This window comes from Collimonas sp. GW821-FHT02H07 (assembly GCF_059421505.1).
The window spans coordinates 57,672-114,539 of record NZ_JBWKVC010000016.1; the positions used below are offsets into that span (position 1 = coordinate 57,672).

53 protein-coding genes, 1 tRNA gene and 2 pseudogenes (2 of these 56 running past the window's edge) are annotated in these 56,868 nt (G+C 60.0%); 38 read left to right on the top strand and 18 right to left on the bottom strand.

Features of this window, described 5'->3' with window-relative positions; all coding sequences use genetic code 11:
• The 3 genes in view from AC07V8_RS21465 to AC07V8_RS21475 are tightly spaced (at most 21 nt apart) and all read left to right on the top strand, a layout consistent with a single transcriptional unit that may run on beyond the window.
• A protein-coding gene (locus tag AC07V8_RS21465) for a DUF3683 domain-containing protein (protein ID WP_494680137.1) crosses the window boundary here: on the top strand, positions 1–3,506 show its 3' portion. Its footprint begins 511 nt before the window's first position; the window shows 3,506 of its 4,017 coding nt (coding positions 512–4,017); the start codon falls outside the window, past its left edge; the stop codon is at positions 3,504–3,506.
• A 2-nt stretch (positions 3,507–3,508) separates the two neighbouring features.
• A complete protein-coding gene (locus tag AC07V8_RS21470) occupies positions 3,509–3,937 on the top strand; it encodes an HIT family protein (protein ID WP_494680136.1) in 429 nt (142 codons plus the stop codon).
• Between the two features lie 21 nt (positions 3,938–3,958).
• Positions 3,959–4,390: a gamma-butyrobetaine hydroxylase family protein gene (locus AC07V8_RS21475; protein WP_494680135.1), complete on the top strand. Its 432-nt coding sequence runs from the start codon at positions 3,959–3,961 to the stop codon at positions 4,388–4,390.
• Positions 4,391–4,435: 45 nt separating this feature from the next.
• On the opposite strand, the gene AC07V8_RS21480 is transcribed toward AC07V8_RS21475, so the two are convergent.
• Complete coding sequence (locus AC07V8_RS21480) at positions 4,436–5,566, bottom strand: 2-aminoethylphosphonate--pyruvate transaminase (protein WP_494680134.1); 1,131 nt, start codon at positions 5,564–5,566, stop codon at positions 4,436–4,438.
• Between the two features lie 244 nt (positions 5,567–5,810).
• Between AC07V8_RS21480 and AC07V8_RS21485 the strand changes: the two genes are divergently transcribed.
• The 22 genes from AC07V8_RS21485 to clsB all read left to right on the top strand — a co-directional run bounded on the left by AC07V8_RS21485 (position 5,811) and on the right by clsB (position 28,039).
• Complete coding sequence (locus AC07V8_RS21485) at positions 5,811–6,527, top strand: phosphonate utilization associated transcriptional regulator (protein ID WP_494680133.1); 717 nt, start codon at positions 5,811–5,813, stop codon at positions 6,525–6,527.
• A gap of 33 nt (positions 6,528–6,560) precedes the next feature.
• Positions 6,561–7,826: a phosphonoacetate hydrolase gene (phnA, locus tag AC07V8_RS21490; RefSeq protein ID WP_494680132.1), complete on the top strand. Its 1,266-nt coding sequence runs from the start codon at positions 6,561–6,563 to the stop codon at positions 7,824–7,826.
• A 50-nt stretch (positions 7,827–7,876) separates the two neighbouring features.
• Complete coding sequence (gene phnY, locus AC07V8_RS21495; RefSeq protein WP_494680168.1) at positions 7,877–9,334, top strand: phosphonoacetaldehyde dehydrogenase; 1,458 nt, start codon at positions 7,877–7,879, stop codon at positions 9,332–9,334.
• Between the two features lie 13 nt (positions 9,335–9,347).
• Positions 9,348–9,899, top strand: a complete 552-nt coding sequence (locus AC07V8_RS21500; protein WP_494680131.1) for a phosphonate degradation HD-domain oxygenase — start codon at positions 9,348–9,350, stop codon at positions 9,897–9,899.
• Between the two features lie 38 nt (positions 9,900–9,937).
• Positions 9,938–11,326 carry an FAD-dependent oxidoreductase gene (locus AC07V8_RS21505; RefSeq protein ID WP_494680130.1) on the top strand — a complete coding sequence of 463 codons (1,389 nt, stop codon included), beginning with the start codon at positions 9,938–9,940 and terminating at the stop codon, positions 11,324–11,326.
• 159 nt (positions 11,327–11,485) lie between these two features.
• Positions 11,486–11,956 carry a hypothetical protein gene (locus AC07V8_RS21510; protein ID WP_494680129.1) on the top strand — a complete coding sequence of 157 codons (471 nt, stop codon included), beginning with the start codon at positions 11,486–11,488 and terminating at the stop codon, positions 11,954–11,956.
• Complete coding sequence (locus AC07V8_RS21515; protein WP_494721497.1) at positions 11,956–13,434, top strand: PhoPQ-activated pathogenicity-related family protein; 1,479 nt, start codon at positions 11,956–11,958, stop codon at positions 13,432–13,434. The genes AC07V8_RS21510 and AC07V8_RS21515 overlap by 1 nt, the downstream gene beginning before the upstream one ends.
• A 99-nt stretch (positions 13,435–13,533) precedes the next feature.
• Positions 13,534–14,268, top strand: coding sequence for a bifunctional demethylmenaquinone methyltransferase/2-methoxy-6-polyprenyl-1,4-benzoquinol methylase UbiE (gene ubiE / locus AC07V8_RS21520; protein ID WP_098495333.1), 735 nt, complete (start codon positions 13,534–13,536; stop codon positions 14,266–14,268).
• Positions 14,269–14,276: 8 nt separating this feature from the next.
• The gene (locus tag AC07V8_RS21525; RefSeq protein WP_494680127.1) at positions 14,277–15,224 is read left to right on the top strand and encodes a Tim44 domain-containing protein; all 948 of its coding nucleotides are present in this window, start codon (positions 14,277–14,279) and stop codon (positions 15,222–15,224) included.
• Between the two features lie 109 nt (positions 15,225–15,333).
• Positions 15,334–15,942, top strand: a complete 609-nt coding sequence (locus AC07V8_RS21530) for a ubiquinone biosynthesis accessory factor UbiJ (RefSeq protein ID WP_494680126.1) — start codon at positions 15,334–15,336, stop codon at positions 15,940–15,942.
• The gene (ubiB, locus tag AC07V8_RS21535; protein ID WP_494680125.1) at positions 15,939–17,516 is read left to right on the top strand and encodes a ubiquinone biosynthesis regulatory protein kinase UbiB; all 1,578 of its coding nucleotides are present in this window, start codon (positions 15,939–15,941) and stop codon (positions 17,514–17,516) included. Before AC07V8_RS21530 ends, ubiB begins: the two co-directional genes overlap by 4 nt.
• A gap of 2 nt (positions 17,517–17,518) precedes the next feature.
• The gene (locus AC07V8_RS21540; protein ID WP_494680124.1) at positions 17,519–18,133 is read left to right on the top strand and encodes a methyltransferase; all 615 of its coding nucleotides are present in this window, start codon (positions 17,519–17,521) and stop codon (positions 18,131–18,133) included.
• A gap of 192 nt (positions 18,134–18,325) precedes the next feature.
• A complete protein-coding gene (locus tag AC07V8_RS21545; RefSeq protein WP_494680123.1) occupies positions 18,326–19,411 on the top strand; it encodes an ABC transporter ATP-binding protein in 1,086 nt (361 codons plus the stop codon).
• Positions 19,404–20,315: an ABC transporter permease gene (locus tag AC07V8_RS21550; protein ID WP_494680122.1), complete on the top strand. Its 912-nt coding sequence runs from the start codon at positions 19,404–19,406 to the stop codon at positions 20,313–20,315. Before AC07V8_RS21545 ends, AC07V8_RS21550 begins: the two co-directional genes overlap by 8 nt.
• On the top strand, positions 20,308–21,096 hold the full coding sequence (locus AC07V8_RS21555; protein WP_494680121.1) for an ABC transporter permease: 789 nt from the start codon (positions 20,308–20,310) through the stop codon (positions 21,094–21,096). The genes AC07V8_RS21550 and AC07V8_RS21555 overlap by 8 nt, the downstream gene beginning before the upstream one ends.
• 18 nt (positions 21,097–21,114) lie before the next feature.
• Positions 21,115–22,176: an ABC transporter substrate-binding protein gene (locus tag AC07V8_RS21560; protein ID WP_494680120.1), complete on the top strand. Its 1,062-nt coding sequence runs from the start codon at positions 21,115–21,117 to the stop codon at positions 22,174–22,176.
• A gap of 133 nt (positions 22,177–22,309) precedes the next feature.
• On the top strand, positions 22,310–22,642 hold the full coding sequence (locus AC07V8_RS21565; RefSeq protein ID WP_494680119.1) for an FmdB family zinc ribbon protein: 333 nt from the start codon (positions 22,310–22,312) through the stop codon (positions 22,640–22,642).
• A gap of 69 nt (positions 22,643–22,711) precedes the next feature.
• Complete coding sequence (locus AC07V8_RS21570) at positions 22,712–23,362, top strand: DUF502 domain-containing protein (protein WP_494680118.1); 651 nt, start codon at positions 22,712–22,714, stop codon at positions 23,360–23,362.
• A 98-nt stretch (positions 23,363–23,460) separates the two neighbouring features.
• Positions 23,461–25,263: an aspartate--tRNA ligase gene (gene aspS, locus AC07V8_RS21575; RefSeq protein ID WP_494680117.1), complete on the top strand. Its 1,803-nt coding sequence runs from the start codon at positions 23,461–23,463 to the stop codon at positions 25,261–25,263.
• A 231-nt stretch (positions 25,264–25,494) separates the two neighbouring features.
• Positions 25,495–25,962: a dihydroneopterin triphosphate diphosphatase gene (nudB, locus tag AC07V8_RS21580; RefSeq protein WP_494680116.1), complete on the top strand. Its 468-nt coding sequence runs from the start codon at positions 25,495–25,497 to the stop codon at positions 25,960–25,962.
• Between the two features lie 12 nt (positions 25,963–25,974).
• Positions 25,975–26,781 (top strand): endonuclease/exonuclease/phosphatase family protein, encoded by an 807-nt coding sequence (locus AC07V8_RS21585; protein WP_494680115.1) that lies wholly within the window; start codon positions 25,975–25,977, stop codon positions 26,779–26,781.
• 94 nt (positions 26,782–26,875) lie between these two features.
• On the top strand, positions 26,876–28,039 hold the full coding sequence (gene clsB / locus AC07V8_RS21590) for a cardiolipin synthase ClsB (RefSeq protein ID WP_494680114.1): 1,164 nt from the start codon (positions 26,876–26,878) through the stop codon (positions 28,037–28,039).
• Positions 28,040–28,130: 91 nt separating this feature from the next.
• Here clsB and AC07V8_RS21595 read toward each other — a convergent pair whose 3' ends face one another.
• The 3 genes from AC07V8_RS21595 to mscL all read right to left on the bottom strand — a co-directional run bounded on the left by AC07V8_RS21595 (position 28,131) and on the right by mscL (position 30,087).
• Positions 28,131–28,853: an anti-sigma factor gene (locus AC07V8_RS21595; RefSeq protein WP_494680113.1), complete on the bottom strand. Its 723-nt coding sequence runs from the start codon at positions 28,851–28,853 to the stop codon at positions 28,131–28,133.
• Positions 28,853–29,383 carry an RNA polymerase sigma factor gene (locus tag AC07V8_RS21600; protein WP_494680167.1) on the bottom strand — a complete coding sequence of 177 codons (531 nt, stop codon included), beginning with the start codon at positions 29,381–29,383 and terminating at the stop codon, positions 28,853–28,855. Before AC07V8_RS21600 ends, AC07V8_RS21595 begins: the two co-directional genes overlap by 1 nt.
• A gap of 293 nt (positions 29,384–29,676) precedes the next feature.
• Positions 29,677–30,087, bottom strand: coding sequence for a large conductance mechanosensitive channel protein MscL (mscL, locus tag AC07V8_RS21605; protein ID WP_494680112.1), 411 nt, complete (start codon positions 30,085–30,087; stop codon positions 29,677–29,679).
• Between the two features lie 303 nt (positions 30,088–30,390).
• On the opposite strand from mscL, the gene petA reads away from it, so the two are divergent.
• The 6 genes from petA (at position 30,391) to AC07V8_RS21635 (ending at position 34,617) form a co-directional block, all read left to right on the top strand.
• Complete coding sequence (petA, locus tag AC07V8_RS21610; protein ID WP_211444450.1) at positions 30,391–31,011, top strand: ubiquinol-cytochrome c reductase iron-sulfur subunit; 621 nt, start codon at positions 30,391–30,393, stop codon at positions 31,009–31,011.
• Between the two features lie 3 nt (positions 31,012–31,014).
• Positions 31,015–32,418 carry a cytochrome b gene (locus tag AC07V8_RS21615; protein ID WP_494680111.1) on the top strand — a complete coding sequence of 468 codons (1,404 nt, stop codon included), beginning with the start codon at positions 31,015–31,017 and terminating at the stop codon, positions 32,416–32,418.
• 16 nt (positions 32,419–32,434) lie between these two features.
• Complete coding sequence (locus AC07V8_RS21620) at positions 32,435–33,217, top strand: cytochrome c1 (RefSeq protein ID WP_494680110.1); 783 nt, start codon at positions 32,435–32,437, stop codon at positions 33,215–33,217.
• An 81-nt stretch (positions 33,218–33,298) separates the two neighbouring features.
• Positions 33,299–33,910, top strand: a complete 612-nt coding sequence (locus AC07V8_RS21625; RefSeq protein ID WP_038485359.1) for a glutathione S-transferase N-terminal domain-containing protein — start codon at positions 33,299–33,301, stop codon at positions 33,908–33,910.
• Positions 33,911–34,006: 96 nt separating this feature from the next.
• A complete protein-coding gene (locus tag AC07V8_RS21630; RefSeq protein WP_494680109.1) occupies positions 34,007–34,516 on the top strand; it encodes a ClpXP protease specificity-enhancing factor in 510 nt (169 codons plus the stop codon).
• Positions 34,517–34,541: 25 nt separating this feature from the next.
• Positions 34,542–34,617, top strand: a tRNA-Thr gene (locus AC07V8_RS21635).
• Positions 34,618–34,653: 36 nt separating this feature from the next.
• Here AC07V8_RS21635 and AC07V8_RS21640 read toward each other — a convergent pair.
• The 8 genes and pseudogenes from AC07V8_RS21640 to AC07V8_RS21675 form a co-directional block, all read right to left on the bottom strand.
• Positions 34,654–34,908 (bottom strand): annotated as a pseudogene (locus AC07V8_RS21640) (phage baseplate assembly protein V); the annotation flags it as partial.
• Between the two features lie 46 nt (positions 34,909–34,954).
• Entirely contained in the window at positions 34,955–35,290 is a 336-nt protein-coding gene (locus tag AC07V8_RS21645) for a type II toxin-antitoxin system HicB family antitoxin (protein ID WP_494680108.1), read from the bottom strand.
• Complete coding sequence (locus AC07V8_RS21650; RefSeq protein ID WP_494680107.1) at positions 35,287–35,541, bottom strand: type II toxin-antitoxin system HicA family toxin; 255 nt, start codon at positions 35,539–35,541, stop codon at positions 35,287–35,289. The genes AC07V8_RS21645 and AC07V8_RS21650 overlap by 4 nt, the downstream gene beginning before the upstream one ends.
• Positions 35,542–35,566: 25 nt before the next feature.
• Positions 35,567–35,896, bottom strand: a complete 330-nt coding sequence (locus tag AC07V8_RS21655) for a phage virion morphogenesis protein (RefSeq protein ID WP_494721498.1) — start codon at positions 35,894–35,896, stop codon at positions 35,567–35,569.
• Between the two features lie 168 nt (positions 35,897–36,064).
• Positions 36,065–36,232, bottom strand: coding sequence for a hypothetical protein (locus tag AC07V8_RS21660; RefSeq protein WP_494680106.1), 168 nt, complete (start codon positions 36,230–36,232; stop codon positions 36,065–36,067).
• A pseudogene (locus AC07V8_RS21665) lies at positions 36,229–36,690 on the bottom strand (transposase); the annotation flags it as partial. The gene AC07V8_RS21660 and the pseudogene AC07V8_RS21665, both read right to left, overlap by 4 nt.
• A gap of 6 nt (positions 36,691–36,696) precedes the next feature.
• The gene (locus tag AC07V8_RS21670) at positions 36,697–37,005 is read right to left on the bottom strand and encodes a panthothenate synthetase (RefSeq protein WP_494680105.1); all 309 of its coding nucleotides are present in this window, start codon (positions 37,003–37,005) and stop codon (positions 36,697–36,699) included.
• A 116-nt stretch (positions 37,006–37,121) separates the two neighbouring features.
• On the bottom strand, positions 37,122–38,078 hold the full coding sequence (locus tag AC07V8_RS21675; RefSeq protein WP_494680104.1) for a LysR family transcriptional regulator: 957 nt from the start codon (positions 38,076–38,078) through the stop codon (positions 37,122–37,124).
• 154 nt (positions 38,079–38,232) lie between these two features.
• Here AC07V8_RS21675 and AC07V8_RS21680 point away from each other — a divergent pair, with 154 nt between their 5' ends.
• From AC07V8_RS21680 to AC07V8_RS21690, 3 genes are all read left to right on the top strand, one after another.
• Positions 38,233–39,168, top strand: coding sequence for an alpha/beta fold hydrolase (locus tag AC07V8_RS21680; protein ID WP_494680103.1), 936 nt, complete (start codon positions 38,233–38,235; stop codon positions 39,166–39,168).
• Between the two features lie 60 nt (positions 39,169–39,228).
• Positions 39,229–40,296, top strand: a complete 1,068-nt coding sequence (locus tag AC07V8_RS21685) for an alpha/beta fold hydrolase (RefSeq protein WP_494680102.1) — start codon at positions 39,229–39,231, stop codon at positions 40,294–40,296.
• A gap of 437 nt (positions 40,297–40,733) precedes the next feature.
• A complete protein-coding gene (locus AC07V8_RS21690; RefSeq protein WP_494680101.1) occupies positions 40,734–42,308 on the top strand; it encodes a tannase/feruloyl esterase family alpha/beta hydrolase in 1,575 nt (524 codons plus the stop codon).
• On the opposite strand, the gene AC07V8_RS21695 is transcribed toward AC07V8_RS21690, so the two are convergent.
• Entirely contained in the window at positions 42,298–42,897 is a 600-nt protein-coding gene (locus AC07V8_RS21695) for an NUDIX hydrolase (RefSeq protein ID WP_494680100.1), read from the bottom strand. The genes AC07V8_RS21690 and AC07V8_RS21695 overlap by 11 nt on opposite strands.
• Before the next feature lie 230 nt (positions 42,898–43,127).
• Positions 43,128–44,348, bottom strand: coding sequence for an ABC transporter substrate-binding protein (locus AC07V8_RS21700; RefSeq protein ID WP_494680099.1), 1,221 nt, complete (start codon positions 44,346–44,348; stop codon positions 43,128–43,130).
• 594 nt (positions 44,349–44,942) lie between these two features.
• Between AC07V8_RS21700 and AC07V8_RS21705 the strand changes: the two genes are divergently transcribed.
• The 4 genes from AC07V8_RS21705 to AC07V8_RS21720 all read left to right on the top strand — a co-directional run bounded on the left by AC07V8_RS21705 (position 44,943) and on the right by AC07V8_RS21720 (position 48,896).
• The gene (locus tag AC07V8_RS21705; protein WP_494680098.1) at positions 44,943–46,208 is read left to right on the top strand and encodes a dicarboxylate/amino acid:cation symporter; all 1,266 of its coding nucleotides are present in this window, start codon (positions 44,943–44,945) and stop codon (positions 46,206–46,208) included.
• Between the two features lie 116 nt (positions 46,209–46,324).
• A complete protein-coding gene (locus tag AC07V8_RS21710; protein WP_494680097.1) occupies positions 46,325–46,756 on the top strand; it encodes a GNAT family N-acetyltransferase in 432 nt (143 codons plus the stop codon).
• Positions 46,757–46,803: 47 nt separating this feature from the next.
• Positions 46,804–47,445, top strand: coding sequence for an FMN-binding negative transcriptional regulator (locus tag AC07V8_RS21715; RefSeq protein ID WP_494680096.1), 642 nt, complete (start codon positions 46,804–46,806; stop codon positions 47,443–47,445).
• A gap of 80 nt (positions 47,446–47,525) precedes the next feature.
• Positions 47,526–48,896 carry a carbohydrate porin gene (locus AC07V8_RS21720; protein WP_494680095.1) on the top strand — a complete coding sequence of 457 codons (1,371 nt, stop codon included), beginning with the start codon at positions 47,526–47,528 and terminating at the stop codon, positions 48,894–48,896.
• Positions 48,897–48,955: 59 nt separating this feature from the next.
• Here the strand turns inward: AC07V8_RS21720 and AC07V8_RS21725 are convergent, their stop codons facing one another.
• From AC07V8_RS21725 to AC07V8_RS21740, 4 genes are all read right to left on the bottom strand, one after another.
• Complete coding sequence (locus tag AC07V8_RS21725) at positions 48,956–51,907, bottom strand: GH92 family glycosyl hydrolase (RefSeq protein WP_494680094.1); 2,952 nt, start codon at positions 51,905–51,907, stop codon at positions 48,956–48,958.
• A 144-nt stretch (positions 51,908–52,051) separates the two neighbouring features.
• Positions 52,052–54,538: a GH92 family glycosyl hydrolase gene (locus AC07V8_RS21730; protein WP_494680093.1), complete on the bottom strand. Its 2,487-nt coding sequence runs from the start codon at positions 54,536–54,538 to the stop codon at positions 52,052–52,054.
• Between the two features lie 512 nt (positions 54,539–55,050).
• A complete protein-coding gene (locus AC07V8_RS21735) occupies positions 55,051–56,274 on the bottom strand; it encodes an AGE family epimerase/isomerase (protein WP_494680092.1) in 1,224 nt (407 codons plus the stop codon).
• On the bottom strand, positions 56,271–56,868 hold the 3' portion of the coding sequence (locus AC07V8_RS21740; RefSeq protein WP_494680091.1) for a LacI family DNA-binding transcriptional regulator. Its footprint extends 395 nt past the window's final position; the window shows 598 of its 993 coding nt (coding positions 396–993); its start codon lies beyond the right edge, outside the window; the stop codon is at positions 56,271–56,273. The genes AC07V8_RS21735 and AC07V8_RS21740 overlap by 4 nt, the downstream gene beginning before the upstream one ends.

The window sequence follows — 56,868 nt, forward strand, 5'->3', positions numbered from 1 at the left end:
ATACCGCCAAGGACAACATCAAGTTCGACGGCCTGTCGCGCGTTTCGCACGTGACCGACGCCACCGACTGGCGCGTCGAGTATCCGTTCGTGGTGCTGACGCCGGACGGCGAAGACGAGATGGCCGGTCTGGTCAAGGGCTGCATCGAACTCGGCCTGACCATCATCCCGCGCGGCGGCGGCACCGGCTATACCGGCGGCGCGATTCCGCTGACGCCTTTGTCGGCAGTCATCAACACTGAAAAACTGGAGCAGCTGGGCGCGGTCGAAATGGCGGTCCTGCCAGGGCTGGATAAAGAGTACGCCACGATTTATTCGGGCGCAGGCGTGGTCACCAAGCGCGTTTCCGACGCCGCCGAAAAGGCCGGCTTCGTGTTCGCGGTCGATCCGACCTCGGCCGAAGCGTCCTGCGTCGGCGGCAACATCGCCATGAACGCCGGCGGCAAGAAAGCCGTGTTGTGGGGCACTGCGCTCGACAACCTGGCAAGCTGGCGCATGGTCGACCCGAACGGCGACTGGCTTGACGTCACCCGTCTCGACCACAACCTCGGCAAGATCCACGACACGCCGCTGGCGCGCTTCCAGCTGGAATGGCGCCATCCGGCCGAAAAAGGCCGGCCAAGCGAAAAGCCGTTCAAGACCGAGATCCTGGAAATCGCCGGGCGCGTGTTCCGCAAGGAAGGCCTGGGCAAGGACGTCACCGATAAATTCCTGGCGGGTTTGCCTGGCATTCAAAAAGAAGGCTGCGACGGTTTGATCACCTCCGGGCGCTGGATCCTGCACAAGATGCCTAAGCACACGCGCACGGTCTGCCTGGAATTCTTCGGCCAGGCGCGCGATGCGATTCCATCGATCGTCGAGATCAAGGATTTCCTCGATGCCGAGACCCTGAAGGGCGGGGCGATCCTGGCCGGCCTGGAGCATCTGGACGAGCGCTATCTGCGCGCAGTCGGCTACACCACCAAATCGAAGCGGGGCGTACTGCCCAAGATGGCCCTCTTCGGCGATATCGTCGGCGATGATGAAAACGCGGTAGCGCAAGCGGCCTCGGAAGTGGTGCGCATGGCCAACAACCGCGTCGGCGAAGGTTTTGTCGCGGTGAGCCCGGAAGCACGCAAGAAATTCTGGCTGGACCGCGCCCGCACGGCCGCCATCGCCAAGCACACCAACGCCTTCAAGATCAATGAAGACGTGGTGATTCCGCTCAACCGCATGGGCGAATACACTGACGGCATCGAGCGCATCAATATCGAACTGTCGGCCAAGAACAAGCTGCAGCTGCTGGACGAGCTGCGCGAATTCCTGCTCAAGGGCAATCTGCCGCTGGGCAAGGGCGACGACGCCGACGGCGACGATATTCCCGCCGCCGAAATCCTGGAAGACCGCGTGCACCAGGCCGAGCAGCTGCTCGACAACGTGCAGGCGCGCTGGACCTATCTGCTGGAACACCTGGATACGCCGCTGCAGGAGGCCAAGCCGCAATTGTTCGCGCTCGGCCTGGAAAAACTCGACCTCGTGTTCGAGCAGCGCCTGCTGCAGCAGCCGGACGCCAGCGTGTTCGACGTAGTGCAGGACCGCACCATCCGCGTTTCCTGGAAACAGGAAGTGCGGGCTCTGCTGCGGCAGATCTTCAACGGCGCTTCCTTCAAGCTGATCCTCGACGAGTGCAGCGCGGTGCACAAGCGCGTCTTGCGCGGCCGCGTGTTCGTCGCCTTGCACATGCATGCGGGCGACGGCAACGTCCATACCAATTTGCCGGTCAATTCCGACCACTACGAAATGCTGCAGGATGCGCACGCCGCGGTGGCGCGCATCATGACCCTGGCGCGTTCGCTGGACGGCGTGATTTCGGGCGAGCACGGCATCGGCATCACCAAGCTGGAATTCCTGACCGAAGACGAGATCAAGGATTTCCGCAGCTACAAGCTGCGCGTCGATCCGGAAGGCCGCTTCAACAAGGGCAAGCTGTTGAACCTGCCCGGCTTCGAAGCCGATCTCAGCAATGCCTATACGCCGTCGTTCGGCCTGATGGGGCACGAATCGCTGATCATGCAGCAAAGCGATATCGGCGACATCGCCAACAGCGTCAAGGACTGCCTGCGCTGCGGCAAGTGCAAGCCGGTGTGCGCCACCCATGTGCCGCGCGCCAACCTGCTGTACTCGCCGCGCAACAAGATCCTGGCCACTTCGCTGTTGGTGGAAGCCTTCCTGTACGAAGAGCAGACCCGGCGCGGCATCTCGATCAAGCATTGGGAAGAATTCGAAGACGTAGCCGACCATTGCACCGTCTGCCACAAATGCGTGACGCCATGCCCGGTCGATATCGATTTCGGCAACGTCTCGATGAACATGCGCAACCTGCTGCGCAAGATGAACAAGAAATCGTTCAATCCCGGCACTACGGCCGCGATGTTCTTCCTCAACGCGACCGATCCGGCCACCATCAACATGACGCGCAAGGTCATGACCGACTGGGGTTTCAAGGCGCAGCGCTTCGGCAACGACATGCTGAAGAAATTCGCCAAGAAGCAGACCAAGAAGCCGCCTGCGACCGTCGGCAAGGCGCCGATCAAAGAGCAGGTGATCCACTTTATCAACAAGAAGATGCCGGGCAACCTGCCGAAGAAGACCGCGCGCGCCTTGCTGGATATCGAAGACGACAAGATCGTGCCGATCATCCGCGATCCGAAGAGCACCACCGCCGATACCGAAGCCGTGTTTTATTTCCCGGGCTGCGGTTCGGAGCGGCTGTTCTCTCAGGTGGGCCTGGCGACGCAAGCCATGCTGTGGCAGGTCGGCGTGCAAACCGTGCTGCCGCCGGGCTACCTGTGCTGCGGTTATCCGCAGCGTGGCTCGGGCGACTACGATAAGGCCGAAAAGATCATCACCGACAACCGCGTGCTGTTCCATCGCATGGCCAATACCCTGAACTATCTCGACATCAAGACCGTGATCGTTTCCTGCGGCACTTGCTACGATCAGCTGCAGGGCTACCAGTTCGACAAGATCTTCCCGGGCTGCCGCATCATCGATATCCACGAATACCTGCTGGAGAAGAATCTCAAGCTGGAAGGCGTCAGCGGCACGCGCTATATGTACCACGACCCTTGCCATAGCCCGATGAAGCTGCAGGATCCGATGAAGACGGTCAATGCACTAATTACGACAGACAACGGCGCCAAGATCGAAAAGAACGAGCGCTGCTGCGGCGAGTCGGGCACCTTCGGCGTCAGCCGTCCGGATGTCTCGACGCAGGTGCGCTTCCGCAAGGAAGAGGAAATGAACAAGGGCGCGGACAAGCTGCGCGCCGACGGTTTTGGCGGCGACGTCAAGATCCTCACTTCCTGCCCGTCCTGCCTGCAGGGTTTGTCGCGCTACAACGACGATTCCGGCACTACCGCCGATTACATCGTGGTGGAGATGGCGCGTCACCTGCTGGGCGAGAACTGGTTGCCTGACTATGTTGCGCGCGCCAACAACGGCGGCATCGAACGGATCCTGGTGTGATCATGAACATGCATTCAGCTGATTGCGAACTGTGCAACGGCGACGGTGGGGAGGTGCTCCATTACGCCAAGCAATTCCGCGTGGTGCTGGTCGATGACGCCTCTTATCCAGGTTTCTGCCGTGTCATCTGGAATGATCACGTCAAGGAAATGACCGACCTGCCGGTGGCCGATCGCAGCACCTTGATGGCCGCGGTCTGCAAGGTGGAATCGATAGTGCGCGCCGTCATGCAGCCGGAGAAAATCAACCTGGCCAGCCTCGGCAACATGACGCCGCACCTGCACTGGCATGTGATTCCGCGCTATGCGGACGATGCGCATTTTCCCAGCCCGGTATGGGCCGAGGCGCAACGGCGGCCGTCGCCATCCACCCTGGAGCAACGGCAGGCATTGCTGGTCGCATTGCGTTCCGCCATCTCCGGGCAGTTTTAATCCTCTCTACAGGCAATCTCCATGACCGGCTCCAAGCAATCAGCCCCGGCGCCCGCGCCGGTGTCCTTCGTAGTACACAAGCAGTCGTGCAAGCTGGAAGTCGCCTTCGACGACGGCGCCGTGTTTTTGCTGCCGTTCGAACTGATGCGCGTGTATTCGCCGTCGGCCGAAGTCAGCGGCCATGGCCCCGGGCAAGAAGTGCTGCAGACCGGCAAGCGCAATGTTGAAATGGCGGCGCTCGATCCGGTCGGCAATTACGCTGTCAAGCCGACCTTTTCCGATGGCCACGTCAGCGGCATCTTTACCTGGGCCTATCTGTACAAGCTGGGCCGTGATCAGGAAGCGATGTGGGAGGATTACCTGCAGCGTCTGGATGCCGCCGGCCATGGCCGCGAGGCCGGGCGCGACCTGCCGATGACCAGCAAGACCGCAGGCGGCCACGGCTGCGCATAAAAAAACGGATTTTGCTTTGGCAAAATCCGCCGGTCTGCCACTCCTTCAGGAGTTGGCCGCACTTCTGGTCTTGATTCCCATCTCCCGCAGCGCATCGGCGATCGCATGCACCGCCTGCTGCATTTCTTCCGCGCCGATCGCGCCTATGCAACCGACGCGGAAAGTCTCGGCCCGTGTCAGCTTGCCCGGGTAGAGAACGAATCCCTTGTCGCGCACCCGATTGTAGAAATCCTTGAATTCATAATTGGCGCTGTTCGGCGCGTGCATCGTCACGATGATCGGCGCCTGGATTTTTGCCGGCAGAAACTGCACCAGTCCCAGCTCGCGCATGCCGGCCATCAGGGTCTCGTAGTTTTTTGTGTAGCGCGCCAGCCGCGCCGGCTGGCCGCCTTCCGCAAAGAATTGATTGAGCGCCTGATGGAAGCCCACCACGATATGTGTCGGCGGGGTGAAGCGCCATTGCGTGGTCTTTTCCATGTAGGCCCATTGATCGTGCAGGTCCAGCGACAAGGAGCGCGAATTGCCGGTGGATTTTTCCAGCACGCATTTGCGCACGATGACAAAACCCATGCCCGGAGGGCCTTCGATGCATTTGCCGCTGGCGGCGATCAATGCGTCGAACGGGATTTTGGCTGCATCGATGGCCAGCGCGCCGAAGGAACTCATGGCGTCGATGATCAGGCTCTTCTTGTGCGCCGCCGCCACCTCGGCGATGTCTGCCAGCGGATTGAGGATGCCGGTGCTGGTTTCGCAATGGATCACGCCGACATGGGTGATGCTGCGATCGTTGCTCAGCACGCGTTCGACGTCGGCGCCGGTGGTCGGCACATCGTCGGCGGTTTCAAATACCGAGACCTGGCGTCCCATCATTTCGACGATCTTGGCCATGCGCTTGCCGTAGGCGCCGTTGATCAGCACCAGCATGTGGCCGTTGCGCGGCAGCAGGGTGTTGATCGCCGCTTCTATCGAAAACGTGCCGCTGCCCTGCATCGGCACGCACACATGGGATTCATGTGCATTGGCGATATCCAGCAGCTGCCGGCGTACCTTGGTGGTGATCGCATTGAAGGAGGCATCCCATGAACCCCAGTCTTGCAGCATGGCGCTCTTGGTGGCGAGCGAGGTGGTCAATGGTCCGGGGGTCAGCAGAATCGGGTCGCGGCTTTGCAGGCTCATGATATTTCCTTTGGTCTGGTGCGGATGTCAGTTGTCGTTTGAGTATGTTCAGGTCTGGCGCCAACTCTGCGTCCTCTTCAGCAGCACGCGTGTGATAGGCGCACACAAAATGCAGGCGGCGGCAAGAGCGGCGTTTCCATTGCGTCGCCACGCTTTTTATTACATCATGTTTTATGTATTTTGTTGACAATCTACACCTTGTTAAATTAAAGTGCAATCACCAACCCGAAAAAAAAGAAATGCCATGACAACCAACCGCACAATGAACACCATCGCCCTGGTCCAGAAAAATTCGCTGCCTTCATTGGTGCAGAAGGAGCTGGAGCGCATGATCCTGGCCGGCGACCTGGTTGCCGGCGACAAGCTCAATGAAGTGTCGCTAGCGGAAATGCTGGGCGTTTCGCGCGGCCCGGTGCGCGAAGCGTTCCGCGCGCTGGAAGAGGCTGGCTTGGTGCAGCAGGAAAAGAATTGCGGCGTCTTCGTGCGCCAGATTTCGGTCGAGGAAGCCGACGAGATCTATGAAGTGAGGGCAGCGCTGGATGAGCTGATCGGCCGCAAGCTGGCCGCCGCCATCAAGCCGGCCCAGGTGCAGGAGCTGCGCACGCTGCTGGAGCGCATGGATGGCATGGTCGCTCTGGGCGATGTCGACGGCTACCTGAAGCTGAACCTGGCCTTCCACGATGCCTTGGTGCAGTTCAGCGCCAACAAGAAGCTGTTGCATACCTACCGCCGCCTGGTCAACGAACTCAATCTGTTCCGCCGTTCGGCGCTGGCGCAAAAGGGCAGCTTGCCGACTTCCACTACCGAACATCACCAGATCGTCGACGCCATCGCCGCCGGCGATGCGCAGGCCGCAGGCGCCATCATGCGCGAACACGCCGAAGCCGGCCGCCATCGCATGCACAAGGCGCAGGAAAAGATGGCCGCCGCAGCGGCAGCCGAACAGATCACCTTGAAGTAACAGGTCCCTCAGACTCACAGCAAAGGCAAGCACATGTCCACTACCAACACCCTTAGCGGCTCTTTCAACGTCAATGGCCGTAGCTATCAAGCGATGCAGCAACCGCTGGTGGTGGTCTGTGTTGACGGCTGCGAGCAGGAATACATCAACCAGGCGATCCAGGCCGGCGTCGCGCCGTTCATGAAAAAAATGGTAGAGCAGGGCACGGTGCTGAGCGCCGATTGCGTGGTGCCCAGTTTCACCAATCCCAACAACCTGTCGATCGTGACTGGCGTGCCGCCGTCGGTGCACGGCATCTGCGGCAACTACTTCTACGATCTGGAAACCAAGCAGGAAGTCATGATGAACGACGCCAAGTACCTGCGCGCCGCCACCATCCTGGCCACCTTCGCCGACGCCGGCGCCAAGGTGGCGGTGATCACCGCCAAGGACAAGCTGCGCGGCCTGCTGGGCCACAAGATGCGCGGCATCTGTTTCTCGGCGGAGAAGGCTGACCAGGCCACGCTTGAGTTGAACGGCATAGCCAATCTGCTGGAGCGGGTCGGCATGCCGCTGCCGTCGGTGTACAGCGCCGACTTGTCGGAGTTCGTGTTCGCCGCCGGCGTCAAGCTGCTGGCGAGCGAACGGCCGGACATCATGTATCTTTCCACCACCGACTACATCCAGCATAAGTACGCGCCAGGTACGCCGGGCGCCAATGCCTTCTACGCCATGATGGATCACTACCTGACCCAGCTCGATGCTTTGGAGGCGGTGATCGGCCTGACCGCTGACCACGGCATGAACGCCAAGACCGACAGCGCCGGCAAGCCGAACGTGATCTATCTGCAGGACGTGCTGGATGCCAAGTTCGGCGCTGAGACCAGCCGCGTCATCCTGCCGATTACCGACCCTTACGTAGTGCACCACGGCGCGCTGGGTTCCTACGCCACGGTGTATCTGCCGGCTGCCGCCAATGCGGCTGAAATCGCCGACCAGATCCGCGCCATTCCCGGCATCGAACTGGTGCTGACGCGCGAGCAGGCGGCCCAGCGTTTCGAGCTGCCGCCGGACCGCATCGGCGACCTGGTGGTGGTGAGCGAGCGCCTGACCGTGATCGGCACCGCCGCCAGCCGGCACGACCTGTCCGAGCTGAAGCTGCCGCTGCGCTCGCACGGCGGCATCTCGGAACAGCGGGTGCCGCTGATGTTCAACCGCAAGCTGAGCGCTGCATTTGCCACATTCGCGGCCGATCACCGGCTGCGCAATTTCGATGTGTTCTATCTAGCCATGAATCATGCACAGCATCATGCAAAATAGGCACGCGCAGTAAGCAAGAAACCACAATCATCGATTGATTCGAGGACATGATGCTGACCGAACTGAGCAAGCTCAAGCAGGGCGAACCTTTACATCAAGACATGCGGATTGCCGGCAAGCTGGTCGGCAACCCGCGCCGCATAGAAATCCGCAACCCCTTCAACGGCGCGCTGGTCGGTTCGGTGCCGAAGGCCACGGTGGACGACATCCGCCATGCGTTCAAGACGGCGCGGGCGTTCCGCTCGCCGCTGACGCGCTTCGAGCGCTCGCGCATCATGCTGCGCACCGCCGAACTGCTGCGCGCCAATACCGATGCCATCTCGGACCTGATCACGGCGGAGGCCGGCCTGTGCAAGAAAGACAGTCTGTACGAAGTCGGCCGCGCCTGCGACGTCTTTGTGTTTGCCGCCAACCAGGCGCTGGTGGACGACGGCCAGGTGTTTTCCTGCGACCTGACGCCGCATGGCAAGCAGCGCAAGGTGTATACGCTGAAGGAGCCGCTGCTGGGCGCCATCTCGGCCATCACGCCATTCAATCATCCGCTCAACCAGGTCGCCCACAAGGTCGCGCCATCCATCGCCACCAACAACCGCATGGTGCTCAAGCCGACGGAAAAGACGCCGCTGTCGGCCTTGCTGCTGGCCGATATCCTGTATGAAGCAGGCTTGCCGCCGGAAATGTTCTCGGTGGTGACCGGCGATCCGGCCGAAATCGCTGACGAGATGCTGATCAATCCGGATGTCGATCTGGTGACGTTTACCGGCGGCGTGCCGGTCGGCAAATACATCGCCGGCAAAGCCGTGTACAAGCGCCAGGTGCTGGAACTGGGCGGCAACGATCCGATCATCGTGATGGAAGATGCCGACCTGGAAGAGGCGGCAACGCTGGCGGTATCCGGCTCCTACAAGAATTCCGGCCAGCGCTGCACCGCCATCAAGCGCATGATCGTGCACCAGGCCGTGGCCGATGAATTCGTCGATCTGCTGGTGCGCAAGACCAAGGCGGTCAAATACGGCAATCCGATGGATCTGCAAAACGATATGGGCACGGTGATCGACGCCCGCTCCGCCAGCGCTTTCGAAGCCAAAGTCAACGACGCCTGCCAGCGCGGCGCCAAGCTCCTGTTCGGCAACCAGCGCGATGGCGCGGTGTATTCGCCGACCGTGCTGGATCACGTGCCGGCCGATTGCCAGCTGGTGGCGGAAGAGACGTTCGGACCGGTATCGCCGGTGATCCGCTGCGCCGATATCGCCGATGCGATCCGCATCTCGAATTCGACGCCGTACGGCTTGTCGTCCTCGGTCTGCACCAACCGCCTCGATTACATCACGCGCTTCGTGCGCGAGCTCGAAGTCGGCAGCATCAATGTCCGTGAAGTCCCGGGCTACCGCCTGGAGCTGACGCCGTTCGGCGGCATCAAGGATTCCGGCCTGGGCTACAAGGAAGGCGTGCAGGAAGCGATGAAGAGCTTCTGCAATACCAAGACCTATTCCTTGCCCTGGAACTGATCGGGCCGCCAACATGCTTACTATCCCGCAAATCTGCGACCTGTTTGAACAGGGCGGCCATGAAATGTACAGCGGCGAGCCGGTCAACCAGCTGCAGCATGCCCTGCAATCGGCGACCCTGGCCGAGCAGGCCGGCGCCACGGACGAACTGGTGTGCGCCGCCTTGCTGCACGATCTCGGCCATCTGCTCAATCCGCAAGGCGAAACGCCGTCGGCGCGCGGCGTCGACGACACCCACCAATATTTTGCCATCCCCTATCTGCGCGGCTTGTTCAGCGCGGCGGTGCTGGAACCGATCCGTCTGCACGTGGACGCCAAGCGCTACCTGTGCGCGACCGACGTCGCCTATTGGGGACGCTTGTCTGAAGATTCCAAGCGCAGCCTGGAATTGCAGGGCGGCGTGTTTTCTGCAGCCGACGCTGCGCAGTTCATTGCCCGGCCGTACGCTGCCGATGCCGTCAGCCTGCGCCTTTGGGACGACCAGGCCAAGGTGGCGGGAATGCAGACGCCCGATCTGCAGCATTTCGCCAGGTTGATGTCGGCCTGTGCTTTTACCGCTGCTTAGTCACTGTTTAATCGTTGCTCACCTAGGATTGATTCCCCATGCGCCCATTCTGGCTGGAAGATGCACTATTCGCCGACGGCGAGCTGGCTCCCGCGCTGCAAGGCCGGCAAAAAGCCGACGTGGCGATTGTCGGCGGCGGCTTTACCGGCTTGTGGACCGCGATCCAGCTGAAGCGGCAGAATCCCGCGCTGGACATCGCCATCATCGAAAGCGACCTGTGCGGCGCCGGCGCCAGCGGCCGCAACGGCGGCTGCCTGCTGACCTGGTCGACCAAATTCTTCACTTTGCGGCGTCTGTTCGGCGAGGCCGAAGCGATTAGGCTGGTGAAGGCTTCGGAGGCGGTGGTCGAGCATATCGGCAATTTCTGCCGCGAACACAAGATCAACGCCGAATTCCGCCGGGACGGCACGCTCTACACTGCCACCGCCAAAGCCCAGCTGGGCGTGCTGGATCCGGTGCTGGATGAATTGCAGCGCCAGGGCATCAGTTCCTATCATTCTCTGCCGGATGCAGAGGTGCGGCGCCGTTCCGGTTCGGCGCGCAATTTGTCCGGCGTGTTTTCACCGATGGCGGCGACTGTCCATCCGGGCAAGCTGGTGCGCGGTTTGCGCCGCGTCGCCTTGCAGATGGGGGTGCGGATTTATGAAAGAACGCCGATGCTGTCGTTCACGCCAGGCGCCAGCGTTACCTTGCAAACGCCCGCTGGCAGCCTGCAGGCCGGCAAGATGGTGCTGGCGATCAATGCCTGGATGGCCAGCCGTTTCCCGCAGTTCGAGCGCACGCTCGCGGTAGTGTCCAGCGACATGGTGATCACGGAAAAATGTCCCGAACTGCTGCAGCGGATCGGCCTGACAGACGGTGTCTCGGTGCTCGATTCGCGCACCTTCGTGTTCTATTACCGCAGCACCGAAGACGGCCGCCTGATGCTGGGCAAGGGCGGCAACACCTTCGCGTGGCGCGGCCGCATCCTGCCCGTATTCGACCAGCGTTCCCCCTATGAGCAGCAACTCAAGCGCAGCCTGCACGAATTCTTCCCGGCGCTGGCTGGCGTGCCGATTACCGCCAGCTGGAACGGACCGTCAGACCGCTCGGTCACCGGTTTCCCGTTCTTCGGCCGGCTGAACAATATGCCGAATGTGTTCTACGGTTTCGGCTATTCCGGCAACGGCGTCGGCCCCAGCTACATGGGCGGGCAGCTGCTGTCATCGCTGGTGCTCGGCCTGGACAACGACTGGAGCCGCAGCCCGCTGGCGGCCGGCCCGCGCGGACAGTTTCCGCCGGAGCCGGTACGCTATCTCGGCTCGCTGGTGGTGCGCAACGCCATCCGCCGCAAGGAACTGGCGGAAGACCACGATTGCAAACCGTGGCTGCTGGACCAGATGCTGAGCAAGCTGGCCAACGCGGCCGGCAAGGCTGACAAAGCCTAGCGTAAGACATTACTTAATTTTTAATTAAGTGTCGTCTTATCCCATGCTTATCGCTATGATTTGACTCAATAGATTGTCAAATTGATATTTGCGAGGATATAGATGAGATCTGCCATTTCGCGTGTTGCTGCTACTTTGTTTTTTGCCATTCCGGGGTTCATGAGCAGTGCCAGCGTTGTTGCCGCGGAAGGCGGCGGCGCGGCGGCTGCGCTGAGCGTGCAGTTTGGAAAACCGACACACATGCAGCGGCTTTATTACAGAAAACTGTATGAAAAAAAGCCGTTTCATGACGCCATCTTGTTTTATTACGATAACGGTCTGTATAAGATCATCTCGCCAGGCGAGGAGCACTATGGCAGTTATGTTGTCGATGGCAGTTTCAGCGCAGAAAAATACACGGTGCACTTCATCGCTTTTCCTTCCGCGGACTGGAACAACACCAGCGCATACCATGTGCTGGAGTTCGATAACGCCACGCATAAATTCACGCAACGCGCCATCGTGCCGATTGACGGCAAAATTGCGCAGCAGCACGGCGATTTTTCGATAAGTCAAAACAAGGTGATCAATCCGCTTGGCGCCAACTGGGAAAATGGCAAAAATCTGGCGCCTGCGCCTCAGGAGGAATGATGGTCCGGCGCAGTTTGTCGACGGTGCTATTGCTCCTTCTGTCAACAATCCTGGGCGCTTGCGGAAACGCCACTGCGCCAGTCTCGGCGGAACAGTGTTTCTCTGCCAGCGGCCAGCAATTCAGTGAAATACTTGCTTGCTATAAAAAGGCTGGAGCCGGGGAGCCATTGTCTTATTCGGCGAAGAAGGTAGAGCAATTCCCTGGCGTCGAGAAGCGCAGTTTCGATCTGGTTTCACAAACCTGGCCGGGCAACGGTCTGGCCACGCCGGCACAATGGATGCATGAGGTCAATATCTATATCCCGGCTGACCCGAGGCCACAACGCGCCTTGCTGGCGGCAAACAACGGCACCAATCATGCCGGCCCGGCGGGAAGCGCCAGCGCGCCCACCGATCTGAGCGAAAGCATGCTGCTGTCGGTCGCCAGAAAAACCCAGACCATCGTCATCTCCGTCAGCAACATCCCGAATCAATATCTCGTCTATGACGACGACGGCATCGCCAGGAAAGAAGATGACAGCGTGGCCCACAGCTGGAAATTGTTCCTGGATAGTCCGCAGACGCGGCCGCTCATGTCGCTGCATATCCCGATGATGGAGGCGATAATCAAAGCCATGGACCTGGCGCAGCGGGAGTTGCAGCCGTGGCAAGTGCAGCATTTTATTGCTACCGGCGGCTCCAAGCGCGCTTGGGCAGCCTGGCTGGCTGCCATTGCCGACCAGCGCATCGATGCCATCGTGCCATTTGTACTCGATTTCCTGAATATGGATCGGGCGCTTGAACATACCTTCAACAGCTATGGCGGCAGCTGGCCCTTGGCATTTTCGGCTTACCATGCGGAAGGAATCACAGGTCAGTTCCGCAGTGAAAATTTCGATAAGCTATTGCGTATCGAGGATCCCATGCGTTACCTGCAAAGCGCTTATGCGCAACGGCTGTCGATCCCGAAATATATTGTCAACGCCAGCAGCGACGATTTTTTCGTGCCGGACAATGCAAGGTTTTATTTTGATCAGCTGCCAGGACCGAAGGCCTTGCGCGTGGCTCCCAACGCCAGTCACTATGGCATCAGGGAATTCATTGAAACTTCCCTTGTGACAGCGGTCAGACGCCTACAGCAAAATCAGGAATTCCCCGCGATCGACATGCGGCCGGACCCGGATGGCGGACTGTCGCTGCATTTTTCCGAGCCGCCGCGCAAAATCACGCAATGGAGCGCGCTCAATCCGCTGGCCCGCGATTTTCGCTATCCTTGCGGCATTCGTTACCAGCCAACGGACATCGTACCTAGCGCTGCCCAGAGTGCGAAAGCCGTGATAAAAATGCCCGCGCAGGGCTGGGCGGCGACTTTCATTGAGGCGGAATTTGCCGATGGCTTTGTCGCAACCACCCCGGTGATCATTGTGCCGGACAATTATCCTACGGCGCCGCCGCCAAGCGTCGAGCCGGCCTGCAAAAGCCTGGCGGCTATCCCATAGCCGGCAACAGAAAAACAGATTTCCATGGATTATTTGGCAAGCCAAGCATCCGCTGGCCGGACTTGTATAATGTAAGACTGCCAAAACAAGCTTGCCACCATGACCAACACCACCCATTTCGGTTACAAAACCGTCTCCGAGGACGATAAAGTCCACAAAGTCGCCGAAGTTTTCCACTCGGTTGCGCCTAAATACGACGTCATGAACGATCTGATGTCGGCCGGCCTGCATCGGGTCTGGAAGATTTTCACCATCGCCCAGGCCGCCATCCGCCCCGGTTTCAAGGTGCTTGATATCGCCGGCGGCACCGGCGACCTGGCCAAGGCGTTCGCCAAGCGCGCCGGGCCTACCGGCGAGGTCTGGCTGACCGACATCAACGAGTCGATGCTGCGCGTCGGCCGTGATCGTCTCTTGAATAATGGATTGTCCACCCCCACCTTGTTGTGCGACGCCGAGAAATTGCCGTTCCCGGACAATTATTTCGACCGCGTCTCGGTGGCCTTCGGTTTGCGCAACATGACGCACAAGGATGCCGCACTGGCGGAAATGCGCCGTGTGCTGAAGCCGGGCGGCAAATTGCTGGTGCTGGAGTTTTCGAAAGTATGGGAGCCTTTGAAAAAGCCCTACGACGTCTACTCGTTTTCCGTATTGCCGTGGCTGGGCAAGCAGATTGCCAATGATTCTGAAAGCTATCGCTACCTGGCGGAGTCGATTCGCATGCATCCCGATCAGGACACCCTGAAACAGATGATGACGGACGCGGGCTTGGCGCGGGTTGAGTATTTCAATTTAACTGCCGGTGTGGCGGCCTTGCATACCGGCATAAAACTGTAGGAGCTCGCATGAAGAAGTTTTTGCTGATGTTGCTGATGGTCGCAACCACCTTGTCGATGACAATCTCGAATGCCGACGCTCGCCGGCTCGGCGGCGGCGGCTCGTTCGGCAAGCAGTCGTCCGGCATTTCGCGCCAGGCGCCAAGCGCGCCGTCGCAGAATTTCGGCAGCGCCAACCAGGCCAAGCCGGCAGCGCCCGCTGCCACGCCGTCTTCGGTTCCGCCTAAACCGGCCAGCCCATGGAAGGGCATCCTCGGCGGCGCCTTGCTGGGTCTCGGCCTGGGCGCCCTGATGTCGCATTTCGGCATGGGCGGCGCTTTCGGCTCATTCCTGATGATGGCCTTGCTGGCGGTCGCGGTGATTTTTGTTGTGCGATTGGTCATGCGCAAGAACAGTCCTGCGCCGGCGGCATATTCCGGTCCAGGCTCGGCGCCTAACCTGGGCGGCAATCTTCCCGCGGCCAATTTTGATGGCAATTCGTCCAGTTTCACGCCTGAAATCGGTTCCCGGGTCAATTCCGCTTCATCGTTCCAGTCCTCAGCCGCTCCGGTTGCCGCGGCGAACAGCGCTCCTTGGGGAATTCCCGCGGATTTCGACGTGCCCGGCTTCGTCCGCAGCGCCAAGACTTACTTCATCCGTCTGCAGGCCGCCTGGGACAAGGCCGATATCAACGATATCCGCGAATTCACTACGCCGGAAATGTTTGGCGAACTGCGCCTGCAATTGCAGGAGCGCGGCGCTTCGCCGAATAACACCGACGTCGTGCAGTTGGATGGCGAGCTGATGGGCATCGAAACCGTCGGCAACGATTACCTGGCCAGCGTCAAGTTCACCGGCCTGATCAAGGAAGTGCCGGAAGCCTCGGCCGAGCCGTTCACTGAAGTCTGGAACCTGTCCAAGCCCTTGTCGGGGCAGGGCGGCTGGGTTCTGGCGGGAATTCAGCAAGTGGCTGCCTGAATGGCGACATGAGCAGACCGATTTGCCGTGTCAGAGCATAAATAGGCTCTGATACCGACAAACTGATAAACTTGGACCGCCCATGAATAATCATGGGCGGTTTTATTTTATGACGATGACTTCACCACTAAACTTCAAGCCGATTACCGCGTCCGTCAATCACCTGCTGGCGCAAGAACCGTGGGCGCAGCGTATCCTGGCGTCGCACGCCGGCAAGGTCGCCTGTTTCGATGGCGGCGCCGTCAAGCTGAGCTGGCAGGTCAGCGCCGACGGCTTGCTGCAGGCGCCGCCGCCGGATACGGATGAAAAGGTGGTGAACCTCCCCAACGTCACCATCCGCGTCAATCTGGCGGATTTGCCGCTGATCGCGCAGAACCGCGAGCGCGCTTTCTCTTACGTGAAGATCGAGGGCGACGCCGATTTTGCCAATGCGATTTCCCAGGTCAGCCAGGGTTTGCGCTGGGATGCCGAACACGATCTGAGCAAGCTGGTCGGCGATATCGCCGCCGTGCGCATCGTCTCCGGCGGCAACGCGCTGATCGCAGGCGTCCTCTCGACGCATAAAAAGCTGGCGGAAAACCTGGCCGAATATTTTCTGGAAGAACAGCCGATGCTGGTGCGGCCGCAGGCTGTATCCGATTTTACGAATGATGTCACCAGGCTGCGCGACGATATGGAGCGGCTGGCGAAACGCATCAACAAATTGAAAACCCCATGATTCTGAAATTTTTGCGAGTTCTTAAGATCGTCCGCGTTGCGGTGCGTTATGGCCTGGACGATATCGCCATGTCGGGTTTTGATACGCCGCGCATTTCCAAGCTGATCGATACCCTGATTTTCTGGCGCGATATTTCGGCGCCGCGCGGCGAGCGTTTGCGCATGGCGCTGGAAGAACTGGGGCCGATTTTCGTCAAGTTCGGACAAGTGCTGTCGACCCGTCGCGATTTGGTGCCGGGCGACATGGTCGACGAGTTGGCGCGCCTGCAGGACCGGGTGCCGCCCTTCAGCTCGGACCTGGCGATTGCCCAGATCGAAAAATCATTGAAAGCCCATCCGGATGAGTTGTTCGCCAGCTTCGAGCGCGAGCCGGTGGCCTCGGCCTCGATTGCGCAAGTACACTTTGCGACACTGAGAAACGGCAAGGAAGTAGCGGTCAAGGTGCTGCGTCCCGGCATGAAGAAATCCATCGATGAAGACGTGGCGCTGATGCATATCGCCGCCGGCCTGGTCGAGAAACTGTGGGCCGACGGCCGCCGCCTGAAGGCGCGCGAAGTGGTGGGCGAATTCGACAAATATCTGCACGATGAGCTGGACCTGATGCGCGAAGCCGCCAACGGCAGCCAGTTGCGCCGCAATTTCGCCGATTCGGATTTGCTGGTGGTGCCCGAGATGTACTGGGAATACTGCTCGCCGTCGGTGATCGTGATGGAACGCATGCACGGCATCCCGATTTCGCAGCTGGACCGCCTGCGCGATGCCGGCGTCGATCTCGGCAAGCTGTCGCGCGACGGCGTCGAGATTTTTTTCACCCAGGTGTTCCGCGACGGCTTTTTCCATGCCGACATGCATCCCGGGAATATCCTGGTGTCGGTAGCGCCGGCCACTTTCGGCCGCTACATCGCGCTCGATTTCGGCATCGTCGGTACCCTCAACGATTTCGACAAGGATTATCTGTCGCAGAATTTCCTGGCGTTTTTCCAGCGCGATTACAAGCGCGTGGCGGAAGCGCATATCGAATCCGGCTGGGCGCCCAAGGAAACCCGGGTGGACGAACTGGAGTCGGCAGTACGTGCCTGCTGCGAACCGATCTTCGACCGGCCGCTGAAAGATATCTCCTTCGGCCAGGTGCTGCTGCGCCTGTTCCAGACTTCGCGCCGCTTCAATGTCGAAGTGCAGCCGCAGCTGGTGCTCCTGCAAAAAACCTTGCTCAATGTCGAAGGCCTGGGCCGCCAGCTCGATCCGGACCTGGACCTGTGGAAAACCGCCAAGCCGCACCTGGAGCGCTGGATGAGCGAACAGATGGGCTGGCGCGGCCTGCTGCAGCATCTGAAAATCGAAGTGCCGCGTTACAGCAAGCTGTTGCCGCAACTGCCGCGGCTGGCGCATCAGGTAATGACCAAGGCCATCGAGCCGCGCGGCGAACGCAGTAATGAACTGATGTGGCAGCTGATTGCCGAGCAGCGCAAGACCAACCACTTCCTGGGCATCGTGGTCTATCTCGGTGGCGGCGTCATCGCGGGCGTGTTGCTGACGCTGCTTTATCTTCGCTTCGCGCACAGAATCTGGTGGTAGCCATGCCGGCTCCCGATCTTCCTCCCAAGTTTGCCAGCCGCGATCCCTCGCAGCCCGATTTCTGGAGCGAGCGCTTCGAGCGGGACTTCAAGCCATGGGATACCGGCGGCGTTCCGCTGGCGCTGCAGCAGTACGTGAACCGTAGCAAACCGGCATCGACTCTGATTCCAGGTTGCGGCACCGGCTACGAGGTAGCCTATCTGGCCGAGGCCGGCTGGGACGTGACCGCCATCGATTTTTCCGACGCTGCCGTCAGCGCTGCCAAGGCGGTATTGGGGAAGTGGTCCGGGCGCGTGCTGCAGGCCGATTTCTTTACCCATGAAGCGCAGCAGCCGCTCGGCTTTATCTATGAGCGTGCCTTCCTGTGCGCTTTGCCGCCCGCCCGGCGTGCCGATATCGCCGGCCGCTGGGCAGAGCTGTTGCCGCCTGGCGCCACGCTGGCCGGCTTCTTCTTTTTCGATGAGTCGCCCAAAGGACCGCCGTTCGGCATCAGCCGGGCCGAACTGGAACGCTTATTGCATGCCGATTTCGAGCTGGTCGATGAGCAGGATGTGACGGATTCCATCGCCGTATTTGCAGGCAAAGAGCGTTGGATGGAATGGCGCCGCCGCTCGTAGGGTGGGCACGCCTTTGTGCCCACGCGTGACCGCGATAACCGGAGTATTAACCGACCCGGCAGCGAAATGGCATGTACATGGAGGGAATTCACGCGTGGGCACGATGTGCCCACCCTACATGGCTTTTTTCACATAAATGACGGACGCCTTGCTACAATTGGCGGTTTTTCGCCCTTCTGGAAATGACTAAATATGGCGCTGCTAGAAATCCGTAACGTCAGTCGTCGTTTTGGCGACTTTGCCGCAGTTGACAATATCAGCCTGTCAATTGAAGCCGGCGAATTCTTTACCCTGCTGGGCCCTTCCGGCTGCGGCAAAACCACCTTGCTTCGGATGATCGCCGGTTTCGATCTGCCGGATTCCGGCCAGATCCTGCTGGATGGCGTCGACCTGGTGGGCAGTCCGCCCGAGCACCGGCCGGTATGCACCGTGTTCCAGAACTACGCGCTGTTTCCGCACATGACGGTGGCGGCCAACATCGCTTTCCCCCTGAAGATGGCCAAGGTGCCGGCGGAGCAGATCCGCAGCCGGGTCGAGGAGGCGCTGGAAGACGTGCGCCTGACCGGCTTCGCCGCGCGCTTTCCGCATGAGTTGTCAGGCGGTCAACGGCAACGTGTCGCGGTGGCGCGGGCGCTGGTGTCGCGTCCCAAGCTGCTGCTGCTGGACGAGCCTTTGTCGGCGCTGGACGCCAAGCTGCGCGAGCAGATGCAGATCGAGCTGATCAATCTGCAAAAAGAAGTCGACATCACCTTCGTCTACGTCACCCACGATCAGGGCGAGGCGCTGGCGCTGTCGCACCGGATCGCAGTCATGAACCGCGGCAATGTCGAGCAGCTGGATGAGCCTTCGCGCATCTACAGCTATCCGCGCACCCGTTTTGTCGCCGATTTCATCGGCACCTGCAACCTGCTGGACGGCGCCATCGCCAGCATAGACGGCGCCTCCATGCAACTGGAGGTACCCGGCCTCGGCCTGGTGAAAAGCGCCGTGCCGCCGAATGCGGCCGCCGGCCTGAAAGGCACGCTGGCGCTACGCCCGGAAAAGATCCATATCAGCGCCGAGATCAGCACCGATACCGCGGAAAACCATTTCAAGGGCTTCGTCAAAGAGCTGCTGTACCTGGGCGATGTCACCGTGTACATCGTGCAGACCGAAGGCGGCACCACGATCGAAGCCTTGCTGGCGAACTCGGCCGCCGGCCGCGCCAAATTCTTCGAGGTCGGCGACATGGTCGACATCGCCTGGCAATTCGACGCAGGGCATTTCTTGTATGAGTAAGATTGCAAAAAACGACGCAGCCAAGCGCGGCCGGCTGGCGCGCCGGCTGATCAGCGGGCCGCCGCTGTTCTACCTGCTGCTGTTCTTCGCCATCCCCAGCCTGATCATGGTGTTCGCCTCGGTGCGCTATGCCGGCGACTACGGCGGCCTGGCGCCGGTGTTCGACGAGGCTGGCAAGCTGGACCTGACGCTGGAAAATTTCCAGCGTTTCACCTCCGATTTCATCTATACCGCGATCTTCCTGAAATCGCTGATGTATGCGGTGATCACCACTTGCTGCTGCCTGCTGATGGCCTATCCGCTGGCGCTGCTGATTGCGCGCAGCCCGAAGAAATACCGCGACCTGCTGATCCTGCTGGTGATCCTGCCGTTCTGGAGCAACTTCCTGATACGCGTGTATGCCTGGATGATCATCCTCGGCCCGCAATCCGGCCTGACGCAGGCGGTCAATTACGTGCTGGGACTGGCCGGCATCGAGCCGGTGCGCCTGTTGTTTACCGCGTTCTCGGTGATTGTCGGCCTGGTCTACGTGCACTTGCCGTTCATGGTGCTGCCGCTCTACGCCAACCTGGAAAAGCATGACCCGGCGCTGGTTGACGCCGCTCAGGACCTGGGCGCATCGGCCTGGCAGCGCTTCTGGCGCATCACTTTCCCCTTATCCCTGCCCGGCGTGTATGCCGGCGCGGCGCTGGTGTTCATTCCGGCGCTGGGGATTTTCGCGGTCTCCGATATCCTCGGCGGCACCGGCAGCGACATGATCGGCAACGTCATCAAGCAGCAATTCCTGGAAACCCGCGACTGGCCGTTCGGCAGCGTGCTGTCTATCGTCCTCACGGTAGCGGCGCTGATCGCCGCCGGCATTGCCGTGCTGGTGGCAAGGCCAAGGAGAGAAGTCCATGGCTAAGCTGAACCGGATGCGGCGTCCGCTCGGCCTGTGGCTGGTGGCGCTGTTCGTATATGCGTTTTTGTACGTGCCGCTGATGATCGTGGTGGTGTATTCCTTCAACGACTCGCAGCTCAATGCGGAGTGGGTCGGCTTTACGCTGGACTGGTATCGCAAGCTGTTCCATAACGAAGAGATGCTGCGCGCCGCCGGCAATTCGCTGATGATCGCGCTGGTGGCCAGCGCGGCTTCCACCTTGCTGGGCACCATGGCCGGCTTCGCCATGCATCGCTACAAGCTCAAGCTGCTGCCCTTGCTGGTGCTGACGCCGATTGCGATTCCGGAAATCCTGGTCGGCGTATCCCTGCTGATTTTCTTCGTCATGCTGAACATCACGCTGGGGCTGCTGTCGATCACCTTGGCGCACATTGCGTTCTGCATCGGCTTTGTCGCCATCGTGGTGCGTTCGCGCCTGTCCGGCATGGATGAAAGCCTGACCGAAGCGGCGCGTGACTGCGGCGCCACGCCCATGCAGGCATTCCGGCTGGTGACTTTGCCGCTGATCATGCCGGGCGTGGTGGCGGGAGCCTTGATGGCGTTCACCCTCTCGATCGACGATTTCGTGATCACCTTCTTTACCGCCGGCGCCAACGCATCCACCTTGCCGCTGCAGATCTATTCGATGATCAAGATTGCCGTCACGCCGGAAGTCAATGCGGTCTCGACCTTGTTGATGGGCCTGACCTTGCTGCTTATAATCATCGCGTCCAAGCTTGCGCCCAACGCCCTACGTTCCTCCTAATCGCCTATCAGGACAGCCATGAAAAAACTGCTCGCCATTGCTTCACTTCTGTTTGCCAGCGTCTCCGCCCAAGCCGCCGACGAACTGCACCTGTACAACTGGAACAATTACATTGCGCCGGAAACGGTGGGGCGCTTCGAGGCTTTGTGCAAATGCAAGGTGGTGCAGACTTATTACGGCGACAACGAGGAAATGCTGGCCAAGCTGGCGGCCGGCGCCAAGGGCTACGACATCATCGTGCCGACCGGTAACGCGCTGGACGCCCTGATCAAGCAGCAGGCCTTGCTGCCGCTCGACAAGGCGCAGTTGCCGAACCTGAAGAACATCAACCCGGCCTACCTGAACACGGATTTCGACAAGGGCAACAAGTATTCCGTGCCTTATGCCTATACGGTCACCCTGATGGGCTATAACGACCAGAAGATGAAGGAACTGGGCATTCCGGTGGATAGCTGGGCGGCGATTTTCGATCCGAAGATCCTGGCCAAGATCAAGGGCAAGGTCACCGTGCTGGACTCGGCCAACGAATTGATGGGCGCCGCCCTGAAATACCTGGGCTATTCCGCCAACGACACTGATGAGAAGCATTGGCAGGAAGCCAAGGACGTCATCCTCAAAGCCAAGCCTTATTGGGCGGCGTTCAATGGCAGCAGCTACATCAAGGAATTGACTGTAGGCAATATCTGGCTGGTGCAGGGTTATTCGAATGACATTTTCCAGGCGGATGTCGATGCCCAGAAAGCCGGCCGCAAATTCCGCATCCGCCACGGCATGCCGAAAGAAGGCGCGGTTCTGGCGCTGGACAGCATGGTGATCCACAAGGCGGCGCCGCGGCCGGATCTGGCGCTGAAGTTCATCAACTTCATGCTGGATGGCAAGAATGCCGCCGAGCTGAGCAACCTGATCGGTTCCGGCAATCCTAACGCCGACGCTGCCAAGTACATCAAGCCGGAGATCGCCAACAACCAGGCGATTTTTCCGGACAAGGCCGGCTTCGCCAAGCTGGAAATGCTGAAAGACCTGAACAGCAAGCAGCGGCGCGCCGTCAACCGCATCTGGACCGAGATCCGCGCGCGCTGATTTGCTTGATGTGAAATTGGCAATAACTACGCCAAATCATGGCGCCGCCGCCACAAGCCGCTGGCCAGGTCCGTATATACTGGAAAAAACCTTTATAATTCAGGGTTTTGTAAGATATTTGCGGAGTTTCACCATGCCGATTTATGCGTATCGCTGCGAAGCCTGTGGTTTTGCCAAAGATGTGCTGCAAAAGATGTCCGATGAGCCGCTGACGGTTTGCCCGTCCTGCAGCACAGCCGCGTTCAAGAAGCAGGTTACCGCAGCTGGTTTCCAGCTGAAAGGCAGCGGCTGGTATGTCACCGATTTCCGTGGCGGCGCCGGGGCGACCGTGCCGCCGGCAGGCGCAGCAGAAGCGGCGGCGCCCGCAGGTACCGTAGTCACCGCTCCGGCGACGACGCCGGCAGCACCCGCCAGCAGCCCGGCGCCGGCAGCGGCCAGCGCAGGCGGCACGGCAGCGGCAAGCTAAGGTCGTCGCTTAGTCAACGAGTTGAACCCGGCGCAGCTGCATGGCAGCTGACGTCCGACAAAGAAAGCCATGCGTAAATATTTCATCACCGGTCTGCTGGTTTTAGTGCCCCTGGCAATCACGCTATGGGTGCTGAATCTGATCATTGGCACGATGGACCAGTCGCTGCTGCTGCTGCCTGAGCAATGGCGGCCCAAGGCTTTGCTGGGGCACGACATTCCCGGCCTCGGCACCATCCTGACCCTGCTGGTGATCTTCCTGACCGGCCTGGCGACGCGCAACTTCATCGGCCGCCAGATCGTCTCGATGTGGGAAGCGGTGCTGACGCGGATTCCAGTGGTCAGCTCGATCTATTCCAGCGTCAAGCAGGTTTCGGACACCTTGTTCTCGTCCTCCGGCAATGCCTTCCGCAAAGCCTTGCTGGTGCAGTATCCGCGCCAGGGATCGTGGACCATCGCGTTCCTGACCGGGATTCCGGGCGGCGACGTCAAGAATCATCTGGCCGGCGATTACGTCAGCGTGTATGTGCCGACGACGCCGAATCCGACTTCGGGCTTTTTCCTGATGCTGCCGCGCGAAGACACCATCGAACTCGACATGAGCGTGGACGAGGCGCTGAAGTATATTGTTTCAATGGGCGTGGTGGCGCCGGAGCAGCTGGCCGGCAAGAAGCTGATCATCGATACGCCGCCGGGCAGCGGCAACAAGTCCGGCGCATAAGAGAAGCGGCGCCGACAACGCGCCAGCGATCTCCTTGCTGCAAGCATCAACACTAATTTAAAACATCCGTACAACATCTGAACTGCGAAAAACTGAATATGTCCATGCGAACCCAATACTGCGGCCTCACTACTGAGGTACTTCTCGGCCAAACCGTCAGCCTGTGCGGCTGGGTGCATCGTCGTCGCGATCATGGCGGCGTCATCTTCATCGACCTGCGCGACCGCGAAGGCTTGGTGCAGGTCGTATGCGATCCGGACCGCGCCGAAGTATTCAAGAACGCAGAAGCGGTACGCAATGAATTCTGCCTGCGCATCACCGGCGTGGTGCGCCTGCGCCCTGACGGCACCGGCAACAGCAACCTGAAGTCCGGCAAGATCGAAGTGCTGGCGCACGACCTGGAAGTGCTGAACCCGTCGATCACGCCGCCGTTCCAGCTGGACGACGACAACCTGTCGGAAACCACCCGCCTGACGCATCGCGTGCTGGATCTGCGCCGTCCGCAGATGCAGAACAACCTGCGCCTGCGCTACAAGGTGACGATGGAAGTACGCAAGTTCCTGGACGCCAACGGCTTCATCGATATCGAAACGCCGATGCTGACCAAGTCGACCCCGGAAGGCGCGCGCGACTACCTGGTGCCGTCGCGCGTCAACGCCGGCCACTTCTTCGCGCTGCCGCAATCGCCGCAATTGTTCAAGCAGCTGCTGATGGTGGCCAACTTCGACCGTTACTACCAGATCACCAAGTGCTTCCGCGACGAAGACTTGCGCGCCGACCGCCAGCCGGAATTCACGCAGATCGACTGCGAAACTTCCTTCATGTCGGAACAGGAAATCCGCGACATGTTCGAAGGCATGATCCGCCTGGTGTTCAAGAACGCGCTGGACATCGACCTGCCTAACCCGTTCCCGGTCATGGACTTCGCTACCGCGATGGCGCTGTACGGTTCGGACAAGCCGGACATGCGCGTCAAGCTGGCGTTCACCGACCTGACCGCGGTCATGAAAGACGTCGACTTCAAGGTCTTCGCCGGCGCCGCCAACATGGACAACGGCCGCGTGGTCGGCCTGCGCGTGCCGGGCGGCGCCGCCATGCCGCGCTCGGAAATCGATGCCTACACCCAGTTCGTCGCCATCTACGGCGCCAAGGGCCTGGCTTACATCAAGGTCAACGAAAAGGCCAGCGGCCGCGACGGCTTGCAATCGCCGATCGTCAAGAACCTGCACGATGCAGCGCTGGCGCAGATCCTGGAACTGACAGGCGCGCAAGACGGCGACCTGATTTTCTTCGGCGCCGACAAGGCCAAGGTGGTCAACGATGCCATCGGCGCGCTGCGCGTCAAGATCGGCCACAGCGAATTCGGCAAGAAGGCCGGCCTGTTCGACGACACATGGCGTCCGCTGTGGGTGGTTGACTTCCCGATGTTCGAATACGATGAAGACGGCGACCGCTGGAACGCCTTGCACCATCCGTTCACATCGCCGAAAGACGGCCACGAAGATTTCATCGAAACCGATCCGGGCAAAGCCATCGCCAAGGCCTACGACATGGTCTTGAACGGCTGGGAACTGGGCGGCGGTTCGATCCGTATCCACCGCGCCGACGTGCAGAGCAAGGTGTTCCGTGCTCTGAAGATCGATGCCGAAGAAGCGCAGCTCAAGTTCGGCTTCCTGCTCGACGCCCTGCAATACGGCGCGCCTCCGCACGGCGGCCTGGCTTTCGGCCTGGATCGCATCGTCACCATGATGTGCGGCGCCGAGTCGATCCGCGACGTCATCGCCTTCCCGAAGACCCAGCGCGCGCAATGTCTGCTGACGCAGGCGCCATCGGAAGTCGACGAAAAGCAATTGAAAGAATTGCATATCCGCCTGCGCATGCCGGAAGCGAAAGTCGTCTGATTTCAGATAGCAAGCAGCAATCGAAAAGCGCGGTTTTCCGCGCTTTTTTTACGCCCGCCGAAACCGGTTTATAGTAGTGCTTTGCGTAGCCGGGCTCGGTACGGCGCGATCTCGCCCGGCAAGCTAAGTACGGCTGCCCGCTCAGTTCCGGCCGCTGATGGTGTAGCATGGTTTGCCTGATCTTGCGCTCGCCGGATTACGCTAACGCAACCTCATTTTTTGCTTATTTGCATGTATAAAATTCCCGAATCGGTATTGGTGGTTATTTACACGGAAGACTTGCAGGTGTTGTTGATGGAGCGCGCCGATAAACGCGATTACTGGCAATCGGTGACAGGTTCCAAGGACTTTCCTGACGAGGCGCTGGAAGTAACGGCGATGCGTGAGGTGCGAGAGGAAACCGGCATCGTGGTCGCCGCTGAGGGTGGCAGCGTGCCGCCCGCCAATCTGAGCGACTGGCGGGTGGCTAACGTCTACGAGATTTATCCGGTGTGGCGTCATCGCTATGCACCGGGGATTACAAAGAACACCGAACACGTGTTCGGCCTGCTGGTGCCGGCCGGCGTCCCGGTCACGCTGGCGCCGCGCGAGCATTTGCAGTACAAGTGGCTGCCTTACCGCGAGGCTGCCGATGCCTGCTTTTCACCGTCGAATGCCGAGGCGATCCTGCAGTTGCCGCACCACTTTAAACGACAGTAAGCCGCACCCTCCATGAAACTGCGCATTGCCACCTACAACATACACAAGGGCGTTTCCTCGCTCGGCAGCCGGCCGCGCGTGCATGCCCTGAAGCAGGCGCTGACGCGGATGCAGGCGGACGTCTTCTTCCTGCAGGAAGTGCAGGGGCGGCACGACTTGCTGGCGGCGCGCCACGCGGCGCATTGGCCGGACCAGCCACAGCACGATTTCCTGGCCGGCGATTCGCATCACGCGGCCTACGGCATGAACGCCGTCTACGACCATGGCCACCATGGCAACGCCTTGCTGAGCCGCTTCGAAATCGCCTCGCAAAGCAACCAGGATGTATCCGACCATGCTTACGAGGCGCGCGGCATCCTGCACTGCGTCCTGAAGACCCCGACCGCCGATGTCCACTGCTATGTGGTGCACCTGGGCTTGTTCGGCGGCGGCCGCCGGCGCCAGACCGCGGCCCTGATCGAAGCGGTGCGCAGTTCCTCGCCGCCGGATGCGCCGCTGATCATCGCCGGCGATTTCAATGACTGGGGCAATCGCCTGAGCGATTTCCTCAGGGTGCGGCTGGATGTGAGCGAGATCTTCGACGAACGCATCGCCACTACCGGCATGATGCAGGGCGTCGGTTCCTACCTGCAGCAACTGATAGGGCGCACGCCCAAGCTGAAGCCGGCGCGGACTTTTCCCGCCGCCTTTCCCTGGCTGCGCCTGGACCGGATTTATCTGCGCGGCTTTACGGTAGAATCAGCGGAAGTCCTGCATGGCGCGGAATGGGCAAAATTGTCGGACCATGCGCCTATCGTGGCGACGCTCAGATTGCGATAAACGCCGCTGGCGGCGCCAGCCTCAACCATGATTTCAGAAAGACCATCCGGATGCCGTTTCTCCTCTTGTCCGTTTTGTCCGCTTTGTTTATGACATGCGCGCGGTAAGCTTTAGCGCAGACAACCACATCACGCTGTTGCACAACGGCGCTGCCTTTTTTCCGGCGTTGATTGCCGCCATCGATGCCGCCCGCGCCGAAATCTACCTGGAAACCTATATCTTCGCAGCCGACGCTACCGCGTCCTCGGTGCAGCAGGCTCTGACGCGCGCGGCGCAGCGCGGCGTCACCGTGCGCGTGATCGCCGACTGGCTCGGTAGCGGCCACCAGCGCTCGCTTTCGCTGCAGCAGGAGTTCGAGGCCGGCGGCGTCATGTATCGCGCCTTCAATCCCTGGTTCCAGCGCGGCGTGGCAAGAATGCATCGCAAGATGTGCGTGGTCGATCGCGATATCAGCTTTATCGGCGGCTTGAACATCATCGACGACATGGTGTCCGACGACGACCTGCGCCTGCCCTTGCCGGCGCCGCGCTGGGATTTCGCGGTGAGCATCAGCGGCCCGCTGGTGGCCACCATCCATCTTGAACTGGAAGCGCAATGGATGCGGCTGGGCGAAATGAAACTGCTGGCGCGCTTGCAGCAGTTCAAGCGCAGCCGTGCGCGCCGCCCGGGCAGCGCGCACGGACCGGCGCTGGCCGGCCTGGTGCTGCGCGATAACCTGCGCAACCGCCGCACCATCCAGCGCGCCTACCTGCAGGCGCTGGGACATGCGCGCCAGAGCGCCTTGCTGACCAGTCCCTATTTCGCGCCAGGCCGGAAATTGCGGCGCGGCCTGGAGGAGGCAGCGCGGCGCGGCGTCCAGGTCACCTTGCTGCTGGGGGTCGGCCATTATCGCCTGCAGGACGCGGTCAGCCAGTCCTATTATCCGAAACTGATGAAGGCAGGGGTCAGGATTGTCGAGTATCGCAAAACGACCTTGCACGCCAAAGTTGCTGTCATCGACGACGATTGGGCCACGGTCGGCTCCAGCAATTTCGACGGCTTGAGCCTGCTGGTGAACCAGGAGGCCAACGTCGTGATCAGGGATGCCGATTTTTCGCGCGCGCTGCGGCGGCAGATAGAAGTCGGCATTGCCGACGGCGATGCCGTTGCAGCCGACGCCTTTGACAATCTGTCGTGGCGCGCGCGCGCCTGGCACGGCGTGGCTTTTTTTCTGTATCGCTTGCTGATGCGGGTGATTGCTACCGGTAACCGCGAATGAAGGCTGCTTGAGCGGGGCTGATAAAGTAGAGGAAATGCAAAGGGCCGCGGCATCATCTGCAGCGGCCCGTATTGGAAACCACCATCAGCGACTAGATTTGCACCCAGGCGCCCTTGAAGACGATAGGTCCGGTCGGGCCGTTAGGATTCGGCGATCCACCCTTCGGTTCCAGCGTCACCGCCAGCAGCGGTATCGACTGCGGTGTAGCGTTGGCGGGCAAGGCCAGGCTGACGCTGCCGTCGGCGGCCAGCAGGCCGAGCGAACGCGGCGGGCCTTCTTTCGGCACAGCCCACAGTTCCAGGCTCTTGTCGGCGGCGATCGTTTGCGGCGCCACCAGCTTGACGGTCAGGCGGCCGCCTGGCGCATCGCCGGTCACTACGGCAATCGGCTGCGCCTGATCGTTGCTCAGCATCGCAATATACGAGCTCGCCGCAGGCGTCGGCACCGGCTGCAATTGCTTGGTCAATAACAGCGAGGTCAGAATCAGGGCTGCGGTGGTCGAGAACATGCCCAGTCCGCGCCAGAAGCTGATGTCTTCGCGCAGCTCGAACCAGAAGGGGCGCTTGTGCTGCGGCTTGGCGGGCAGGCCAAGTTTGGCTTCGATGGCCGGCCAGAGCGCCGCCGGCGGCGACACTGTCGGCGCCAACTCGGCCATCGGATGCAGCCGGTCCTGCCATTCGGCTACCGCCAGGCGCAGCACATCGTGACGCCGCAGCAGACTCTCGAAACGGCGCCGCGCGCCGCCCTTGAGCGTGCCCAATACATATTCGGCCGCCAGCTTGTCTACCAGGGCAGGCTTGGTCTGGATGTCCATCAGACGCTCCCCAGTTTGCCGAGGCAGGCTTTGAGGCGTTCCAGGCCGCGCCGTATCCATGTCTTGACGGTGCCGATCGGCAGCTGCATTTGCTCTGCCACTTCGCTATGCGACAGGTCATGATAGAAGGACAGGGCAATCGCCTGCCGATGCAATCCCTCCAGGCGCCCCAGGCATGTCGCCAGCGCCTTTGCATCGTCGGTGAGTTGCAGCGCTTCCAACGGTGTCGGACCGGCGCTTTCCATTGCGTTCATGACTTCCTTGTCAAATGTATCGGCATCGATCTCGACGGCGCTGTCGGTGCGGCGCAGGAAGTCGAAGGCCTTGTTGCGCACGATGGAGGTCATCCAGGTCATCGGCGCCGCCAGGCTGGCCTGGTAGCTGTCGGCGTTGTTCCAGATGTTGATGAAGCTTTCCTGCAGAACCTCTTCCGCCCATTCGCGCTTAACTAGTATACGCAGCGCGAAGCCAAACAGTTTCGGAGAAGCCGCGTCATACAGAGCGCGGAAAGCGGCAGCGTCCTTGCGCATGACGGCTGCAAGCCAGATTTTCAATTGTTCCGGTTGCAGGTCTGTAGAAGGCAATTCGGCTTCCTTTTGATGTGGACTGCATTCGCATTACCGGCGGGGCCGGATTTTGTTGTTGCGCAACCAAGCATCTCAATCTGCAGATTACCGCATGGGAACATGCGGCGCAACCGGCAAGCGGCGATCGCCTTGTCTCCTGCTCAATCGGCTTAGGCGGCGGCCATAAAAAAGCCCGCTGTCTGGAAGCGGGCTGTTGATTGCTGGCTGCGGCTGTGCTGCCATGTTGCATGGTGGCGCTATTTTTTCAGGGAATCGCGGATCTCGCGCAGCAGCACGGTATTTTCCGGATCGGCCGCCGGTGCGGGCGGCACTTCGCCGCGCAGCTTGTTGATGATGCGCACCATCTGGAAAATCACGAATGCCAGGATGACGAAATTCAAGGCGATCGTGAGGAAGTTGCCATAGGCCAGCACGGCGCCGGCCTTTTTCGCTTCGGCCAGGGGCAGGCCTGCAGCCTGGCCGTTCAGCGGGAAGTAGTGGTTGGCGAAGTCGAGGCCGCCGAAAATCTTGCCGACCACCGGCATGATGATGTCCTGCACCAATGAATCGACGATCTTGCCGAAGGCGCCGCCGATGATGACGCCGACCGCCAGATCCATCACATTGCCTTTGAGTGCAAAGGTCTTGAATTCTTGCATCATGCTCATATCGCTATTTCTCCATACTAATGTTGACAGTCGGGAAGATACTGCGATCGCGACCGGATTAAAAGGACAAAATTGTCAATTCTTGTTATTTTCCACCATCTTTTCCCGATCGTTTAGACTTGCTGCAGTGCAAGAGTGAGGCTCTGACGGGAATTGTGCCAGATTTAACGGCAGATTCCACACAATTAGCTGATTTTGTACTTGACTGTACGTATTTCCTTTAAAACAGTCTCCGGCTTCGATATAATCTAGGGTTGCTAGAAGTTCCGTGCAATTTTCGTATTTTGACTGATTGGGGTTGGTATGAGTATCGAAAAGCAGGTCGATTCCGGTCGGCGTGGTTTGCTCGTCGCTACATGCGCGGCGGGTGGCGTGGCCGGTCTGGCCACGGCGGGGGCTTTTGTGTCCACGTTCCAGCCGTCCGAGCGCGCGAAAGCAGCAGGAGCGCCAGTAGAAGTGGATATTTCCGGCATTAAACCAGGCGAGATGCAAGTGTTCGAGTGGCGCGGTAAGCCCGTCTGGATCATGAAACGCACCCCCGAGCAAATGAAAGGGCTGGAACATACAGCCTCTGAAGTTGCCGATCCCGAGTCGCTCAAGCCCTACACCATGGACTTGCCCGACTACTGCAAGAACAAGTCGAACAACCGCGGCCACGTCGGCCACGAGGAAACCCTGGTGCTGGTCGGTATCTGCCCGCATCTGGGCTGCTCCCCATCCTCGAAATTCGCGCCAGGCGCACAGGCTTCGCTGCCGGATGACTGGCAAGGCGGCTTCCTCTGCCCTTGCCATGGTTCCACCTTCGACCTGGCCGGCCGTGTCTTCAAGAACAAGCCAGCGCCAAACAATCTCGATGTGCCACGCTACATGTACCTGTCCGATACCAAGATCGTCATTGGTAAAGACGAGAAAGGTGAGGCTTAAACCATGGCATTCCACGAAAAACAGCTGCCGGCCGATGCCCCCATCGCCGAGAAAGCCTTGAACTGGGTCGATGCGCGTTTCCCCGTGACTTCCACCTGGAAGGCGCATCTGTCGGAATACTACGCGCCAAAGAACTTCAACTTCTGGTACGCCTTCGGTTCGTTGGCGCTGCTGGTGCTGGTGATCCAGATCGTCACCGGGATTTTCCTGGTGATGCACTACAAGCCTGATGCCGCCCTGGCTTTCGCCTCGGTGGAATACATCATGCGCGACGTCCCTTGGGGCTGGCTGGTGCGCTACATGCACTCGACCGGCGCTTCGGCCTTCTTCATCGTGGTCTACCTGCACATGGTGCGCGGCCTGCTGTACGGCTCTTACCGCAAACCGCGCGAACTGGTATGGCTGTTCGGCGTCGGCATTTTCCTGTGCCTGATGGGCGAAGCCTTCATGGGCTATCTGCTGCCTTGGGGCCAGATGTCCTACTGGGGCGCGCAGGTGATCGTCAACCTGTTCGGTGCGATTCCTTTCATCGGCCCTGACCTGTCGCTGTGGATACGCGGCGACTACGTGGTGTCGGACGCTACCCTGAACCGCTTCTTCTCGTTCCACGTGATCGCGATTCCGCTGGTGCTGATCGGCCTGGTGGTAGCCCACATCATCGCCCTGCACGAAGTCGGCTCGAACAATCCGGACGGCGTTGAAATCAAGGAAAAGCTGGATGCCAAAGGCGTGCCGCTGGACGGCGTGCCTTTCCATCCTTACTACTCGGTGCATGACGTGATGGCAGTTGCAGTCTTCCTGATCGTCTTCAGCGCGGTGGTGTTCTTCGGCCCGGAAATGGGCGGCTACTTCCTCGAGTACAACAACTTCGTGCCGGCCGATTCGCTGAAGACGCCGCCGCATATCGCACCGGTCTGGTATTTCACGCCTTACTATTCGATCCTGCGCGCAGTGACTTCGGATTTCATCATTTATCTGCAAGCCGGCGTTGCCGCCTTTATCGCGCTGCTGTGGTTCAAGTCGAAGCTGAGCAGCATGATCAAGATTGCCGCCACCGTCGTCGGCGTGGCGATCATCGGCGCCATGTTCATCTTCGACGCCAAGTTCTTCGGCGTCGTCCTGATGGGCGTTTCGGTCGTGATCCTGGCCGGCCTGCCTTGGCTGGATCATTCCAAGGTCAAGTCGATCCGCTATCGTCCGAGCTGGCACAAATATGTCTACATCCTGTTTGCGATCACCTTCGTGGTGCTCGGTTACCTTGGCGTGCAGCCGCCATCGGCAATCGGCGGCTATGTGTCGAAGGTCTGCACCTTCATCTACTTCGGCTTCTTCCTGCTGATGCCATGGTGGAGCGCCGCCGGTACCTTCAAGCCGGTGCCGGACCGTGTTGTTTATCACCCGCACTAAGCCAGAGGATAAGAACATGACATTGCTTAAAAGCGCATTGATAAAAAAATTAATGGCGACTCTGGTGCTGCTGCCGGCGCTTGCCTTTGCCAGTGAAGAGGGCGGGTATCGGCTGGATACCGCGCCGCCGCAGGGCAACAACCTGTCGGCGCTGCAGAACGGCGCCAAGCTGTTTGTGAATTACTGCCTCAACTGCCACTCGGCATCGTCCATGCGCTACAACCGCCTGCGCGATATCGGCCTGACAGAAGAGCAGATCAAGGACAACCTGCTGTTCACCAGCGACAAGGTCGGCGGCCTGATGACCATCGCCATGGCGCCGAAAGACGGCAAGGAATGGTTCGGCGCCGCGCCGCCGGACCTGTCGGTGATCGCCCGCGCCAAGGCATCTGGCGCTGGCAGCGGCCCGGACTGGCTGTACACCTACCTGCGCACCTTCTACAAGGACGACACTCGTCCGAGCGGATGGAACAACATGGTTTTCCCTAACGTCGGCATGCCGCACGTACTGTGGGAACTGGAAGGCATTCGTACTGCCAAATACGAAGACGTAAAAGATCCTCACGAAGAAGGCAAGATGGAGCACAAGTTTGTCGGTTTCGAGCAGCTCAAGCCAGGCAAGATGAACAAGGTCGAATACGACGTTGCAGTCGCCGACCTGGTTTCCTATCTTGAATGGATGGGCGAGCCTGCTCAGAATACCCGCAAGCGCCTGGGCGTCTGGGTACTGCTGTTCCTCGGCATGTTCTTTGTTCTGGCATGGCGTCTCAACGCGTCATACTGGAAAGACGTTAAGTAGTTCATATCCGCGATTTTGCGGATATGCGTTTTGGGGTGAGCCGTATGGGTCTCACCCTTTTGTTTCTAAGGAACTATAAAAATGATGGTTCTCTATTCGGGTACAACCTGCCCATTTTCACAACGCTGCCGTCTCGTTCTGTTCGAGAAAGGCATGGACTTTGAAATTCGCGATGTCGACCTGTTCAACAAGCCGGAAGACATCTCGACCATGAATCCTTATGGTCAAGTGCCGATCCTGGTCGAGCGCGACCTGATTCTGTACGAGTCCAATATCATCAATGAGTACATCGACGAACGTTTCCCGCATCCGCAGCTGATGCCGGCCGATCCGCTGATGCGCGCCCGTGCGCGTTTGATGCTGTTCAACTTTGAGAAAGAATTGTTTATCCACGTGCACACGCTGGAAAACGAGAAAACCAAAGCAGCAGAAAAGAGCCACGACAAGGCACGCTCGGAAATCCGTGACCGTCTGACCACGCTGGCGCCTTTGTTCCTGAAGAACAAATACATGCTGGGCGACGAATTCTCGATGCTGGACGTGGCGATTGCGCCATTGCTGTGGCGTCTGGATCACTACGGCATCGAGCTGTCGAAGACGGCTGCGCCGCTGATGAAGTATGCTGAGCGTATCTTCTCGCGCCCGGCCTACATCGAAGCGCTGACGCCGTCGGAAAAAGTCATGCGCCGTTAAGATGTTGCTGTTCGCTGTCCTGTATCGCCGCCGGCGATGCGGGACAGCCCTTGCTCAGTTGTTTCTCAATCATTTGTACCGAACCAAGTAGCTGCCATGTCCGAAACCTCTACCAAACCGTATCTGTTGCGCGCCATTTATGAATGGTGCACCGACAATGGCTACACCCCCTATCTGGCGGCCAGGGTAGATGCGCACACGCGTGTGCCGATGCAGTTCGTCAAGAATGGCGAGATTGTATTGAACATCAGTTTCGAAGCCACCAGCGGCTTGAAAATGGATAACGAGTTCGTCAATTTCAGTGCCCGTTTCGGCGGCGTGTCGCGCGACATCTCCGTGCCGGTCGACAATGTGATCGCCATCTATGCCCGTGAAAACGGTCAGGGCATGGCCTTCGAACCATCGGCCCCGGCCGAGTCCGATATCAGCGGCGTTGCGCCCGAACCCGAGCTCAGCACCGAGCCGTCAGCCACGGTGACGCCGATTTTGACTTCCGTACCATCGCCAAGCAGCGATGCCAAACAGAATGCGCCTGAAACAGACCCGGAAAAAGATCCAGAACCACCAAAAAAAGGTGGAAGACCTACCCTAACGCGAATTAAATAGGTATAATTGCGGTCTTCGCAGTTTAGCTGGCTTAGCTCATCTGGTAGAGCACCTGACTTGTAATCAGGGGGTGGCGGGTTCAAGTCCTGCAGCCAGCACCAATATTTAAAAGGCCCACCGTTCGGTGGGCCTTTTTCTTTTGCGGAATATACCGCCGGCAGCGCCACGGCATTATCAAAATTGCCTTCGGGCGACAGCAAGATAACCTGTTCGCCCTCGGACGGCGGCCACCACGTTTGCGCGGCGCCGGCGCGATAGACGGCCCAAGGGCGCCAGGCGGTGATATTTTTCCCGACCTGAACGCGCACGAGTTTTGCAGCGTGATCGATTTCGGCAATCGAGCCGATCAGTGCGCTAACACTGACCACAATGGCTCGGCTGCGAATGTTCATCGCACTATTGGGATGTCGCCAACGCCAGGCTAAAAGCGATTAAGGATTAAGCGTGTGCGGCATGCTCCAATGCTTCGCTGGCCCATTGGTTCAAACTCTTGCCTGATGCCTGCGCCGCGATGGAGGCGGCGGCATGCACTTCTGGCGGTATGCGCAGCATGAGCTTGCCCGACGCTGGCTTTTCCGGCTGGCGTCCAGTCGCCTTGCAATCGGCGAGATAGTGATCGACCGCTTGATGAAAATCAGCCGTCAATTCTGCAACCGTCTCGCCGTGGAAACTGATGGTGTCGATGATGCCAAGAACGCGCCCAACAAAAATATTGTCGCGTGGATCGTATTCAATGCGTGCGGTATAACCGCTGTAGGTCATAGTGTTGTTCATGGTGTGATTCCTTGTGACGTCAACAATTCTCGGAGTTCCTCAACTTGATAACGCTTTGCTTCTTTGCCGGGGTGCGGACGATGCGGATAAAGGCGCTTCCCGTTCAACTCAAACACCACGCGGGAATCTTCGCCCTCGCGCACTACGCCGCCAACTGAAACAAGCAACGCTTCGAGGTCCGCAAAGACGATTCCCGCTAATGTTGGCTTGGTAAATACCGCTTGCAGTGTTTTTCTGTGCTTGGATTTCATGCATGAATGATAGCATATTTTGATATCACGTAAAATGGTTTGATATCATATTTTGATAGCGTATCCGGCAGCATTGAAACATGCCCAAATGTCGCAATAGCGAATCCCGTATCAACGCCTGATCCGTTGCACTGAAACCAAGCAGAGGCCGGGCCGGATATTGATACTCCAGCCCTTTTTTAGACACCTTGTCTTTCAGCCCTTCCTGATGCACGCGGGCGATCCGCGCCACGCGACCGACGAACCCGACCGATATTTGATTCGCGTCCTGTTGGGTCTTGAGATTCTTCTGTGTGCGTATTTTTTCGAACATAGCGGCCTTCTGGCGCTTGATTCTGCCTTTCTTCCCGCCCAGCTCTTTGCGTTCCTTGCGCGCCGTGTGGGTGGCGCCGTCCGGCTATGCGCCGCGCCTGACTGCGGCGAAGGTCCTGTGCAATTTTGTGATTGACGACCCGGCGTTGACCGGGTTCCAGCCTGGCCAGCAGTGCACCGGCCCAGGTCTCAATGGCGCGCATGTCGTCACTCATTCGGCTTTACCTGGCGTGTGCCACTCGGCGATCAAGGTGTCGCCAGCGTAAGCCTGCCAGAAATCGTCGGCATATACCGGCGTGGCTTGCGGCTCGGCCAGGTGCTGCACTTCCAGCCGGCCGGCGCCGGCATCTTTGACGACGACGCGTTCGCTCAGGCCCACACGTGCCGCACGACGACCTTCACCCCATTGGCGCTGCTAGTGCATTGTGTGCGCACAGGGCAGCGCTGGCAGATGGCTGCGTTCGATTTGTACTCGCGATAGCCGATCCGGTTAGTCGTGCTGTGGAGTAGCGCCTGACCTTGCGGACATAGGTACTCGTCGCGATACGCGTCATACTGGTATTGGCGTTTATAGAAAGTCCCTGGCTTGTGATTGGGTGTGCGATACCCCATGATCCCGGCAATGCCACGCTGTTCCAGCCCTTGGCATACCGCCGGCGTGAAGTAGCCGGCGTCCAGGCCCACCGCACTGACAGGAAAGCTGAAATGACTGCGCTGTCGATCCAGCCGCCCCAGATACGGCATGCTGTCGTGTACCGATGCCGGCGTCGCAAAGGTATCGGTGATGATCGCGTGCTTGGCGTCGACTGTACGGTGATCCAGGTAAAAGAATCCTTTGGCGCCCTAAAATACCCATTTTCTGCCCAGCTCTTCAAGCCCGGCCCTCTTCAAGTCCTCTGGCGTCATGACCACTCTCAACTCCACATTGGCATTAAAAGTCAGAAACCATGGCTCGGCAAGCATGGGGATTTTCGAAGGGTCATCGAGGTTGACGATCAGGAGGGCTGTTCGCTGCCCGTGTTGTTCGGTGAAGTAAGCCGCCTCCGGTTTTAACTCCTCCAGAATCTGGCCCATTTTCTTGCTGGCCGAACCGTCCCTGATCGCTGCGTTGAATTCGGTATTGGGAAATTTGACGTTCAATAGCATCCGCACGATTGTCTCCTTAGAGATTTGAATGACTTCCCTGCCAAAGATCTTGATTCACTCCTGTAAAGCCTTTTCATTGTAGGTTTACTGGTCAATTTAGCCACCCGTCATTTCGAACTAATCTAGTTGCATTCAGGAACTGTCCGGTTTGGGTCGAGGCTGACGGCTGCGCCGTCCGATTTGTTGACATGATTTCTTAGCTCATCGATGAACACCCGCGTCTTCTTCGGCCGATGCCGCGCCGCCGGAAACACCGCATGAATCCCGCCGTCCGATAATTCCCACTCCGGCAGCACGCGCACCAGGCGACCGGCCGCAACATGCTCAGCCACCGCAAAATCCGTCAAGACCGCCAGCCCGGCTCCCGCCAGCGCGGTGATGCCGGCGGCATAAGCGGTGTTCGCGGAAAACGTCGAATTGAAGCGTACGGTTTGTTCGGTCCCGCCTTGTGTCTTGAAGGTCCAGTTCAGCGGCTGCGGCAATACCGATAGCGCCACAAACGGCAAGTCTTTCAGATCATCCAGCGTCCGCGGCATGCCAACCCGTTCAAGAAACTGCGGACTCGCCACCAGCCAGTGCTCGAAGCTGCCGATGCGGACTGCCTGGTGGCCGGAGTCGGTCAGCCGTCCTATGCGTATCGCCACGTCGATGCCGTCCGTGATCAGGTCGAAGAAACGGTCGCCGGCCAGCAATTCTATTTTGAGGCGCGGGTAGCGCTGCTGCAGGGCGACAGCCACCGGCGCGACTACCGTCGCGCCATAGTCGACCGGCGCAGTGATGCGCAGGGTGCCGCGCGGCTCTTCTGTATCGTGTCCGGCGGCGGAGATCGCGGTCTCGGCGTCGCTGACGATGCGGCGGCTGGCTTCATAAAAGGCTTCGCCGGCGTCTGTCAGGTTAAGGCGGCGCGTGGTGCGCACCAGCAGGCTGGCGCCGATTTCGCTCTCCAGGCGCTGCATGTGGGTGCTGACCATGGTCTTGGTCAGGCCCAATCGATTGGCCGCGGCAGTGAGCGAGCCGGCTTCCACCACCGTGACAAAGATCAGCAGACGATTGAGATTGACTGAGGAAATATCCGCCATATTGGGTGCCTGTTTATTGTCCATTAATGATGGACATTGTTTCAGTAATTACCCATCTTATCAGTGCCAGTGGATGCAGGTATATTTCTCCCGTGGAATATTTGAAAGAAGTGAAAAACTACCGGTCCACACTCATTTCCCTCAGGAGAGATTCATGAAATCGACATTAATCGGACTATGCATCGCGCTGTTTTCCTCGCTGGAGGCGCAGGCCGCGACGCAAGTGGCTTACCGCACCCAGGACGTGGACGGCATCAAGATTTTCTATCGCGAGGCAGGCAATCCGGCCAATCCGACCATTCTGTTGCTGCATGGCTTTCCATCGTCATCGCATATGTACCGCGATCTGATTCCTGCGCTGATGGGGAAATTCCACGTGATTGCGCCCGACTATCCGGGCAGCGGCTACAGCGAAGTGCCGGAGGGCGTGCCGTTCACGCCGACGTTTGACGGCCTGGCCGATGTCATGACGCGTTTCTTGGAAAAGAAGGGGCTCACGAAATTTGCGCTGTATGTCCAGGATTTCGGCGGACCGGTCGGCTTCCGCATCGCGGCTAAACACCCTGAGTGGATTTCCGCCCTGGTCATCCAGAACGCCAATGCCTACAAGGAAGGCTTGTCCGCCCAGGTGGCAAGCGACATCAAGCAGCTCAGCGTCGGCATCAATGCCGAGACCGAGCAAGCCATGTCGCAGGTGCTAAGTCCGCAAGGCGTGCAATTCATGTACAAGACCGGCGCCCGCAATCCCGAGCAGCTGAGTCCCGATGCGTGGATGCATGACCAGGACGGCTTGAAAAACGCATGGAATCGCAAGATCCAGATGGGTCTGCTGGTCGACTACCATACCAACGTAGAACAATATCCCGCCTGGCATGCTTATTTCCGCAAGAGCCAGCCGCCGACGCTGATCGTCTGGGGCAAGAACGACCCCTTGTTCATCGAAGCCGGCGCCAAGGCTTATCTGCAGGATATCAAGAACGCCGAGCTGCACCTTCTCGATAGCGGCCACTTCGCGCTGGAAGAAGACTCGGCAGAGATTGCCAGCCGCGTCACCAGCTTCATCGAGACTCGCGCAGCGTTATCAAGGTAATTGCATCATCGCTTCGTTTCAAAAATTCCGATAAAAGAGAGAAGAGAGAGAGAGAAGAAAATGAAAGCCAGATTCAACCAGTTCGATGTTAAAAAAATCGCTGCACTTGCATTGACCGCCGCGATGTTTGCCTGGCTTCCCGCCAGCGCGCAGACTCAGGCCGGCCCCGAGGCGTCCGCCAAGACAGGCATAGAGATGCATGGCAAAGGGCAGTTTGCTCCTTCAAGATACGGCAAAATCTATTATGAAACCGAGGGCTCCGGTTCGCCGGTCTTCCTGATCGCCGGCGGCCCGGGCTCAAGCCACGCGTCGTTCCATCCGTGGTTTTCCCGGCTCGCCGCGGAGCATACCGTCGTCTATCTGGATAACATCGGCAGAGGCCGTTCGGATAGGCTCGATCCGAAGCGCGCCTCGGAATATACGGTTCAACGCGACGCCGAGGACATCGAAGCATTGCGCATCGCGCTGGGCTACGAGCGCATCTCGCTGCTCGGCCATTCATACGGCGGCATGCCAGCGCTCGCCTATGCGCTGAAGTATCCGCAGCATGTCGCCAAGCTTGTGCTGTCTAGCACGATGCTCAATGCGCACAGCTGGCAGCAGAATATCGACAGCGTCAATTTCACTGCGCGCAACCAGTTCCCCGAGATATGGCAGCAACTGATGCAGCTGCGCGCACACGGCGTCAAGTCGAGCGCGCCTGAATATGGAAAGCTGTATGGAGAGACCGAGCTGGACATCTACTGGCGCGATCCGGATATGGAAAGCAAGCTGTATAGCTCCGGCGATCCGACCGACGCCGCCAATTCCGATGTCTACCTCAGTTTCATCGGCCAGGATCCGGAGTGGCTGGTGGGCGGCACCATGAAGCACTACGATCCGCGTGCGCGCATGCAATCTTTCACAGTCCCGACCCTGGTCGCCGCAGGACGTTACGACCGCGTCGGCACGCCCAAGATCGCCAGCGAAATCAAGGCAGCGCTGCCTGCCGCCAGCAGCAGGATGATGGTCTTTGAACGCAGCGGACACCGGCCATGGGTGGAAGAAACGGATGCGTATTTCAGTTTGCTGAAGGAATTTTTCCAAGGCGACGATGATCGTGCTGTGCAGAAGGTAAGCGCGCAATAGCAAGCAGCGTTGCATGCGGTTGAGCGGGTATTCAAGGATTGCGGCCTGCGGGGCCGCAATTTTCTTGTGTTCATCGCGCAGGGAAACCGCCGTCTATCGTCCGCTATGCTCGCTTAAATGAACTGCATTGTTCGGTACGAGGGCCTCTTGGTTTTTGCCGTCCCGATAAATTTCGCCAGACTAGTTTATTGTTACGTGAGCTGAATACATAGTCACGACCAACACTTACTGGAGGAACTGCACTCATGATGCATCGAGAAATTTTTCTGAGAACGTATGAAGCGCCAGGCCCTGCCAGTAAAACATACAGCCTCAATGCGCGGCTTTGCCGCTTGTGTGCTTTTCCGCTCCTGCTGGGATTGGCTCTACTGTCCGCGGGATGCAGCAGCGAGCTGCAAGCCGGCGCTGAACCGCTCAGTTGTACCCAGCTGAACGGCATGGCAATCTCTGCTCAAACCATCGGCTTGCCGACCACCGGCGCCATCGTGACCGATGCGCACAGCGTACCGCCTGCCGGCGCTGGCGTGGCGGCGACGGGCGAGTATTGCCTGGTGAAGGGCGAGATCAACCCGGTCGATCCGGCCGCGCCGAAAATCAAGTTCCAGCTCGATCTGCCGACCGTCTGGAATCACAAGGCGCTGATGTTCGGCGGCGGCGGGTATAACGGCACTGTTCCCGATGTCGGCGGCAACGTCTCGGCCGGCCCGCTCGACAAGGCCAAGCCGCTGGCGCGCGGCTACGCGACCTTTGCCAGCGATTCGGGGCACCAGGCCAACCAGATGGGCAGCCGTGACGGTTCGTTCGGACAGAACGACGAAGCCTTGCAGAATTTTGCCGGCGACGCGCTCAAGAAAACACGCGATGTGGCGATTCATCTGATCAGGCAGTATTACGCCAGCGGGCTGCCGCAAAAGTCCTACTTCGCCGGCGGTTCGACCGGCGGCCGCGAAGCATTGGCGGTGGTGCAGCGCTGGCCGCAGGATTGGGATGGCGTGATCGCGCTTTATCCGGCCTGGGCCGCGGCCAGCCTGGACCTGCAGTTCGGCCGCATCACGCGCGCTTTTGCCATGCCGAATGCCTATTTGAACCTGGCTAAGCGCAAGACGCTGTATGACGCGGCGATGGCAGCCTGCGATGCGCAGGATGGCGTCAAGGACGGCTTGATCAGCAACATGCAGGCATGCAATAGCGGCTTCGATCCCGCCAGCGCAATGCTGAACGGCGCGCCATTGCGCTGTGCCGGCGGCGCAGATACGGGCGACAATTGCCTGTCCGATGCGCAGATCGCGGCGTTGAAGATCTATAGCACTGCAATCACGTTCGACCATCCTCTCGGCAGCGGCGAAACGCAGTTTCCCGGCTTTAATGTATGGGGCGCCGATCTCGGCCTGGCCGGCGACTCTGTGGCGCAGAAGACGGTAAGGCTGCTGGCCTTGGGCGACAGCCAGCCGGCGCAGCCCATGCCGGCCGACGCGCCATACTGGGCGACGTTCTGGGATCAATGGGCGAAGCATTTCATCACGCGTGATCCGGCATTCGATTCCCTGTCGTTAGACCCGCAGCATGCGGGCGCATGGCAGGCGCGCATCGATCAGCTCACGCTCATGCAAGACATCAACAAGACTGATTTGTCGGCATTCATGGCCAAAGGCGGGAAAATCCTGATGGCGCACGGCATGTCGGATGCCTTGGTCAGCACCCGTTCCAGCGAGGATTATTTCCGCCGCCTGCAGTCGACCATGGGCAGCGCTGCGGTTGATGGCTTCGTCCGCTACTACGAAATCCCCGGTTACGGCCATTCGCTGTCGACGGTCTTCAACGCCGCCTGGGATTCGCTGACGGCTCTGGAGAGCTGGGTGGAGCAGGGCAGCGCGCCGGTAGCGCAGATTGTCTCGGATACGGCTGGAATCCCTGGTCGCACCAGGCCGCTATGCGAATTTCCGGCATGGCCGAAATACAAGGGCGCGGGCGATATCAACCTGGCTGCGAGTTTCAGTTGCGCTACGCAGTAGCGGATTCAGCGCTGCCCAATTTCCTGAGAAAGCGATGCATATGCGGATCGCTCCGCTCTAACGGAACCTCGGTAAACGGGAACCAGCGCACAGCATTGAATTCTCTTTCGTCGAAATCGATTTTCTGAGCGCGGCTGGCGCGCACGACATACCAAAGCGAGACGTCAGTGTGGCCAGCGGTGAGTCCGACGGTTGTGGTGGCGGTCAGCAGCACAGGCGCTTGAACCGCGTGTGAAGCGCTGAAGCCCAGCTCTTCTGCCAGCTCGCGCAGCACGGTGGCGCGTGGATGTTCGCCCGGTTCGACGTGGCCGCCCGGCGGCAGCCAGAGTTGGGCATTCCGATGATCGACCAGCAGCACGTGGCCATCGTCCACCACGACAAAGTACGACACCAGGTGTTGCGGCGGCGTTGCCGGCTTGGCCAGGCGGCACAACTCCGCGCCAGAATCAAGCCATTCGATGGCCTCGGCGATATGCGCTTGCTCCAATGCGTCGAGAGGCTGGATGGAGGAAAATTCAGCGCGTATCTGGCGGCGCAGATCGGCTGCGTTTGTATCGACGCGCGCCTTGATTTCTATGTTGCGTGGCATAGCTATGTGTAGGCAGCAAAAGGACCAATTTAACATAGCCGCCGCTCATATCGGGAGGTCAAAGTGCCGGCGATATATTGCCAAGAATTGGCAAGAGTCGCGGCATGAAGATCGGCGTTTGCGCCTTCGGTCAGCGGCGATACCTGAATCCCGGGCCAGCCAGCGTGGGGTTCAATCGTCCCGGGATTCAGGCGCCGGGCTGGTAACGCTAACTGTCCGGCGCCGGCAATTCAGTTACTGGCCTTCTTGGTGCGCGCAATCGATCCGCTGCTGGCATCTTCCTTGTACGCATACGCTACCTTGCCGTTGCGAATTTCACCCATGACGATCATGTTCAGGTCGATGGCTTCATGGTCGGTCGGCGAGAACGGCTTGAAATAACGCGAAACAATGGTGGAGGTGGTGTGCACCTGCAGGTTCTCCAGCGCATCCTTGACCTTGACGCCATCCACCGAGTTGGCCTGGAATATCGCCAGCGTGATCAGGCGCAAGGCGTCATAGGTTTGCGCCGCGGCCACGGCGGAAGGAATGTGGTTGGTCTTGTTCACATTGCGATAGGTCAGCGAGAACTGGTTGCTGACTGAGCTCAGTTCGTTTTCGATGAAGGTCACCGAGCTGCGCACGCCTTCCGCTCCCTGGCCGGCCTTGTCGATAAAGGTTTGCTGCGACATGCCCCAAGGTCCGACGATCGGCAGGTGCAGTTTCAGCTTTTCCGCGCTTCTCACCACCATCGCGCCCTCGGGAGCCAGGCAGTACATCACGACAGCTTGCGCGCCGTTGTCGCGGGCGTGCTGCAGCTGCGTCGTCATGTCCTGGTCGCCGACCTTGAAACTTTCCACCAGGACCGGTTTGATGTTGCGCCGTCCCAGCTCGGTCAGCATGCTTTGCTTGCCGAACTGGCCGTAGGGGCTGTCATCGTGCAGCAGCGCGATCTTGTCGATCTTGCGGCGGTCGATCACGTCGTTGAGGATCACGATCGGCTGCAGCGCATCGCTGGCGGATGTGCGGAAGATGTAGCTGACCGGATAGGCCGGCGGCATGAAGGATTTGGTGATGGTGGCGCCGGTGGCGCCCGTGACGATCAGCGGGATCTTGGCTTCCTGGAACAGTTTCGCTGCAGGCAGCGCGACGCCGGTGTTGCCGAAGCCGACCACGGCGACTACGCCGTCCTTCTCGATCATTTCCTTGGCCATGGCCGCTCCGACGTCCGGCTTGGCATGATCGTCGCGCTCGACCAGTTCAATCTTGCGTCCAAGGACGCCGCCCACCTGGTTGATGTCGGCCAGGAAGACCCTGGCGCCGCCGATCATGCTTTGTCCCATGTCTTCCGAGGGGCCGGTGATCGGGCCGATGACGCCGATTTTAATGGTCGGCGGTTCCGCGAACGCGCTTGCGCTGAATCCTAATGTTGTAAGGCAAAAAATGACGCTGCTCATGCTACGTTTTGGCATTGCTATCTCCAGGATAAAACATTGTTATAGTTTCCACGAAGAAATATACATCAGGGCGATGCTAAACGCGGGATTTTAGGGCGCTAAACTCAAAATAAAGCGGGGACCTGCTCTCTATAGCTGGATGGGGATACAGCAGGCAGGGAAAAGCCGTGGTGATTAGGTGGCGGGGATACGCCGGGCGGTCAATTTGTCTCATTTTTGCACGGATGAAACGCTGCTTGCAGCAAGCCTGCCCGCAGCTTGCGCGGCTTCAGCGTTTCCTGCTTCCCGGGTCGTCGTTTTTGGTTGATTGCGTTATGTTTTGTAAGGTAACATGCGGGCCTGTTTGCGGACGGCAACGGCGGTTTCAAGCCTGCCGCCGGCGTCGGGTTTCGCAGGGGCTCCGCCATGGGGGCCTGGTTATTTGGACTCGCAGGATATTGCCATTTGCGCAAAATCTGCGTTGCTACTTTCTGCTTGGCAATTCTGCAAATGCGGGTCGACACAAAACAACACAGCCTGGACAAGCGCAGATGACGGGGCGGCAAATCCTTTGCAGGGCCCGGCTCGGCTCAAGAGTATTTTTTGTATGGTTAACGGCAGGATACGCAAATGAAGAAAATGAAGGCAACGACTTGGATTCTGGTCGGCATGGTCCTTGGCATAGTGGTCGGTTACATCTGCCACAACCTGGCGCCGGACGAAGCGGCGGCGAAGGAAATCGCCGCCTATTTCTCCATCATCACCGATGTGTTTTTGCGGCTGATCAAGATGATCATCGCGCCCCTGGTGTTCGGCACGCTGGTGTCCGGCATTGCCGGCATGAAGGACAGCAGCTCGGTCGGCCGTATCGGCATCCGGGCGCTGGGCTGGTTCGTGATCGCCTCCCTGTTGTCTTTGGCGCTGGGCATGTTGTTCGTCAACGCGCTCCAGGTCGGCCACGCGCTCAACCTGCCGCTGCCGGCCTTGGGCGCCGACACCAAGCTCAATACCAGCGGCTTCAACCTGAAGGATTTCGTTTCCCACGTGTTCCCGAGCAGTTTCGTCGACGCCATGGCAAAGAATGAAATCTTGCAGATCCTGGTGTTCTCGCTGTTTTTCGGATTCGGCCTGGCTTCGGTCAAGGGTGAATCGGCAAAGGTAGTGACCGCGGCGATAGATGGCCTGGTGCACGTCATGCTGAAGGTCACGGACTACGTGATGCGCTTCGCTCCGCTCGGCGTGTTTGCCTCCATCGCCGCCGTGATCACGGTGCAAGGGTTTGGCGTGCTGGCGACCTACGCCAAGTTCCTCGGCGGTTTCTATGTCGGCCTGGCTACGCTGTGGGCCTTGCTGATCGGGATGGGCTATGTCTTCCTGCGCGGCGGGATCTTCACCTTGCTGCGCCTGCTGAAAGAGCCGATCATGCTGGCGTTTTCCACCGCCAGCAGCGAAGCAGCCTATCCGAAGACCATGGAGCAGCTGGAGAAATTCGGCGTCAACAACAAGATCACCGGCTTTGTGCTGCCGCTCGGTTATTCCTTCAATCTTGACGGCTCCATGATGTACCAGGCGTTCGCCGCCTTGTTCGTGGCCCAGGCTTACAACATCGAAATGTCGTTTGCCCAGCAGCTCACCATGCTGCTGGTGCTGATGGTGAGCAGCAAGGGCATGGCCGGCGTGCCGCGCGGTTCGCTGGTGGTGGTGGCCGCCATCCTGCCGATGTTCCATCTGCCGGAAGCCGGCATCCTGCTGATCATCGGCATCGACCAGTTCCTCGACATGGGCCGTACCGCCACCAACGTGATCGGCAACGGCATTGCGACCTCGGTGATCGCCAAGTGGGAAGGCGAGCTGGATGAAGATGCCGGCCGCAAGGCCCTGGCAAGCGATGCGTGAGAAAACCGAAGAGTAGCATTTGAGACACAGCGCCGCCACGGCGCTGTTTTTCATTCGGGAGTATGCTAATTTACAGGCCTGTGGTTTTCCGTAAACAACCTGAAAGCATCCCCCCGATGGACGAACTGCGCATCACCACCGAAGCGGCTGAACTGGATATTCCGCTGATTCATCGCTTCCTGTCTGAAGAATCGGCATGGGCTCGCGGCATTCCCTTGGCGATGGTGGAAGAATCGATCCGCCATTCGCTGAATTTCGGCTTGTTTGCCGGTAGCGGGCAAGTGGCCTATGCGCGGGTCGTTACCGATTATTCGACGTTTGCCTACCTGGTCGATGTCTTCGTGCTGGCCGAACATCGCGGCAAAGGCTACAGCGCCGAGCTGATGGCGGCGGTCATGGCGCATCCAAGGCTGCAGGGGCTGCGGCGTTTCATGCTGGCGACCAGCACCGCGCACGGGCTGTACGCCAAGTTCGGTTTCACGGCGCCCGCCCGGCCGCAGGCGCTGATGGAGCGTTTTGTGCCGGATGCCTATGCGAACCAGCGTTGAATTTTTCGGTAATCCTTAGCCGGCCAGATACTTCACACGAGCCCACCATGTATATCCCCAAGCACTTTGACGAACCGAGAATCGAAGTCCTGCACGAGCTGATACGCGCGCGTCCCCTGTCTACTCTGGTGACGCTGTCCTCGGACGGGCTCAACGCCAACCACATCCCCTTGCTGCTGTCTGCGCAAGACGGCCCTTTCGGCACCTTGCACGGACATGTGGCGCGCGCCAATCCGGTCTGGCAGGATTTCCGTAAAGAGGTGGAAGTGCTGGCGATATTCCACGGCCCGGAAGCGTATATCACGCCGTCCTGGTATGCGACCAAGGCCGAGACCGGCAAGGTGGTGCCGACCTGGAACTACGCCGTCGCGCATGCCTACGGCACGCTGCGCATCATCGACGACGCCAGCTGGCTGCCGGCGCACCTGGCGGCGCTGACTGCGCACAACGAAGCCGCTTTCGCGCAGCCCTGGCAGCTGTCCGACGCGCCGCAGGATTACACGGAAAAACTGATGGGCGCCATTGTCGGCATCGAAATCGTGATTACCCGTTTGTCCGGCAAGTGGAAGGTCAGCCAGAACCAGCCGGCGCAGAACCAGGCCACCGTGATTGCCGGGTTGAGTGCGCAGGCCGACGATGAGTCGCTGGCCATGGCGGCGCTGGTCGAGGCGGGCAAGGCCAAGCGTTAAATACGGTTCAGGCGCGGCGATGCGGTAATATCATCGCCATTTCGTAAAACTCGACGGCATTGCGCCTGCGTTCAAAATCCATGTCACGTCAACAATTAGCGCGCATAGCAAGCAATCATTTCGTGCCCGGCCGCGGCAACCGGCTTTGGTTAAGCCTGGCGCTGATGGCCGTGGCAGCGGCGCCGCTGGCCGCGCATGCGGACGATGTCGAAGAAGAAAGCTGGGGCGTGCACGGACAGGCAACCTACGTCTGGCAAAAGAAGCCCTCGTTTGACGCCGCGTATTCAGGAACCAACAGCTTGGGCACTGCGGCCGAAAAAGGCTATTCCTTCTCCGGCACCTTGTTCCTCGGCCTGCGGCCCTGGACCGGCGGCGAGCTGTACTTCAATCCGGAGGTGGTGCAAGCCGTGCCGATGTCGGGCCTGACCGGCCTGGGCGGGATGATGGATTCGGAGCAGCAGAAGGGCAGCAGTCCCAACCCTACCTTTTACCGGGCGCGCCTGTTCCTGAGGCAGACCTGGGGTTTTGGCGGCGACAAACAGGCGGTCGAGTCGGCGCCCAACCAGCTGGCCGGCATGATCGACAAGCGCCGCCTGGCGGTCACGCTGGGCAACTTGAGCATCATCGATATCTTCGACAGCAATGCTTACGCCCACGACGGCCGCACGCAATTCCTCAACTGGGCCTTGTCGACCTATGGTCCCTATGATTATGCCGGTGATACCCGCGGCTACACCTGGGGCGGAGCGGCGGAATATTATTATGACGACTGGGTGGTGCGCGCCGGCAGGTTCATGGTGCCGCTGGAGTCGAACGGGCAGCGCCTGGATACCCGCATCGCCAAGTATCACAGCGACCAGATCGAGCTTGAGCACGATCACGTGATCGGCGGCCAGCCCGGCAAGCTGCGCCTGCTGGCTTTCCGCAGCAAGGAGATCATGGGCAGCTTTTCCGATGCGCTGGCGTATGCCGCGCTCAACGGCGGCACGCCCGATGTGGCGCAGGTGCGCAAGAGCCAGATCAAGCATGGCTACGGAATCAATGTCGAGCAGAGCCTGGGCAGCGATGTCGGCGTCTTTGCGCGTGTCAGCCGCAACGACGGCAAGACCGAAACCTATTCATTCTCCGAAATCGAACGTTCCGTGACCGCCGGCGTTTCCGTGAAGGGCGGCAGCTGGCACCGCGACAATGACACCGTCGGATTCGCCGTGATACAAAACGGCTTGAGCAAGGCGCATCAGGAATACCTGGCTGCCGGCGGACTGGGCGTGTTCATCGGCGACGGCCAGCTGAACTACCGGCCGGAACGCATCCTGGAAGCCTATTACAGCTACAGCCTGTCGAAAGCGGTTGCGCTGACGGCGGATGTGCAGCGCTTCTACAATCCTGCCTACAACGCCGACCGCGGACCGGTGACGGTGGGCTCCCTGCGGCTGCACGCGGAATTCTAGGCGCATCGCAGGGAGCGGTTTGCGCTTACAGCACGACTGAGCCGTAGGCGTCTTTCAATCTACTTCAGTTCCATCGCAAACACGTGCATCACGGCACCGTTGTCGGTCTGGTACGGCAGGGCGATGCTCTTGACCGTACGGGTCTTGTCGAGTTGCGCGTCCCAGTAGTAGACATAGGCCTTGGTGCTGTCGGTATTGCCGTTCTGGTCGACCCGATGGGCGCTGGTCAGGGCAATCTGGTTGTAGCTGCCGACCTTGGCGGAGCCGCCGCCCAGGGTCCAGTCGTCGAAGCGCAGGTCGAAACTGGCCTGGGTATTGTCGGTATAGGTGACGGTCAGCTTGCCGGTCGGTGCGCTTGAGGCATTGGTCGAACTACCCAGAATGGCCAGCGTGGTCGCTGCCCGCGGCTTGGCCAGGGTAATGGTCTGGCCCTGGCTGACCATATTATCCAACCCTGACTTGCCGTCCGGCCAGGTGAACCGGATGCCGTTGAAGCTGACGCTGCCGCCCGCCGTCGCCCCGGCCGCCGCCAGCGCTTGCGAGGAATAGCTCCAGCCGCCCATGTCGTAGGTATAGCCCTCCAGCCCGCGCGTGGTTTTCTGGCCATCAGTGCCTATGCCGCGATTGTTCAGGGCGTCAGCCAGATTGGTGAAGCCATCGAGGCCGAAGGAAGGCATCCTGGACGCGGAATCCTGGCCCCATTGCGACTGGCTGGCTGCCAGCGTGAAGTCCAGCGTGGCGTTGTCCTTCAAGTCCTTCAGCCACAGCCAGGGCATGTCCAGCGCCTGGCCATTCAGCGCCAGGGTCTGGATATACGGCGAGTTGCTGGCGGCACCTTTGGCGTTGATCGCCAGTTTCTTGCTGCCGTCGGCCCAGCGGATCACCACCTTGTCGAACATCGGGCTGCCGACAGTCAAGCCGCTGACCGCCTGGATTTCCGGATACAAACCGATTGCCGCCCACACGTACCAGGACGAGACAGCGCCGAGATCGTCATTGCCCGGCAAGCCGCCCGGATCGTCCGAGAACACCGTGTTGGCCACGTCGCGCACCACCTTTTGCGTACGCCACGGCGCACCGCTCCAGTTGTACAGCCAGGGCGTGGCGAAGCTCGGTTCATTGCCCATGTAGAAGTTGGGCAGGTTCATGCCGGCGTTGAGATTCTGGAAGAAGGCGTCGAGGCGCTTTATGGCCGCCGCGTTGCCGCCTGCCAGGTTGAACAGGCCGCGCGCGTCGTAGGCCGACATCCAGGTATATTGCTCGGCGTTGCCTTCCACCATGTCGGCGTTCGGCTGCGGGTTCAGCAGCCAGCTGCCGTTGCGATAGCGCGGCAGGAGTTGTTTTTGCGTCGGGTTGAATTGGTTTTTCCAGTTGGCGGAGCGGCTCAGGAATAGCTGGTAGTTCATGTTGTCGCCCAGGGCCTTGGCCAGCTGCGCGGTGGCGAAATCCGCAGTGCCGAACTCAAACGTCAGCGAGCCGGCCCACCAGCCGTTGTCCATGGCGGCATAGCCATGCACCAGATAGTCGTTCATGCGGTCGACGCTGTCGCGCACGTGATCGCCGGTGCATTGCACATCGGCCTTGTTGCCGGCCAGGGTCATGTAGTCCAAGGCTTTCCTGGCGTCGAAGTTGGTGGCGCCGAAGGCGTAGCCGCCCATGATGGTCGGCACGCCGGAGTCGCCCGGCATGATGCCGGCGTCGACATTGATCGGCGCCCAGCGCGGGATGGCGCCGCACTGGTCGGCGTCGTTGACCAGCGATTGCATCATGTCGCTGGTTTCCTTGGGAAACAGCATGCCGTTCAAGGGGATCAGGCTGCGGTACACATCCCAGTTGGAGTAGTTGACATACTGGGTGCGGCCGTCCTGCACCTTGTGGGTCTTCTGGTCGAAGCCGAGATAGTCGCCGGTGACGTCGCTATTGGTGTTGGGCGACAGCAGCGAGTGATATAGCGCGGTGTAGAACTTGCGTTTTTCGGTCTCGCTGCCGCCAGTGACCTGGATCGTGTTGAGGCGCTTGTTCCAGGCATCGGCGGCGGCATCGCGCACGGCGTTGAAGTCCCAGCCCGGGTTTTCCTGTTCCAGGTTCTTGCGGGCATTGTCGCTGCTGACATAGGACAGGCCGATCTTCATCAGCACCGCCGGCTTGCTGCTGGCGTCGAAGCTCACGTTAGCCTTGCCGTTGCTGATGGCGGCGGTGATGCTGCGGTCGAACTTGGCGTAGAAGTACAGGGTGTAAGTGCGCGCCCCGCAAAATTTGCCGCCGACGGTGGAGCCGGACAAGCCATCCTTGCCCTCGGTCTTGATGACGCCGGTGGTCGGCGAGATGGTGTTGCTGCGTGTGGCGTCGAATACCAGATAGGGTGTCTTGTTGGCGCTGGCGATGGCGGACCTGGCCGGGAAGGTGAAGCGGCCGAAACCGCTTCTGGTGGTCGCCGTCAGCTCGGTGTTGATGCCGTCGTTCAAGGTCACCTGGTAATAACCGGGCCGCGCCGTTTCATTCTTGTGATCGAAATTTTCCTTGGCGTTGACGCCGACTGAGCTGGTGTCGAAGGTCGGCATGATCGGCAGTTCGCCTTCATTGCCGTCGCAGCCGGAGCCGCTCATCTGCGTCAGCGGGAAACCGGTGATGGTCTTTTCCTTGTAGATGTAGCCCACCGGATGATCCTGACCGCCGTTGCTGGGGGTCATGGGCGTCCATTGCACCATGCCGAACGGCGTCGTCGCGCCGGGGAAGGTGCCGCCCCTGGCGCCCGCGGGCACAGGGTCGGTGGCCGGCGCCGATGAATCCGCCGTGCCGATGAAGGGATTGACGTACTGGGTCAGTGCGACCTTGGTGAAGGCTTCGGTGTTTGCCGGCACAGCATCTTTAACCAGGCTGTTGGCCGCGGCAGAGGCGCCTGTGCTTCCGGCGGATGGCTGGTCCGAGCCGCTGCCGCAGCCGAACAGCGCTGTGGCGGCAATGCCGATGGCCAGCTTATGTCTGAGATCTTTGTTCGAGTGCAGATTCATTGTTCCTCCAATAGCATTATTTTTGAAAGTCCAAATTTCTGGATGAAGCTGGCCTGCTTGCATGACGGCGAACGCGACCCGCGCCAGCGGCAGGCGAACGCCGGCGAACCGGCCGGATGGCCGATCCGCATCCTTTGAATTGCGTCAGGGAGACTGGGAAAAGTTGCCGACGGCGCCGGACGGCGGCGCGCTGGCCTGGCCCCACGAAGTCGGCTGGTCGGAGACGCTGAAATCCAGCGTGCCGCCGGCCTGCACTTTGCTCAGCGGCAGCCAGGTGCTGGGCCAGTCCTGGCCATTCACTTTCAGGGTTTTGACAAAGGCGGCATTCTTGTCGCGCTTGATGAGCAAGCGTTTGCCGTCCGCCAGCTGGATCGTGACGCTGGAGAATTGCGGCGTCGCCATCGTCAGTCCGGGTACGCCGGGAATCATCGGATACAGTCCCAGCGATGCCCACACATACCAGCCCGAAGTGGCGCCGACATCGTCATTGCCCGGCAAGCCCTCGGGTTTGCTGGAGAAGGTGGCGGCCATGATCTGCGGCAGCACGAACTGCGCACGAGAAGGCATGCCGGTCCAGTTATAGGCCCATGGCGAGGCGAAGCCGGGTTCGTTGCCCATGTAGAAGTCATCCGAGTTTTCGCCGCCGTTGAGGCGGCTGCTGTCCAGCGTCAGCCCGGCCGGCGTTCCGGCTTTGGCGCTGATGGAAAACAAGGTGTCGAGACGCTGGATGGCGGCCGCGTTGCCGCCCAGGGCGGTAGCGATCTTGCTCAGGTCATGCGGAATCGCCCACAGATACTGGGCAGCCGTGCCTTCGTGATAGCCGTCGTCCTGTGAGGGCGAAGCCCAGTTGCCGGCCAGGTCCTTGACCGCCAGTACTTTGGTAGTCGGATTGAAGATGTTCTTCCAGTTCTCGCCGCGCGTCAGCAGCGCCGCTGCGCTCTTTTTGTCGTCGGCCGAAGTATCGCCGGGCGCCAGGTTACTGATGAAACGGCCGATGGCGAAATCGCGGTTGGCGCCTTCGATCGTCAGCGAACCGGTATGGATGCCGCTGGCGTCGCTGCCCTCGGCAACATAGCCTAGCTTGAGGTAATCCGGCATATTGCCTTGCGCGGTGCCCGCCACGTTCCTGCCGAAAGCCGGATTGCCGTTGCAGGCGGGCCATTGCGGCCAGTCCGTGCTGGGACCGAAGGCGGCGCGTTTCATGTAGGTCAGGGCGGTGGCGCTGTCGAAGCGGGTAGCGCCGAAGGCTTGCAGGCTGGCCAGCAGCATCGGCGCGTGGTCGCCTTCCATCGGCACGTCATCGACATTGGCGTCGGCCCAGTGCGGGAAGGCGCCGCACTGGACGGCGTCGTTCACCAGCGATTGCGCCATGTCGGCCGCCTCGTCGCGAAACAGCCAGGCATGCATGGCGCTGAGCGAGCGGTAGGTGTCCCAGATGGAAAAGGTGGTGTAGTGCTTCCTGCGCACCAGCGCGCCGTTCTTGTCCTTGTAGGTATCGGTCTGGTGACGCTGCTTGTCGAGGCCGATGTAGCTGCCGTCGACGTCGCTGAACAAGGTCGGGCCGGACATGGCGTGATAGAAGGCTGTGTAGAACTGCGTCAGGGAATCGCCGCTGGCGCCGGCCGCATCCACCTGGATGGTGTTGAGCCGGGTGTTCCATGTGGCGTCGGCCTGGCTTCTGGTCTTGTCGAAATCGAAGCCGGCGTTTTCCTTTTTCAGATTGCGCAAGGCATTGGCGGGGCTGACATACGACAGGCCGATCTTGACCGCCGCACTGCTGCCGGCCGATTTGGACAGATCGAAATTCAGGATCAGGGTGCCGGTATTGTTGATGAAACGCGGCGCCGTGGCGTAGGCGGAACCGGACTGTATGTAGAAATACACGTCGTAGGCGCCGCCGCAGTTGAATTTGTTGGAAGTCTTGCCGTAAAAGCCGCTGGCGTCGGCCGGGTCTTGCCAGATCTGGGCGCTGACGCCGGTCATTGAATTGTTCTGGGTCGCATCGATCACCAGGATGGCCTTGGTCTTGTCCGGATAGCTGAAGCGCGCGAAGCCGCTGCGCGCGGTTGCAGTCAGTTCGGTGACGATGCCGTCCTTGGTCTTCACCTTGTAATAGCCGGGCGCGGCGGTTTCGTCTTTGTGATCGAAGGTGTTGCTGGCCTGGCGCATGACCTGATTGGTGTTGCTGGCGAGCTGGCTGGTCAGCATGGTCGGCATGATCGGCAAGGTGCCGCCGCTGCGGCAGCCCGGCCCGCTGATGCGGGTCATGCTGAAGTAGTTGATCATGTTGCTGTCGTAGTTGTAGCCCGACCCGCTGGAATAATACTGGTGATCGATGTCGGTATCGGGGCCGAAGGAGACCATGCCGAACGGCAGGGTTGCCGCCGGACTGGTGTTGCCGGGATGGGTGCCGCCGGGTTGCTGTCTGGTGCCGAGGAAGGGATTGATGTATTTGGTCAGCGCCAGTTCGGGCAGCGGCTTGAGCGCGCTGTCGGCGTCGGCCACCGGTGCGGCGACTACTGGCTGCCCTGGAACGCCGTTAGCGCCGGCCGCTTCGGCGTTGGCGGCTTTTCCATCGATACCATTTGAACCATCGCCGCAGCCGAACAACATGACCGCGAGCGCACTCACTGCAAGTTTCCTGCATGCCTGCTTATTCATCGTTCCTCCTTATAGTCGTTACTTGCTGATGCAAAGTAATCGGAAATACTTAGGGCCTGCTGACCTGTGATTTGGGAGATGCGTTCCAAGCAAAACGTGTGCTGGCAAGGCGCGTGGCGTAGCTGGGGCTGGTGCCCCAGCAAGCCATGCAACGCGGCCAGCGCACGTTTTGGTTGGAACCCTCCGGGAACGGCTGCAGGCGTCACATGCCGTCGTTACTCGGGGCGGCCATCCGCCTCCTTGCCGTAGCACCACTACGGCGCGTCGTCGTGCCTAGGCCTGTAACGCCTGCCGCACGTTCGCACTCCCAAATCACAGGTCAGCAGGCCCTAACCACTACGAACTAAATTCGCATTTCAGTATTTGCTGGTGTGGCCAGGTCCGGGAGGCCGGCTGGCGACGTGGCGGGCCGTGACGGCGCCGCGGGTCAAGAGATATTCAGTACAAGCCTTCAGGAGACATATTCGGCAGGAACCGCATCGTCATCCTTTTTGTTGCAAGACGCCGAGCACTTCATAACAGGCGCCCATGGTGTGGTAATCGGTCTTGCCGGCCGGGCTTTTTTTGTCGCTGTACTTGCGGTTGTCGCGCGTCAGGATGCGGAACCAGGCGCCATGCTGGTGATCGATGAAATGCCGCCAGCTGTATTGCCAGATATGGTCGTACCAGTCCCAGAAGCGATGCTTGCCGGTGCGCTGGGCCAGCAGGGCGGCAGCGGCAAAGCTCTCTGCCTGTACCCAGAAATACTTGTCCTGGTCGCAGATGACGCCGTCCGGCGCGAAGCCGTAGTAGATGCCGCCGCACTCCATGTCCCAGGCCGCATCCATGGCGGCGTCGAACAATTCGATGGCGCGCGGCAGCAGCCATTCCTGCGGCCGGTGCCGTTCCAGTATCAACAGCAACTTGGCCCATTCGGTGTGATGGCCGGGCTGGAAACCCCAGGGGCGGAAGATGTTGCTGCTGTCTTCCTTGTTGTAGTCCCAGTCGACCGACCAGTCCGGATGGTAGTGTTCCCAGATCAAGCCATTGCTGAGGGCGGCCTGGCGCACGGTGATATGGCGCGCCACCATTTCGGCGCGGTCCAGGAACAGCGTATCGCCGCTGGCTTCATAGGCCGCCAGCAGCGCCTCGGTCATGTGCATGTTGGCGTTCTGGCCGCGATAGGCTTGCAGCTGCCAGCCGGCGCTGGCTTCGTCGGCATACAGACCGGCGTGCGGTTCCCAGAAACGCTGTTCCAGCAAGTCGTATGTTTGATACAGCCATTCTTTGGCGTCGGCCACGCTCGCCATCATGGCGTGGGCGTAAGCCAGCAGGACGAACGCCAGGCCGTAGCAATGGCGGGTCGGATCGAGCACTTGCTTGCGGCCGTCTTGCCAGGACAAGGTCCAGTCGTAGCCTTGCAATTCCGCATCCCAGTGCGCCTCGCGCAGGAAGGCCACGCCGTGCCTGACTGCCTCCAGATAGGCGGGATCGCCGAACTGGCGGTAGGCCATCGCATAATTGAAGACGAAGCGCGTGCTGCTGACCAGGTGCCGGGTCTGGCTGTCGTAGACGCTGCCGTCGTCTCTGTAAAAATGATAGAAGCCGCCTGAGGGATCGGTGGCGCGCGGATGATAGAAGCGCATGGTGTCGCGCACGTGCTGCAGCAGGAAGGCTGGCTGGCGGAATTCATCCTTGGGCATGGCTGTCGGTTCAAGCATGTTCATGCGAGCGCCCCGTTGCCCAGCGTGCTGGCGCGCCGGATCAGCTCCACCGGCAGCACCACTTCGGTTTGCGCCGGCGCATCGTCCAGCAATAGCTGCATGCCCATTCGTCCCAGCGCTTCCTTGTCGACCGCCAGCGTAGTGAGCGGCGGCGCGGCGCTGGCGGCGCCATCGATATTGTCGAAGCCGACAAGTGCGATATCTTCCGGAATCCGCAAGCCGCGCGCCTGGCATGCATTCATGACGGCAAGCGCGGTGGCGTCGTTGTAGCAGAAGATGGCGTCCGGCGGCGGTCCCGATTGCAGCAGGGTGTGTATCGCGGCGGCGGCCTGCTGCTGCAGTTCCTGGCCTGGCTGCAAAGTGATTTCCAGGCGCGGATCGAACAGGCGGCCGGCTTCGAACAGCGCCTGGCGGTAGCCCAGTGAGCGTTGCGCAATACTGTAATGCGACAGCGGACCGGAAATGAAAGCCAGCCGCTGGCGGCCGAGCTCCATCAGATGGCGGGTCGCCGCCAGGGCGCCGCCGAGATTGTCGATGTTCACGGAGCGGAAGCCGGGCGCCCACAAATCGATCAGCACTACCGGCTTGCCGGTCTTG

Excerpts from the sequence above, each read along its gene's own strand:
- AC07V8_RS21700 (WP_494680099.1), bottom strand. The coding sequence starts at position 44,348 with ATGCCAAAACGTAGCATGAGCAGCGTCATTTTTTGCCTTACAACATTA.
- AC07V8_RS21560 (WP_494680120.1), top strand. The coding sequence starts at position 21,115 with ATGAAAAAACTGCTCGCCATTGCTTCACTTCTGTTTGCCAGCGTCTCC.
- ubiB (WP_494680125.1), top strand. The coding sequence starts at position 15,939 with ATGATTCTGAAATTTTTGCGAGTTCTTAAGATCGTCCGCGTTGCGGTG.
- AC07V8_RS21550 (WP_494680122.1), top strand. The coding sequence starts at position 19,404 with ATGAGTAAGATTGCAAAAAACGACGCAGCCAAGCGCGGCCGGCTGGCG.
- AC07V8_RS21595 (WP_494680113.1), bottom strand. The coding sequence starts at position 28,853 with ATGGACATCCAGACCAAGCCTGCCCTGGTAGACAAGCTGGCGGCCGAA.
- AC07V8_RS21620 (WP_494680110.1), top strand. The coding sequence starts at position 32,435 with ATGACATTGCTTAAAAGCGCATTGATAAAAAAATTAATGGCGACTCTG.
- AC07V8_RS21565 (WP_494680119.1), top strand. The coding sequence starts at position 22,310 with ATGCCGATTTATGCGTATCGCTGCGAAGCCTGTGGTTTTGCCAAAGAT.
- AC07V8_RS21585 (WP_494680115.1), top strand. The coding sequence starts at position 25,975 with ATGAAACTGCGCATTGCCACCTACAACATACACAAGGGCGTTTCCTCG.
- AC07V8_RS21720 (WP_494680095.1), top strand. The coding sequence starts at position 47,526 with ATGTCACGTCAACAATTAGCGCGCATAGCAAGCAATCATTTCGTGCCC.
- ubiE (WP_098495333.1), top strand. The coding sequence starts at position 13,534 with ATGACCAACACCACCCATTTCGGTTACAAAACCGTCTCCGAGGACGAT.
- AC07V8_RS21510 (WP_494680129.1), top strand. The coding sequence starts at position 11,486 with ATGAGCAGTGCCAGCGTTGTTGCCGCGGAAGGCGGCGGCGCGGCGGCT.
- AC07V8_RS21685 (WP_494680102.1), top strand. The coding sequence starts at position 39,229 with ATGAAAGCCAGATTCAACCAGTTCGATGTTAAAAAAATCGCTGCACTT.
- AC07V8_RS21545 (WP_494680123.1), top strand. The coding sequence starts at position 18,326 with ATGGCGCTGCTAGAAATCCGTAACGTCAGTCGTCGTTTTGGCGACTTT.
- AC07V8_RS21470 (WP_494680136.1), top strand. The coding sequence starts at position 3,509 with ATGAACATGCATTCAGCTGATTGCGAACTGTGCAACGGCGACGGTGGG.
- AC07V8_RS21675 (WP_494680104.1), bottom strand. The coding sequence starts at position 38,078 with ATGGCGGATATTTCCTCAGTCAATCTCAATCGTCTGCTGATCTTTGTC.
- clsB (WP_494680114.1), top strand. The coding sequence starts at position 26,876 with ATGCGCGCGGTAAGCTTTAGCGCAGACAACCACATCACGCTGTTGCAC.
- AC07V8_RS21710 (WP_494680097.1), top strand. The coding sequence starts at position 46,325 with ATGGACGAACTGCGCATCACCACCGAAGCGGCTGAACTGGATATTCCG.
- AC07V8_RS21570 (WP_494680118.1), top strand. The coding sequence starts at position 22,712 with ATGCGTAAATATTTCATCACCGGTCTGCTGGTTTTAGTGCCCCTGGCA.
- AC07V8_RS21525 (WP_494680127.1), top strand. The coding sequence starts at position 14,277 with ATGAAGAAGTTTTTGCTGATGTTGCTGATGGTCGCAACCACCTTGTCG.
- AC07V8_RS21715 (WP_494680096.1), top strand. The coding sequence starts at position 46,804 with ATGTATATCCCCAAGCACTTTGACGAACCGAGAATCGAAGTCCTGCAC.
- AC07V8_RS21475 (WP_494680135.1), top strand. The coding sequence starts at position 3,959 with ATGACCGGCTCCAAGCAATCAGCCCCGGCGCCCGCGCCGGTGTCCTTC.
- AC07V8_RS21695 (WP_494680100.1), bottom strand. The coding sequence starts at position 42,897 with ATGCCACGCAACATAGAAATCAAGGCGCGCGTCGATACAAACGCAGCC.
- AC07V8_RS21680 (WP_494680103.1), top strand. The coding sequence starts at position 38,233 with ATGAAATCGACATTAATCGGACTATGCATCGCGCTGTTTTCCTCGCTG.
- AC07V8_RS21500 (WP_494680131.1), top strand. The coding sequence starts at position 9,348 with ATGCTTACTATCCCGCAAATCTGCGACCTGTTTGAACAGGGCGGCCAT.
- AC07V8_RS21600 (WP_494680167.1), bottom strand. The coding sequence starts at position 29,383 with ATGCGCAAGGACGCTGCCGCTTTCCGCGCTCTGTATGACGCGGCTTCT.
- mscL (WP_494680112.1), bottom strand. The coding sequence starts at position 30,087 with ATGAGCATGATGCAAGAATTCAAGACCTTTGCACTCAAAGGCAATGTG.
- AC07V8_RS21645 (WP_494680108.1), bottom strand. The coding sequence starts at position 35,290 with ATGAACAACACTATGACCTACAGCGGTTATACCGCACGCATTGAATAC.
- AC07V8_RS21725 (WP_494680094.1), bottom strand. The coding sequence starts at position 51,907 with ATGAATCTGCACTCGAACAAAGATCTCAGACATAAGCTGGCCATCGGC.
- phnA (WP_494680132.1), top strand. The coding sequence starts at position 6,561 with ATGTCCACTACCAACACCCTTAGCGGCTCTTTCAACGTCAATGGCCGT.
- AC07V8_RS21690 (WP_494680101.1), top strand. The coding sequence starts at position 40,734 with ATGGCAATCTCTGCTCAAACCATCGGCTTGCCGACCACCGGCGCCATC.
- AC07V8_RS21530 (WP_494680126.1), top strand. The coding sequence starts at position 15,334 with ATGACGATGACTTCACCACTAAACTTCAAGCCGATTACCGCGTCCGTC.
- AC07V8_RS21615 (WP_494680111.1), top strand. The coding sequence starts at position 31,015 with ATGGCATTCCACGAAAAACAGCTGCCGGCCGATGCCCCCATCGCCGAG.
- AC07V8_RS21480 (WP_494680134.1), bottom strand. The coding sequence starts at position 5,566 with ATGAGCCTGCAAAGCCGCGACCCGATTCTGCTGACCCCCGGACCATTG.
- AC07V8_RS21540 (WP_494680124.1), top strand. The coding sequence starts at position 17,519 with ATGCCGGCTCCCGATCTTCCTCCCAAGTTTGCCAGCCGCGATCCCTCG.
- AC07V8_RS21485 (WP_494680133.1), top strand. The coding sequence starts at position 5,811 with ATGACAACCAACCGCACAATGAACACCATCGCCCTGGTCCAGAAAAAT.
- nudB (WP_494680116.1), top strand. The coding sequence starts at position 25,495 with ATGTATAAAATTCCCGAATCGGTATTGGTGGTTATTTACACGGAAGAC.
- AC07V8_RS21515 (WP_494721497.1), top strand. The coding sequence starts at position 11,956 with ATGGTCCGGCGCAGTTTGTCGACGGTGCTATTGCTCCTTCTGTCAACA.
- phnY (WP_494680168.1), top strand. The coding sequence starts at position 7,877 with ATGCTGACCGAACTGAGCAAGCTCAAGCAGGGCGAACCTTTACATCAA.
- AC07V8_RS21505 (WP_494680130.1), top strand. The coding sequence starts at position 9,938 with ATGCGCCCATTCTGGCTGGAAGATGCACTATTCGCCGACGGCGAGCTG.
- AC07V8_RS21735 (WP_494680092.1), bottom strand. The coding sequence starts at position 56,274 with ATGAACATGCTTGAACCGACAGCCATGCCCAAGGATGAATTCCGCCAG.
- AC07V8_RS21650 (WP_494680107.1), bottom strand. The coding sequence starts at position 35,541 with ATGAAATCCAAGCACAGAAAAACACTGCAAGCGGTATTTACCAAGCCA.
- AC07V8_RS21555 (WP_494680121.1), top strand. The coding sequence starts at position 20,308 with ATGGCTAAGCTGAACCGGATGCGGCGTCCGCTCGGCCTGTGGCTGGTG.
- aspS (WP_494680117.1), top strand. The coding sequence starts at position 23,461 with ATGTCCATGCGAACCCAATACTGCGGCCTCACTACTGAGGTACTTCTC.
- AC07V8_RS21630 (WP_494680109.1), top strand. The coding sequence starts at position 34,007 with ATGTCCGAAACCTCTACCAAACCGTATCTGTTGCGCGCCATTTATGAA.
- AC07V8_RS21625 (WP_038485359.1), top strand. The coding sequence starts at position 33,299 with ATGATGGTTCTCTATTCGGGTACAACCTGCCCATTTTCACAACGCTGC.
- petA (WP_211444450.1), top strand. The coding sequence starts at position 30,391 with ATGAGTATCGAAAAGCAGGTCGATTCCGGTCGGCGTGGTTTGCTCGTC.
- AC07V8_RS21705 (WP_494680098.1), top strand. The coding sequence starts at position 44,943 with ATGAAGAAAATGAAGGCAACGACTTGGATTCTGGTCGGCATGGTCCTT.